Consider the following 54,528-nt stretch of genomic DNA (forward strand, 5'->3'; position numbering starts at 1 on the left):
GCGATCGTCAAGCACGCCGTGCACCGCCACGACGGCGAGGTACAGCTCTGGTCACGGCCGGGCCGGGGCTCGACGTTCACCATCCGCCTTCCGCGCAGCGCCGCGCCGATCGATGACCCGTCCCTCAAGAAGCGCCGCAACGGCAAGCCCAAGAAGAGCAGGCCGAAGCCGTCGGCGGCTCCGAAGAGCGGGAGCGCCACCAGCCCGCCGCCCAGCTCCCGGACGACGTCGACCGCGAAGAGCCAGGCGACCGTCGAACCGACCCTCAACCCCCAGAAGACCGTGAACGGAGACCCTGCATGACGCGCGTCCTCCTCGTCGAAGACGAGCCCGACCTCGCCGAGCCGCTCGCCTACCTGCTGCGACGGGAGGGATACGACGTCGAGATCGCCGAGGACGGTCCCGACGCGCTCGTGGCTTTCCGCGACAACGGAGCCGACATCATCCTGCTCGACCTGATGCTTCCCGGGATGTCGGGGACGGAGGTGTGCCGGCAGATTCGCACCACGTCGAGCGTCCCCATCATCATGCTGACGGCCAAGGACTCCGAGGTCGACATCGTGGTCGGGCTGGAGCTCGGCGCCGACGACTACGTCACGAAGCCGTACTCGGCGCGCGAACTGCTCGCGCGCATGAAGTCGGTGCTGCGCCGGTTCGCGAACGTCGAGTCCGACCTCGACGACCGCGTGCTCGAGAGCGGCCGGGTGTCGCTCGACATCGACCGGCACACCGTCTCTGTGGACGGAAAGGTGATCAACATGCCGCTGAAGGAATTCGAGCTGCTCGAGGTGCTGATGCGCAATGCCGGCCGCGTGCTGACCCGGGGGCAGCTGATCGATCGGGTGTGGGGGAGCGACTACTTCGGCGACACCAAGACGCTCGACGTGCACATCAAGCGCATCCGTTCACGCATCGAGGAGAACCCCAGCGAGCCCGTCGCGCTCGTCACGGTGAGGGGTCTCGGCTACCGCTTCGAGTTGTGAGGTCGGAGACCCGCGGTCACGCCGCGGGTCGATGACTCACGGCTCGAAGGGCGCGAGGTACGGGAGGGAGCCGTCGAGTACGGGGACCTCTTGCAGAACGCCCTCGTCATCGCCGGACTGGAAGTAGATCTCGATGGTGCTGCCGGGGAGCGCGTCGAGATCCTCCAGGAGCAGCGGATCCTCGTCCTCGGCACCGAGGCTGACGGTCTCGCCCGGCCCGACACGGACCGTCGCGGTGGAGTCGTCGCCGTACTCCATGCGCAGCTCCTGGGCCTCGTCGGTCGTGTTGATGATGGCGGCGAGGAAGTTGCCCTCGGTGCCCCCCTCATCCGCCACGATGAGCGCATTGCGCACGAGCAGCGGCCCGGAGTCCGGGACGGAGACGCCGTCGGAGGGGGAGTACCCGATCGTGGTCGCCTGGGTCGACACCATGCTGCAGCCGGCCGTTCCGAGGATCACAGTGGCCCCGATCGCAACGCTCGCCATCAGGCGCGGAGCGCGAGCCGTCTGGCGCGGTGCGAGGGACGCGACGAGGCGCGGTTTCACGGATCCTCCCGGGGGTAGCAAGCAGTCCCGTCATTCTATGGGCTGACGGCCCGCGCCCGTGTGTTCGCCCCCGGTGCTCCGGCCTCAGTGCCGCTCGGCGACGCGGCCGGGCGGCGCGCGGAGAACTCTAGCGTATGTCGCCTGTGGTATCCTGGAGGTTGCCGAAGGGACATAATTCCATGCTTTTTGAGGTTGGCGAGACGGTCGTCTACCCCCACCACGGGGCCGCAACGATTTCCGAAGTGAAGACTCGCATGATCAAGGGCGAAGAGAAGGTTTATCTCAAGCTCCGTGTGACCCAAGGCGATCTGACAATCGAGGTTCCGGCTGACAACGTCGACCTTGTCGGCGTTCGCGACGTCATTGGGAAAGAGGGCCTCGACCGGGTGTTCGAGGTGCTGCGTGCCCCGTTCACAGAGGAGCCGACGAACTGGTCGCGGCGGTACAAGGCCAACTTGGAGAAGCTCGCGTCCGGCGATGTGATCAAGGTCAGCGAGGTCGTGCGCGACCTGTGGCGGCGCGACCAGGACCGTGGGCTGTCCGCGGGTGAGAAGCGCATGCTCGCGAAGGCACGTCAGATCCTCATCTCCGAGCTCGCGCTCGCTGAGAAGACCGACGAGGATCGGGCCAGCCTGGTCCTGGACGAAGTCCTCGCCTCCTGACCCGCGAGTTCTCCGCATCCTGATCGATGCGTCGACGGCCCGCCATCCCTGTGCCTGACCGGCGCACGGGTGGCGGGCCGTCGCACTAGCGTGGGGGAGTGCACATCACACCCTCTCCGCGCGTCGCGGTCATCGTCGTCGCCGCGGGCTCGGGCACGCGACTCGCGGCCGGCGCGCCCAAGGCCTTCGTCGGGATCGACGAGCACACGATGCTCCGCCATGCGCTCCGCGGCGTGTTCTCCGCCGCTCCGGCGCAGGTGGTCATCGTCGCGCCGTCCGGACGCGAAGGCGAGGCGCTGACGGATGCCGCGGAGGCGTCGGGCGATCGGCGTGAGCTGGTGGCGGTCGTCGCCGGCGGTGAGACCCGCCAGGCCTCCGTCGCGGCGGGGCTGGCAGCAGTGTGGCCCGACGTGCAGATCGTGCTCGTGCACGACGCCGCACGGGCGCTCACGCCCGGCGCGGTCTTCGATCGGGTCGTGGACGCGATCGACCGCACCGGCTGGGGAGTGGTGCCGGTGCTTCCGGTCATCGACACGATCAAGCGGGTCGAGGGCGCGCGGATCATCGGGGTCGTAGACCGCGCAGAGCTCGCGGCGGCGCAGACCCCGCAGGGGTTCCGGCGCGACGTGCTGGAGACCTCGTACGCGGTGGCCACGCAGGAGTACACCGACGACGCGGCGCTGGTCGCGGCCGCCGGTCATCCGATCGCGAGTGTCGAGGGCGACCCCCGGTCCTTCAAGATCACGACGCCCGCCGATCTCGAGCGTGCCCGCAGCCTCGTGGCGCAGCATCCGATCCCTCCGATCCGCTCGTCGCTGGACAGGGCCCCTCGCGTGCCGCGCGTGGGGCTCGGGACCGACGCGCACGGCTTCTCGGGCGGCGGCACGCTGTGGCTGGCGGGCCTGGAATGGCCAGGCGAGCCCGCACTGGCCGGGCACTCGGATGGCGACGCCGTCGCGCACGCGATCGTCGACGCGCTGCTGTCGGCCGCGAGCCTCGGCGACATCGGCACGCACTTCGGCACCGCCCAGCCCGAGTACGCGGGCGCCCACGCCGACGCGTTCCTCGCCCGGACGGCCGCGCTCCTGGGCGAGGCGGGCTGGGCCATCGGCAACGTCACGGTGCAGGTGCAGGCGGCCCGCCCGCGGTTCGCAGCGCGCCGTCACGAGGCCGAGGCGGCGCTGTCGGCCGCGCTCGGCGGAGCCGCGGTGTCGGTGTCGGCCACGACCACCGACGGCCTGGGCTTCGTCGGGGCGGGGGAGGGGGTTCAGGCCTTCGCGGTCGCCCTGATCGTGCCTGCCTGAACCGACGCAGGCTCGGACCACAGCCCGGGCTACAGCTCGCGGGTCATGTACACCGAGAACGGATCATCGGTGTAGTCACCGAAGGGGCCGCAGCGGATGAAGCCCTCGCTTTCGTACAGCCGCTGCGCGGGGACGAACTCCGCCGGACTGCCGGTCTCGAGCCAAAGGCTCGTCAGCCCGCGGGCTCGGGCGGCATCCATGATGTGACGAAGGATCGCGCGCCCGACGCCGGCGCCGAGGAAGCGCTCGTCCACCCGCATCGACTTGAGCTCACCACGCCCCTCGCCGAACTCCTTCAGGGCGCCGATGCCCGCAAGCTCGCCGTCGATCCATGCCGACCAGAAGGACACCGCCGGGTCGGTCAGGCGGTCGACGTCGAGCGCGTGCACGCTCTCGGGCGGAGACGTGGCGTGCATCCCCTCCAGGTGCAAGGCGATGAGGGCGCGGGTCGCGTCACCGCTCAGGTCGTCGCTGCGGATGTCGATGTGTGTCACGGTTCAGGCCTCCAGGGCGAACGGTCGGGGGTCGCGGGCGGTGCGCGAGCCCCAGGCGAGCAGCGCGAGCCCGGCGGCGAGCACGACGAGTCCCACGATGGCCAGCGTCGACAGGCGCTCGCCCAGCACGACGATGCCCAGGATGCTGGCGGTCAGAGGCTCGCCCAGCGTCAGCGTGGCGGCCGTCGCGGCGGTCAGGCCGCCGAGGCCCCAGGTGAAGAGCACGTAGGCGATCGAGATGGTTGCGAATCCGAGCCAGAGACCCATCGCCAGGCCGGCGGGCGTCGCGAGCCAGCTCAGATCGACGAAGGGGAGCAGCAGGGCGGAGAGCACGGCGGAGCTGGCGCCCATCCCGCCGACGACCGTGAACGGATCCCATCCGGAATCCAGCAGTCGGCGCTGGGCGTTGGCGATGACGGCGAAGGACGCGCCGGCGCCGACGGAGCCGAGCAGTCCGATCGGATCGGTTCCGGCCGATCCCGTCTCGCCGCCGAAGCCGAGGAGCACCACCCCCGCCGTGGCGAGCAGGGTGGCCGCGATCCAGGTGGCGCTCGGCATCCGCCTCGTCAGTGCCCACTCGAGCAGTCCCGCGAGGATCGGGGCGGAACCCAGGGCCACGACCGTGCCGACGGCCACGCCGTTGCGCTCGGTGCCGAGGAAGAAGAGCGGCTGGTAGATCGTCAGGCAGAGGCCCGTCAGCACCATCAGGGTGAGGGGACGCACACCGGTCCGCGGATTCGGCCGAGGCCGGCTCCTGGCGTGCCGGCGTGCGAGCACGAATGCGATCGCGGCGAGGCCGGTCCCCCCGAGCACGAGCCGCACGGCGCCGATCGACAGGGGCGTCGTGCCGTCGGGTCCGAGGGCCTGCGACGTTCCCGTCGTGCCGAACAGCACCGAGGCGGCGAGGACGGCGAGCACGGACAGCACTCTTCAGTTCTACACGCTGGACACATCGCAGGAGTTCCGCGCCAGCCCCACCGTCGGGCTCCGGTGCGCACCCGGTCCCCGGCCGGATCTCCTGCGTTGTGTCCCACGGGGTCGGCGGTGTTCGGGGCGGCCGAGACGGATCCGCCCTGCTGTGCGCGTGCCCAGGCTCGGGGTGGGGCCCGCCGGTAGGCTGGTGCGGTGACTCTCCGGCTCTTCGACACCAAGGCGCGCGCCCTGCGCGACTTCGTGCCCCTCGACCCCGAGAACGTCTCCGTCTACGTCTGCGGCCCGACTGTTCAGTCGGGTCCGCACGTCGGCCACCTCCGCGGAGCGCTGGCCTTCGACATCCTGCGCCGGTGGCTCTCCCGCGACCGCCGCGTGACGTTCGTGCGCAATGTCACCGACATCGACGACAAGGTGCTGGCCAACGCCACGGACAGCGAGCCGTGGTGGGCGCTGGCCTACCGCATGGAACTGGCCTTCTCGCGGGCGTATGCCGCGATCGGCATCCTGCCGCCCACGTACGAACCGCGGGCCACGGCATCCATCCCGCAGATGCAGGAGCTGATCCAGCGGCTCATCGAGCGGGGACACGCGTACGCTTCGACAGGCGCTGGGTCAGACGGCGACGTGTACTTCGACGTGCGGTCGTGGGAGGACTACGGACGCCTCACGAACCAGTCCCTGGATGCGATGGAGCCCGCCGAGGACGCCGATCCCCGGGGCAAGCGAGACCCTCGGGACTTCGCCCTCTGGAAGGGCGCGAAGCCGGGCGAGCCGGAGAGCGCCACGTGGGATTCGCCGTGGGGCGGCGGGCGCCCGGGTTGGCACATCGAGTGCTCCGCGATGTCGCGGCGGTACCTCGGACCAGAGTTCGACATCCACGGCGGCGGCCTCGATCTGCGCTTCCCGCACCACGAGAACGAGCTGGCGCAGTCCACGGCCGCGGGCGACCCGTTCGCGCGGTACTGGATTCACAACGGCCTGGTCAACGTGGGCGATCAGAAGATGTCCAAGTCGCTCGGCAACTTCGTCCTCGCCGACGACCTGCTCGCCACCCGCGAACCCCTCGTCGTTCGGTACGCGCTGGCGGCCGCGCACTATCGCTCGAGCCTCGACGTCTCCGATTCATCGTTCGACGAGGCGGCGGCCGCCCTGGAGCGGATCCGCGGCTTCCTCACCCGGGCGGCGCGCGAGGGTGCGGCATCCGACGACGGCGGTGGGAGCCTCCCCGAGGCGTTCGTCGCTGCCATGGATGACGATCTCGGGGTGCCGCAGGCGCTCGCGGTCATCCACGAGAGTGTGCGGGCCGGCAACGCGGCGCTCGATGAGGGAGAGTCCGATGCGGCGCTGCGCGCACGCACGTCGGTGATCGCGATGACCGACCTGCTCGGAATCAACCCGCTCGACCCGCAGTGGTCCACCGGCGACGCCTCCGCCGAGGCATCCGCTCTCGACGCTCTCGTGCAGAGCCTGATCGCGCAACGGGCCGACGCGCGCGCGGCGAAGGACTGGGCGGCCGCTGATCGCATCCGCGACGCCGTCGCCGCCGCGGGCATCGCCCTCGAAGACACCCCCGACGAAACACATTGGAGTATCAGTGGCCGGTAGCAAGCCTGGGCGCCCCGGCGCCAGCAAGGGCAAGAAGGGCCCTACGAAGGGCACGGGCGGCAAGAACAAGCGGTCGCTCGAGGGTCGCGGTCCGACCCCGAAGGCCGAGGATCGCGCCTGGCACCCCGCCGGCAAGCGCAAGGCGGCCGCCGAGCGCTACACCGCCGCCGGTGGCAAGGGAAAGCCGGCGGCCCGGCCGTCGGCCGGCCGAGGCGGCGGCGCGAAGAAAGCGGATGACACGGAAATCGTCACGGGCCGCAACTCCGTGCTCGAGGCGCTGCGCGCGAAGATCCCCGCCACCGCGTTCTACATCGCCCAGCGCGTCGAGATGGATGACCGCGTCAAGGAGATGCTCTCGATCGCGACGCACCGGAGCATCCCCGTGATGGAGGTCACGCGCCCCGAGCTCGACCGGATGGCGGGTTTCGACGGCGTGCACCAGGGGGTCGCGCTGAAGGTTCCGCCGTACGAGTACGCGCACCCGCACGACCTGCTCGAGGCCGTGATCGATCGCGGCGAGGTGCCGCTCTTCGTGGCGCTCGACGGCGTGACCGATCCGCGCAACCTGGGCGCCATCATCCGCTCGACGGATGCCTTCGGCGGACACGGGGTCATCCTTCCGCAGCGCCGGTCGGCGAGCGTGAACAGCGCCGCCTGGAAGACCAGCGCCGGCGCCGCGGCGCGCATCCCGGTGGCGATCGCCCCGAACCTCACCTCGACGCTCAAGGACTTCAAGAAGCAGGGCGTGTTCATCCTGGGTCTCGACGGCGGGGGCGACGTGTCGCTCCCCGCCCTCGAGCTCGCCGACCGCCCCGTCGTGATCGTCGTCGGGTCGGAGGGCAAGGGTCTTTCGCGCCTGGTCACCGAGAACTGCGATCAGGTCGTCTCGATCCCGATCGAGGCGGCGACCGAGTCGCTCAACGCCGGCATCGCCGCATCGGTGGCGCTCTACGAAGTCGCACGTCGCCGCGCGCAGTAACAACCCACACGAAGGAGTCGCCATGGCCCGCATCGCCGTCATCGGAGGAACCGGCTACGCCGGAAGTCACATCGTCGCCGAGGCGGTGAGGCGAGGCCACACCGCGGTCTCCGTCGCCCGCTCGATCCCGACGGACCGCATCGAAGGAGCGACCTACATGGAGGGCACGCTGCTGGATGTCCCCGGGCTCGTCGCCGAGCTTCAGGGGGCCGATGTCGTGGTGGTGGCGGTCGCCCCTCGCGGGGACATGCAGGGCAGCGTCCGGCCCGCCGTCGCGGAACTGGCGGCCCTGCTGCCCGAGACGACCCGCCTGGGCGTCATCGGGGGCGCCGGCGGCAGTCTCGTCGCGCCGGAGGGACCGCGCCTGATCGACACCCCGGGCTTCACCGAGGAGTTCAAGCCCGAGGCGTTCGAGATGATCGGCGTGCTGGAGGACCTGCAGGCCTCGGGCTCGGCCCACGACTGGTTCTTCGTGCATCCCGCCGGCGGATTCGGTCCCTGGAACGAGGGCGAGCGCACCGGTGAGTACCGCGACGGCGGCGACGTGCTCGTGACGAACGAGAAGGGCGAATCCCTCATCTCCGGCGCCGACCTCGGGGTGGCCGTGATCGACGAGATCGAGGATCCGAAGCACTCGCGCGATCGCTTCACGGTGGGGTACTGAGCACCGACTCCGGATCATCGAGCAGGCGGGCCAGCGCGAGCTCGCCCGCGCCGATCAGCAGCCTGTCCTCGCCGAGCCGGGCGACGACGATGCGAGTGCCCTCGAAGATCGTCGGCACGGTCTGCGCAGCGACCGCTCGCTCCAGCTCGGCCTGATCGCTCGAGGCGATCGTCGCGAGGAACCCGCCGAGGATGACGAGCGACGGGTTGAGCACGTTGATCGCGTTGCCGAGAGCCGTGGCCAGGATGCGGCGCTGCCGCGCGAGCTCCTCGGCCACCTCGGGTCTCGGCGAAGCGGCGAGCGCGCCGGCGAGCGTCGGCTCGTCGGCCTTTGCGAGGCCGACGGCTTCGAGCAGGCGCGCGCGGCTGACCTCGTCCTCCAGCACCCCATCGCCCGCCCGCCGATCCTCGAGACTCCCGATGCCCGGCCGGTTCTGCCCGAACTCCCCGGCGTAGCCGCCGGCGCCGCCGACGCTCGCGCCGCCGATGATGATGCCCCCGCCGATGCCGCTGGCGCCGCCGTTGAGGTACACGATGTCATCCACGCCCCGGCCGGCACCGAACAGGTGCTCGGCGAGGGCGCCCAGGCTGGCGTCGTTGCCGACGGATGCCGGCAGGTGGGTGGCCTCCTCCACCAGCGCGCGCAGAGGGGCCTGCGACCACTCGAGGTGCGGCGCCCAGCGCACGAGTCCGTCGTCCGCACGCACGATGCCGGGCACGGCGAGTCCGATCGCGACCACGCGGCATCCGGCCAGTTCGCCTTCCGCCCAGCGACCGATCGTCGCGTTCACCAGCTCTGCGGTCTCCTCCGGAGAGACGATGTGATCCATCTCGACGCGCTCGCGGTGCACCACGCGCCCCCCGAGCGCGACCACGCCGAAGGTCACCGCGTCCACCTCGGGATTGACGGCCACCACGACGGTCCGAAGGTCCACGTCCACGATGGGGGAGGGCCGGCCCACCCTGCGGGTGGGGTCAGGGGGTCTTTCCACCACGAGCTGCAGGTCGACCAGTTCACCCACGAGGGAGGCGACCGTGGATCGATTCAGCCCGGTCGCCTCGGTGATCCGCGACCGCGGCAGCGCGCCGTCGGCGTGCACGAGGCGCAGGACTTTCGAGAGGTTGCGGCGGTGGACACCGTCGAAGGCGCGCGTTGCGTCGGTCACCCCTCCACGTTAGAGCCACTGGCATCCGGGCGTTGATGCCCCACCGGGATAAGTTGCGCTCGACGTCAAACCTGGGCCCTGTCTGAAGCGCTGCCCACCCGACCTGTGAAAACGGGTGGACGTACCGGCCCATCTGGTATAGGTTGTAGAGAGCAACAATTTCACGCGAAGGAGCGATATGCCTACCCCCACTCCCGCCGATAAGTTCACCTTCGGGCTCTGGACCGTCGGCTACAACGGAACCGACCCGTTCGGTGGCCCCACCCGTCAGCCTCTGGACGTCGTGCACGCGGTCGAGAAGCTCGCGGAACTCGGCGCCTACGGCCTCACCTTCCACGACGACGACCTGTTCGCCTTCGGCTCGACGGATGCCGAGCGCCAGACGCAGATCGACCGGCTCAAGGGCGCGCTCGCCGACACCGGGCTCGTCATCCCGATGGTGACCACGAACCTGTTCAGCGCCCCCGTCTTCAAGGACGGCGGGTTCACGTCGAATGACCGGCAGGTGCGGCGCTTCGCCTTGCGCAAGGTCATCCGCCAGCTCGAGCTCGGCGTCGAGCTGGGCGCCAAGACCTTCGTGATGTGGGGCGGCCGCGAGGGCGCCGAGTACGACTCCGCCAAGGACATCCGCGCGGCGCTCGAGCGCTACCGCGAGGCCGTCAACCTGCTCGGTGACTACGTGACCGACAAGGGCTACGACATCCGCTTCGCGATCGAGCCGAAGCCGAACGAGCCGCGAGGCGACATCCTGCTGCCCACGCTCGGTCACGCCCTCGCGTTCATCGACTCGCTGGAGCGGCCGGAACTCGTCGGACTCAACCCCGAGGTCGGACACGAGCAGATGGCCGGCCTCAACTTCGCCGCCGGCATCGCCCAGGCGCTGTACCACGGCAAGCTCTTCCACATCGACCTGAACGGCCAGCGCGGCATCAAGTACGACCAGGACCTCGTCTTCGGCCACGGCGACCTGCACAACGCGTTCGCCCTCGTCGACCTGCTGGAGAACGGCGGACCCGGCGGAGTCCCGGCGTACGACGGTCCCCGCCACTTCGACTACAAGCCCTCGCGCACCGAGGACGAGAAGGGTGTCTGGGATTCCGCCGCGGCGAACATGAGCACCTACCTCCTGCTCAAGGAGCGGGCGGCGGCGTTCCGCGCCGACCCCGAGGTGCAGGAGGCGCTGGAGGCCGCCAAGGTCCTCGAGCTCGCGCAGCCCACCCTCAACGAGGGTGAGTCGTACGACGACCTTCTCGCCGACCGGTCCGCCTACGAGGACTTCGACACCGACGCGTACCTGGGCGGCCACGGCTTCGGCTTCGTGCGTCTGCAGCAGCTGGCCACGGAGCACCTGCTCGGCGCCCGCGGCTGATCCGACATCGAAAAGGAGGGCCGCCCGCACAGCGGGCGGCCCTCCTTTTCTGTGACCGGTCGTGCACAACGGCGGGGATCTTTGGCGACACGCCGGGTTTCGGCGTCCGGTGCTGGCGTGTCGGAGACCATCCCCGCCGTTGTGCTCGGCTTATGGTCGGCCGAGGCGTGCGCTTCTCAGCCGATGCGTACGCCGGATCGCACGCCAGCCGTCGTGGACCGCCGGTCCTCGGGGACGACGAGGTGCACGGCGCCGGTCAACTCGACGGAGGCCGTCGCCTCCTTGTCCGCGCACGATGCGCCGACCCAGAGCTCGATCGTCCCCGGCTCCACGATCCGCTCGCCGGAGAGGCCGGTGAACGCGAGCCGGGTCGTCGGCACGTCGAACTCGACGGTCTCCTCCGCACCGCTCTCGAGGTCCAATCGCAGGTAGCCGAGGAGCTGCGCGACGGGGCGCGTCACGGATGCCTGCACATCGCGCGCATACAGCTGCACCACGTCGGTTCCCGACCGGGAGCCGGTGTTGCGAACGCTGACGGAGGCCCGGAAGGAGTCGTTCGTGGCGGCTTCGGGGTCGACGCGCAGGTCGGAGTGCTCGAACGACGTGTACGAAAGCCCGAATCCGAACGGCCGCGTCGGCGCACTGCTCGCGGACGTGATCTCGTTCGGCCCCCCGAGGATCGGGTGCAGGTACGAGAACGGCTGCGACCCGGCGGAGCGCGGAAGCGAGACGGGGAGACGCCCGCTCGGGTTCGTGACGCCGGAGAGCACCGAGGCCAGAGCCGGCCCGCCTTCCTCACCGGGGAAGAACGCCTGGAGCACCGCGCTCGGCGGGCTCTCGCCGTCGAGCGCCCAGCCGATGGAGTAGGGGCGTCCGGTCAGCAGGACGAGCGCGACGGGCGTGCCGGTCGCGACGACCGCCTCGACGAGCTCTCGCTGGGCACCGGGCAGTTCGAGGCTCTCGACGTCGTTGCCCTCGCCGACCGTCCCCCGGCCGAAGAGACCCGCTCGGTCGCCCACGACGACGATCGCGACATCCGCCTTCGATGCGGCAGCCACCGCTTCGGGGATGCCGGAACGGTCGGGGTCATCGACGCCGCAGCCCGGCGCGTATGTCAGCTCCGCCGACGGGAACTCGGCCCGCAGCGCCTCGAGCACACTGGGGATCTCGAAGCCCAGCTCGATGCCGGGGTGGTGGGCGAGCACGTGGTTCGCGAACGAGTAGCACCCCATCAGCGCCTCGGAGGAGTCGGCGTTGGGGCCGATCACCGCCACCCGCTGCGGCGAGCCGAGCGGAAGCATCCCGTCGTTGGACAGCAGGATCACCGACTCTTCGGCGAGGCGCCGGGCGATCGCGCGGGAAGCCGGCGAGTCGAGGTCGATGGATGAGGGCGGACTCTCGAACGTCTCGTCGAGGAGTCCGAGCCGCTCCTTCTGGGTCAGCACCCGCACGACGGCGCGGTCGACGACGGCCTCGTCGATGCCGCCGTTGCGCAGCAGCTCGAGGAGCGGCTCCCCGAAGGCCTCGGTGCTCGGCAGCTCGACGTCGATGCCCGCCGTGAGCGCGAGCCGGGCGGCCTCCCCGGCGTCGCCCGCGATGGCGTGCATCGTCTGCAGGAAGAGCACCGAGAAGTAGTCCGCCACGACCACGCCGTCGAAACCCCACTCATCCCGCAGCAGGTCGGTGAGGTGCGCCGACGACGAGGCGACGGGCACCCCGTCGATCTCGGCGTATGAGTTCATCACGCTGCGCGCCCCGCCGTCGCGGACGGCCATCTCGAACGGCGGCAGCAGCACATCGGCGACTTCCCGCGGGCCCGCCGAGACGGGGGCGTGGTTGCGCCCGGCCCGGGATGCGGAGTAGCCGACGAAGTGCTTCAGGGTGGCGTCGACCCCGGCGTACTGCAGTCCGCGCACGTACGCCGTGCCGATGGTCCCGACGACGTACGGGTCCTCCGCGATGCACTCGTCGACACGGCCCCACCGCGGGTCGCGGATGACATCCAGCACGGGAGCGAGTCCCTGGTGGATGCCGAGCGTCCGCATCGAGTCGCCGATCAGTCGCGCCATCTCCTCGACCGTCTCGGGGTCGAAGGACGCACCCCACGCGAGCGGCGTGGGGAACGTCGCGGCCTTCCAGGCGGCGAGTCCCGTGAGGCACTCCTCGTGGACGATGGCGGGGATGCCCAGCCGCGTGTCGGTCTGCAGGCGCCGCTGCTCCTCCCACAGCCACCCGGCGCGTTCGGCGGGGTCGACGGGCCGGGTGCCGTACACCCTCGTGAGGTGCCCGATGCCGTGGCGCGTGGCATCCTCGTACCGCGTCGAGGAGGCGAGCTCGCCCGCCATGGGAGCGACGAGTTCGTCGCCCTGATCGACCCAGTACGCCCCCAGTTGGGCGATCTTCTCCTCGTGTGTCATCTGGCTCACGAGCGCGCGGACGCGCGCCGATCCGAGTTCCTGCGACTGTCCCATGTGTGTGCTCAGCCCTTCACGGCGCCGGTCAGTCCTCCGACGATCCGCCGCTCGAACAGGCTGAAGAAGACCAGCGCGGGAATCATCGACAAGGAGGTGAATGCGAGCACCCGTGCGGTGTCGACCGAGTACTGCGACGCGAACGCCTGCGTTCCCAGGGGGAGGGTGTAGGCGCCCTCGTTGTTGAGGATGAACAGCGGGAGCATGTAGCTGTTCCAGCTGGCGATGAACGCGAGGATGCCGACCGTGATCACCCCGGGGACCGCGAGCGGGATCACCATGCGCCAGAAGAATCCCAGGCGGCTGCATCCATCGATCGCAGCCGCCTCCTGCAGCTCGTTCGGGATCGCCGCGAGGAACGGCACCAGGATGATGATCGTGATCGGGAGGGCGAAGGCGATCTGGGGGATGATCACGCCGGCGAGCGAGTTCATCAGGCCGAGGTTGCGGACCAGGATGTACAGCGGCGTGATGGCGACGGTCATCGGGAACATCAGGCCGGCCGTGAAGATCGCGTAGATCAAGCCACGACCGCGGAACGAGTACCGCGACAGCGCGAACGCGGCCATGAGGCCCAACGCCACCACCACGGCGGTCGTCACGACCGCCGCGATCGTCGAGTTGCCGACCTGGCGCCAGAACACCGGGCTGACGAGCACGTCGACGTAGTTCTCCCAGTGCCAGATGGTCGGGAAGCCGGCCGGGTCGAGTGTGATGTCGGAGTTCGAGCGGAATCCGCCGAGGATGACGTACGCGACCGGAGCGAGCATCAGGGCGATCAGAACGAGCGCGACGAAGTAGATGATCAGGTCACCGCCCGCTCGGCGCTGCCCCGGGGCGGGCCTCTGTCGAGCCGGCGGGATCTCGATGACTGCGGAGGCCATCATGCCTTCCCTCCTGTGATGGCCCCGGCGGTATCGCGTCGGAGCAGGAAGCGCTGGTAGAGCAGCGCCACCGCGAGTGAGATGAGGAACATCACGACGGCGACGGCGCTGCCGTAGCCGTAGCTGCCGGCGTTGCGCCCGTTGGCGACCATGTACGTCGCCATCGTGGAGGTGCCGGCGGTTGAGGCGATGTACTGGCCCCAGATGATCCAGACGAGATCGAAGAGCTGGAGCGATCCGATGATCGACAGGAACGCCCAGATGCGGATGGTCGGCCCGAGCAGCGGCAGCACGATGTGACGCTGGATCTGCCAGTACGAGGCGCCGTCGATCGCCGCGGCCTCGGAGAGTTCGTCGGGGATCCCCTGGAGCCCCGCGAGGAACAGGATGACGGCGAATCCGATGTACTTCCACGTGATGATCACCATCAGCGTCCAGATGGCGACGGCGGGGTCCGACAGCCAGTCGGAGGCGAGCGCACCGAGGCCGAACCGGTTGAGCAGGCCGTTGAGCGCGCCGTTGGACTGGAGCATCAGACTCCACCCGATGCCGACGACCACCTCGGAGATCACGTACGGCACGAAGATGAGCACCCGGATGACGGACTGGTAGCGCAGCTTGCGATTCAGCAGCAGAGCGAGACCGAGGGCGACCGGCCCCTGCAGAACGAGCGACATGACCGCGATGAACACGTTGTGCCCGAGCGCCTCGTGGAAGGCGGGGTCGGTGAGGATGACGACGTAGTTGCGCAGCCCGACGAAGTCGACCGCCGGCCCGAAGCCGGTCCAGCTGAAGAACCCGTAGTAGGCCGCCAGCACGACCGGGAAGATCACGAAGGCGACGAAGACGACCAGAGCGGGTCCGATCAGGATCGCGAGCTCGAGCCGGGGACCCAGCCCGGTGCCGCGGGACGCTCGCCCGGCCCGCCGGCCGGCCGGCGGCCGGCCGGACGGGGGCAGCGGCTGAGCGCCGCCCCCGTCGGCCTCGGGCGTCCGGGGCGCGTCCGCAATGAACTGCGGTGTTTCGCGTGCGGAAGCCATCATTGATCTCGTCTCAGGACTTCGCGGCCGCGTCGTTCACGGCGTCGACGATGGCCTGTGCGTCACCCTCGCCGGCGAACATGTCGACGACGGCGACGTTCAGGGCGTTGCCGATGTTCTGGCCGTACAGCGTGTCGAGCCAGACCATGACGTAGGGCGCCGCGTTGTAGGCCTTCAGGACCTCCTGCAGTGCGGGCTCGGTCACCACGCCCTGGGCCTCCTGCGAAGCCGGCAGCGTGTGGAAGGCGGTGGCGTACGCCTCCTGGTTGGCCTTCTCGGCGGTGAAGTTCAGGAAGTCGACGCATTCCTTCGGGGCGTTGACCCAGCAGGTGTACCCGTCGACGCCGCCCATCATGGCGCCGGGTTCTCCGTCGCCACCCTCCACCTCGGGGAAGGGGAACCACATGAGGTCGGCCAGGGGCTTCTCATCCGGTGTGAGCGATCCGATGACGCCGGGGTTCCAGGCGCCCATGAGCTCCATCGCGGCCTGGTGGTTGGCCAGCAGGCCGGCCGACGAGCCGGCCCCCTGCTGGGCGGTGGTCGTGAGGAAGCCCTCGTTGAACGGATCGGTCTCGATGAACTCCTGCAGGTTCTCGCCCGCAGTCAGCCAGCAGGGGTCATCGAAGCTCCGGCTGTCGGCAGCCTCGTCCATGACATCCTTCGAGCACGCACGCAGGGCGAAGTTGTAGTACCAGTGGGCGGCCGGCCATGCGTCCTTCGCACCGACGGCGATCGGCGCGACGCCGGTGGCCTTGATCTGATCGTCGACCGACACGAGCTCGTCGATCGTCGTCGGGGGGGCGGCGACCCCCGCGGCCTCGAAGAGGTCGGAGGCGTAGAAGATGCCGGAGGGCAGCACCGCGGTGGGCACGCCGTAGTTCTTGCCGTCGATCTCGAACGCCGAGAGCACGGCGTCACCGAGGGCGGTCCGCGTCGCATCCGAGATGCCGTCGGTGATGTCCATGGCCTGCCCTGCCTTCACGACGTCGGCCAGCTTGCCGCCGCCGCGGGACATGAAGATGTCCGGCGCGTCGCCGGAATTGAGCGCGGTCTGGAGCTTTCCGTCCATCTCCTCGTTCTGGATCGACTGGATCTCGATCGTGACGCCGGGGTTCGCCTCTTCGAACGCCGCCACGGTGTCTTCCCAGTACGCCTTGCCCTCGCCGGTCGTGGAGTTGTGCCAGAACGTCATCGTGACGTCGCCGTCTCCGGATCCTTCCGAGCCGGCTCCACCGCCGCAGCCGCTCAAAGCGAGCGCCGCGACGACCAGTCCGGCAGACCCCAGCAGGAGTTTCTTGCCATTCATGTGATTTCCGTCCTCTTCATCGAGTCGCACCTCGCCCATCGAGGTGTGTGAATCCGCATGATCGCAGCGAGCCACTGCGATGTGCGTTCGGAGCCCAGAGGGCACCCAAGGTGAAAATCAGTGTCGCAAGTCGATTCGGGGGTGTCAAACGTTTTCGAAAACCTTTTCCATGTCTATACTCACCCTCATGGGACGCCGCGCCACCATTCACGACGTCGCCTCGGCGGCGGGCGTTTCCGTGTCGACGGTGTCGAAGTCCGTCCACGGACGTTATGGCGTCGCACCGGAGACCATGCGTCGCGTGCTCGAGGTCGTCGAGCGACTGGGCTACCAGTCGAGCCTCGGCGCCAGCAGCATGCGGTCGCACCGCACCGGGGTGATCGGCGTGCTCGTGCCCGAGTTCGAGCCGTTCACCGCGGAGATCCTGAAGGGGGTCGGTGCCGCTGTGCGAGGCACGGGATTCGACCTGCTCGCGTACAGCGGCTCGCAGGATGGCACCGGCGAGGGCTGGGAGCGGCGCTCGGTGAGCAGATTGAGCGGGAGCCTCGTGGACGGCGTGATCATGGTCACGCCGTCGGTCGTGAACGTCTCCGCCGACGTCCCGATCGTCGCGATCGACCCGCACACCGGCCCGGCCGACCTCCCCACGGTGGAGTCCGACAGCTATCACGGCGCACAGCTGGCAACCCGCTACCTGATCGGACTCGGACACACCCGTATCGGCTTCATCGCGGGACGCCCGGATCTGCGTTCGTCCGCCCTGCGCGACGCCGGCTATCGAAGCGCGCTGCTGGAGGCGGACATCTCGTTCGATCCTTCGCTCGTCGGAGTCGGTCGATACCAGGTCGATGCCTCACGGGAACTCGCGCACCAGCTGCTCTCGCACCACGACCGTCCGACCGCCATCTTCGCGGCCAACGATCTGTCGGCCATCGCCGTTCTGCTGGTCGCGACGGAGCTCGGGATCGAAGTCCCCGGCGAGCTCTCGGTGGTGGGCTTCGACGACATCCCCGAGGCCTCCCGTCACATTCCTCCGCTCAGCACGGTGCGCCAGCCCATGCAGCGGCTGGGCGAGGCGGCGACCAAGCTCCTGCTTGCGCTCATGGATGGGGAGACGCCGAAGAAGACGCATCTGCGGCTGCCGACCCGCCTCGTGCCGCGCGCGACGACCGCGCCACCGCCGTGAAGCATCCGACGGAGACGCTCTCGGTTCAGACCAGGTCGCGCCAGTCCACGGTGTCGGCCTCGTCTTCGTCCAACGGGGAGCCGCTCTGCGTGATGACCGGCAGCGACAGTGTCTCCGTCGGCGGTCCCATGATCGTCGCCTCATCCCGCCGGTGACGCAGCACGTCGCGGATGTACGACGTCAGCACCTCCGCGAGCGGCACCGACCGCCCGCGCGCCTGCGACATGTACCAGCGGTGCTCGAGCACCTGGTGGAAGACCTCGGCCGGCTCGAGCTTGGCTCGGAGGTCGAACGGGATCGCCTTGATGACGGGCTCGAAGACGCGGGTCAGCCACTCGTGGGCGACCATCTCCTCGTCGGTGCCGAGCCGAGACGTGCGCGCGCGGAACTCGTCGAGGTCGTTGAGCAGGCGGCGCGCCTGGTTCTCCTCGACGTCGAGCCCGGTCAGCCGCAGCAGCCGGCGCTGGTGATGGCCGGCATCGACGACCTTGGGCTGGATGGCGACGCGCGTGCCCTCCGCCTCCGTCTGGATGCTCATCTCGCCGATGTCGAAGCCGAGGGCGTTGAGCCGTTGCACCCGCTCCGTGATGCGCCAGGCCTCGTTGGCCGAGAAGCTCTCCTGCACCGTCAGGGCGCCCCACAGCGACCGGTACGACGAGACGATTCCGTCGGCGATGGCGAGGGCGTCCACGCCGCCCTCGAGGCGCCCGCCGGCTTCGAGGTCCATGATCTCGCCGGCGATGTTGGTGCGCGCGACGTCGAGGTCGTGCTCTCGCTGACCGGGAGTGAGCCCGCTCTCGTGCAGCTCGCCCGTCTCCGCGTCGACGAGGTACGCGGCGAAGGCCCCGGCGTCGCGACGGAAGAGGGTGTTGGACAGCGAGACGTCGCCCCAGAAGAACCCGACGTTGTGCAGGCGGACGAGCAGCACCGCGAGTGCGTCCACGAGCCGGTTGGCGGTGTCGGGCCGCAGCACCTGCGTGAACAGCGCCCGGTACGGCAGCGAGAAGCGCAGGTGCGCCGTCACGAGAGCCGCCGGAAGCGGCCTGCCCTTGGCGTCCGTCCGCCCGGCGATGACGGCCACTCTCTCGACGCATGGCACATCGAGGCGGTTCAGGTTTCCGAGCATGTCGTACTCGCGCCTTGCCATCTGCGCCGTGGTCTCTTTGACGGCGACCACCGAACCGGACAGGTTGGCGAAGCGCACCAGGTGCCGTGAGAGGCCCTTGGGCAGGGACACGATCGTGCTGCTCGGCCACTCGGCGAGAGTGGTCGACCACGGGAGGGAGAGCAGACCCGGATCGATGGAGCTGGCGGTGATGCTGAGCGAGTCGGGCATGGTCCCCTCAAAGGAAAGACGCGGCGCGGGCAGCCTCCAGGCTACCCGCGCCGCGTCTTGTTCTCGTGTCGCAGCGAGCGACCGTCCCTAGATGGAGGGGACGACCGAGTCGTTGAGGCGCTCGCCGGTCTCGATGTCGAAGGCGTGCACGTGTCCCGCCGCCGCCGCCAGCGTCACGGTGTCGCCCGCGATCGGGTGGCTGCGGCCGTCGACGCGAGCGACGATGTCGGTGCGCTTGCCGGCGATGTCGGTGTGGCCGTAGAGGTATCCGTCGGCGCCGAGCTCCTCGACGAGATCCACCACCACGGGGAGGCCCTTGCCATCGGCCGGGCCCACCACGATGTCCTCGGGGCGGACGCCGATCGTCAGCTGGCTGCCGTGTGCACGGCCGACGGTGTCGCGGTCGAGCGGCACGACCTCGGATCCGAACTGCACGCCACCCTCCGCGAGGTTGGAGACGAACAGGTTCATGGCGGGCGAACCGATGAAGCCCGCGACGAACACGTTGTTCGGACGCTCGTACAGGTCGCGGGGCGTGCCGACCTGCTGGAGGAGACCGTCCTTGAGGACGGCGATGCGGTCACCCATCGTGAGCGCCTCGGTCTGGTCGTGCGTGACGTAGACCGTGGTGACGCCGAGCCGGCGCTGCAGCGAGGCGATCTGCGTGCGCGTCTGCACGCGCAGCTTCGCGTCGAGGTTCGACAGCGGCTCGTCCATCAGGAACACCTGGGGCTGACGCACGATGGCGCGACCCATGGCGACGCGCTGACGCTGGCCACCCGAGAGGGCCTTCGGCTTGCGGGTCAGGTAGTCCTCGAGGTCGAGGAGCTTGGCGGCCTCGAGCACGCGGGCGGCGCGCTCGTCCTTGCCGACGCCGGCGATCTTGAGCGCGAAGCCCATGTTCTCGGCGACCGTCATGTGCGGGTACAGCGCGTAGTTCTGGAAGACCATCGCGATGTCGCGGTCCTTCGGCGGGACGTCGGTGACGTCACGGTCGCCGATCAGGATGCGGCCGGAGTTGACCTCTTCGAGGCCGGCCAGCATGCGCAGCGACGTGGACTTGCCACAGCCGGAGGGTCCGACGAGAACGAGGAATTCCCCGTCCGCGACTTCGAGGTTCAGCTTGTCGACCGCGGGACGAGTGCCCCCGGGGTACAAGCGCGTTGCGTTGTCGAACGTGACTGACGCCATTGTTTCTTCTCCTTCACCGGCAGGTACGTGCCGGACGATCCGTAGTGAATGGATTTGCGGGGCGAACCGCACGCCCTTCGTCGGGCGCTGCTCTAGTATGACACGGCGATCGCCGGGCCAGCATCTGGGCATTTCCCAGGCTCCCTGGCTAGCATCGTTCAGGTTGCCGCAGTGAGCGGCCGCCCGGGTACGCCCGGGCCAGGGATTCAAGAGGTTTCATGTCGAACGACGAGACGCCGAACGCTCCCGCTGCGCGCGGACGGCGTGCGGCGGTGCGGGAGAAGGCCGAGCAGGTGCACGCTCAGCAGTCGCGGGCGAGGATCATCCGCCGTGTGTCGGCCGGTGTGGCCATCGTGGCCGCGGTCGTCGCCATCGGCGTCGTGGTGACCTGGGTGTTCGCGTCCGCGGCATCCAAGCCCCTGCTGAACCCGGCCAACATGCAGGATGACGGCATCGTCGTCGACGCGTTCGGCACGATCCCGCTGACAAGCGTTCCCGGTGGCCCGATGACGGACGCGGCGCCCACGGCGACGCCGACGCCCCAGGCCCTCGAGGCCTCGCCCGCACCATCCGCGACGACGCCGCCTCCCATCGACATCCGCATCTACGTCGACTACCTCTCGCCCGGCGCGGGGGAGTTCCAGCTCGCCAACGCCAAGCAGCTCTCGGAGTGGGTCAGCGAAGAGGCGGCCGTGCTGACCTATCACCCGGTGGCGCTGCTGACGGCGAAGTCGAACGGCACCAAGTACTCGATGCGGGCGGCCAACGCGACGGCCTGCGTGGCGACCCACGCGCCCGAGACGTTCTTCGCCTTCAACCACGAGCTTCTCGTGAAGCAGCCGGATGTGGACACCGACGGGTACACCGATCCCGAGCTCGCCGCGAAGGCGATCGCCGCGGGCGCCGAGAACCCCAAGGTGGTTCGCGCGTGCATCGAGGACGAGGACTTCGCCCTGTGGGTGCGGGATGCCACCGAGCGCGCCCTCAGCGAGGATCTGCCGGGCACCGACGGCACGACGCTCACCGGATCGCCCATGATCCTCGTGAACGGCCAGCCCTACGTCGGCAAGCTCGATGACCCCGCCGAGTTCGCGCAGTTCGTGCTCACGCTCTCGAGCGACGCGTATTACAGCACGCCGTCACCCACCCCGACCCCGAGCGCGACCCCGAGCGCGACTCCGTCCCCGACGACAGCGCCGTGAGCCGAGCCCCCGCTAAACTGGGGGCTTCCGCCGACTTGGCGCAATTGGTAGCGCACCTAACTTGTAATTAGGGGGTTACGGGTTCAAGTCCCGTAGTCGGCTCGTGACGACCCGGATGCCCGCGTGGCTCGCCATCGCGGGTGCCGTGCTCGTCGGCGTTCTCACCGCCGCTCAGGCGCGCGTGAACGGGCAGCTCGGCGCCCGGCTCGATGACGGCCTGACCGCGGCGATCGTGTCGTTCGCCACCGGCCTGGTGATCCTGCTCGTTCTCTCGGCCGCGCTTCCGGCCGGGCGACGAGGAGTTCGGGCGCTCGCACACGGCGTGCGTGCGCGCACGATTCCGTGGTGGATGCTGGCCGGCGGTCTCGCGGGCGCGCTGACCGTGGCGACCCAGGGTCTGACCGTGGCCTTCATCGGCGTCTCGCTCTTCACGGTGGGGCTCGTCGCCGGGCAGACGGTGAACGGGCTCGTGCTCGACCGCATCGGCTACAGCCCGGCGGGCGTCGTCGCGGTGACCATGGGCCGCGTCGCCGGCGCGGGCCTCGCGCTCGCGGCAGTGGGCATCGCGCTGGTCGGCGACACGCTCGGCAGCGTGCCGTGGTGGATGCTGCTGCTGCCGTTCCTGACGGGTGTCGGCATCGCGTGGCAGCAGGCGACCAATGGGAGGCTGCGGCAGCGGGTCGGCACCCCGCTCACCGCGACCCTCGTGAACTTCGTCGGCGGTTCGATCGCCCTCGGCATCGCCGCCGGCATCCACATCGCGATCGAGGGTGCTCCGGCGAGCTTCCCCACCGACGCGTGGCTCTACCTCGGCGGCCCCATCGGGGTCACCTACATCTTCCTGTCGGCCGCGCTGGTGCAGTACACCGGAGTGCTGCTGCTCGGACTCGGGGCCGTCGTCGGGCAGCTGCTCACCTCGGTGCTGATCGACGCCGTGTGGCCGGCGGCCGCGGCACCCGGTCTGGGGCAATCGGCGGCCATGGTCGCCGTCGCCCTGGCATCGGTGTTCGTGGCGACGGCGCATCGGCGGCGCCGGCCCTCCTCGTGAGGACCGAACGCCGTCAGTGCGGCATCCGCGAGAGGTGCCGCCGGGCATCCACCGGCTTGCGGCGGCCGCTGCGTTGGCGGACCGGCTTGCCGCCGACGTAGAGCCAGCCGAGCAGCTTCTCGTGCTTGCCGAGGCCGTGCGCCTTCGCGATGGCCTTCGAACGCGTGTAGTCGCCGGTGCGCCAGAAGACGCCCCAGCCGGCGTCATCGAGCAGCAGGCTCAGCACGTGGGCGACCCCGGATGCCACCGCCTCCTGTTCCCAGTGCGCGACCTTGCTCTTGCGATAGCTGACGACGACCGCGATCAGCAGCGGTGCCCGGAGCGGCTTCGACGAGATGCCCTTGTCGCCGTCGGCCTTGTTGATGGCGCGGCCGAGCACCTCGCGGTCGGACCCGCGCAGCTCGATCAGGCGCCATGGCCGGAGCGAGGAGTGGTCGGCGACGCGGCCGGCCGCCGAGACGAGATCCAGCAGCTCCTCGTGGGTGGGGGCGTCATCCGTCACCTTCGACCACGAGCGGCGCGCGCGGACCGCCTCGAGCGCGGCGCTCACGCGGGGGTCTCTGGCGTGAACTCCATCGCGATCGAGTTCATGCAGTACCGGTCGCCGGTCGGCGTGCCGAAGCCGTCGGGGAAGACGTGGCCGAGGTGCGAGCCGCACGTCGCGCAGCGCACTTCGGTGCGCACCATGCCGAGCGTGCTGTCCTCGATCAGCTCCACGGCGTCGGGCCGGATCGACTCGTAGAAGCTCGGCCAGCCGCAACCGGAGTCGAACTTCGTGCCGCTCTTGAAGAGCTCGGCACCGCAGGCGGCACAGGTGTACAGCCCGGCGCGGCTCTCGTCGAGCAGCTCGCCGGTCCACGGGCGCTCGGTCGCGGCGGTGCGCAGCACGGCGTAGCGCTGCGGGTCGAGCTCGTCGCGCCACTCGGCGTCGGACTTCTGCACGGAATAGCTCATGGTTCCTCCTGGGTCACCCCTATTTTCCTCCACCCGTCGGCCCCTCGGGTGCGGGCGAGCGGTGCGGACCGCACCGTGACGGCTGGCAGTCCCCGAGAATGGGCGGATGACTGGCTTCTCGGATGCGGCGGCCGCGGTCGCGGAGCGGTACGAGCGCTTCGCCCGCGAAGAGGCACCGGGCAGGTCGGAGCTCTACGCCGACTGGGCGTCCGGTGTGGCAGGCGACGCGGTCGTGGCCGCGACGCTCGCGCGCATCCCGGCGAACCGGCGCCAGCCGCCGCTCGTCTTCGCCGTCACCCGCATGCTGGGGGCGCCCCTGCGGCCGTTCGGTGAGTGGGCCGCCTGGCTGGCCGAACACGCCGACGAGGTGGTGGCCGAGTGCACGGCGCGCAGCGTGCAGACCAACGAGCCGCTGCGGTGCGCGGCGCTGCTTCCTGCGCTCTCGCTCATCGACGGTCCGATCGCGCTGCTCGAGGTGGGAGCGTCCGCGGGGCTCTGCCTGTATCCCGATCGCTACGGCTACCGGTACACGGGCTCCGGGGGAGCCCTCGTACTCGACCCGGTGGATGATCCGTCACCCTTGGTGCTGGAGACGGCTCTCCGGGGAGATGCTCGACCGCCGCTGCGCATGCCCGACGTGGTGTGGCGCGCCGGCATCGACCTGCAGCCGCTCGACGCCCGGGTGGCACGGGACCGGGCGTGGCTGCGCGGCCTGGTCTGGCCGGGGGAGTCCGGGCGAGAGCAGCGGATCGAGGCGGCGCTCGATGTCGCGGCCGCCGATCCGCCGCACCTGGTGGTCGGAAACGCCCCCGAGGTGCTCGCCGAGGTGGCGGCCGCAGTCCGGTCGGCGGCGCCGCGGGGAGCGACGCTCGTGATCACGACCCCCGGGGTGCTCGCCCACATCCCGCGCGCCGGTCGCGAAAGGGTGATCGCGCTGGCCCGCGAGTGCGGGGACGCCTGGATCACCCTGGACGCACCCGCCTTGCACGAGAGCTGGGATGCGCCGACCGATGCTTCCACGTGGCCCGCCGGGGGCTTCGCCCTCGCGCTGGACGGCCGGATCCTGGCTGCCGCGGATCCACTTGGCCGGTGGCTGGAGTGGCGCGCGGGGGATGCGGCATCCGCCCCGTAGCGTGAAGTTCATGACCGATGGCCTGACCGACACCGAGCGGGCGATCCTGGCTTTCGAGGCGGAGTGGCGCCGCCATGCCGGCGCCAAGGAAGAGGCGATCCGCGCGGAGCTGAACATGACGCCCGCGCGGTACTACCAGCTTCTCGGCCGCCTGATCGACCAGGCGGCGGCGCTCGAGTACGACCCGATGCTCGTCAAGCGGCTGCGCCGGCTGCGCGACCGGCGGGACGCCACGCGCCTGGCGCGCGCGTCGGGCACGCCCTCCTGAGCGGGCTCCCCATCCCCGGCAGTCCGGGGCCAGGCGGGGTCCTATGTGGGGGCTCCGCCCCCACGCCCCCCGGGTTGCTGACGCGCGCCCCTGAGCCGGCTCCCCGTCCCCGGCAGTCCGGGGCCAGGCGGGGTCCTATGTGGGGGCTCCGCCCCCACGCCCCCCGGCTTGCTGACGCGCGCCCCTGAGCCGGCTCTCCATCCCCAGCAGTCGGGGGCGCACAGACGGGTCCCGATAGCATCGGGGAGTGCCGAAAACGACCTACCCCCGGGATCGCTTCGACGAGGTTTCCCGCCAGCGCGCCCGGGTAGGAGCGCACCGAGCCGAGAACCCGCGCATGCGCGCCTGGGTCGTCGTGCTGTGGGCCCTGCTCGCGACCATCGTGCTCGTGGCGATCGGCATCTTCGGCAGCCTCATCGCGACGGGACGCGTCACGCTTTTCCCGGCACCGTCCGCGACACCCGCCCCGGTGGCGACCATCGAGCCGGTCATCGACCTGACCTATGGCGTGGTGGTGCTCAACGCGACGCCCGAACCGGGTCTGGCGACCCGCACCAAGGACACGATCGTCGCGGCGGGCTGGCCGGCCGACTCGGTGCTGCCGGGCGACGCCGGCACGACGGATTTCCCCGAGACGACGGTCTACTACTCGTTCCCGGAAGACGAAGCGGCCGCGCTGGGTCTCGCGGGCGTCATCGGCGGCGCGCAGGTGGCGCAGACCGACGCCTATCTGCAGGTGGATGATCCCGCCACCGAGGTCGACGAATCGGTGGTCAAGCAGCTCACCGTCGTCCTGGGGCTGGATCGCATCGCGTCGCCGAGCCCGTCGGCCACCGAATAGGGGTCCGAGCGAGGCGTGTTTCCGGGCCGTAAACACTTGGATGCACGTGTGTCAACAGTTGCCCACATGGCGGATCCCGCCGCCGCGCCCTGGATACGCTTTTTTCCAGACGCACAGCAACAGGAGATCCGACATGGCACAGGGCACCGTCAAATGGTTCAACGCGGAGAAGGGCTACGGCTTCATCACTCTCACTGAGGGTGGGCAGGACGTGTTCGTCCACTACTCCAACATCGACATGTCGGGATTCCGCGTGCTCGAAGAGGGCCAGAAGGTCGAGCTGACCGTCGGCACCGGTCAGAAGGGTCCCCAGGCCGAGGCGGTGCGCGTCCTCGCCTGAGCGCGCGGGCATCGACGCACTCCGGCGCGGACGAGGAGTCGACGCGCGGGCCGGTGACGCGCGAGACGACGGAACACGCCGCGGCGGCTTGCACTCCCTAGGGTCGAGTGCCAGAATGGCCGTTAGCACTCGTGTTGTTCGAGTGCTAATCCCATACGCTCAATCCCGGGAGGGACGCAACACATGGCAAAGATCATCGCTTTCGACGAAGAGGCCCGTCGTGGCCTCGAGCGCGGCCTCAACATTCTGGCCGACGCCGTCAAGGTGACGCTCGGCCCCCGCGGTCGCAACGTCGTGCTCGAGAAGAAGTGGGGCGCCCCCACCATCACGAACGACGGTGTGTCGATCGCGAAGGAGATCGAGCTCGACGACCCGTTCGAGAAGATCGGTGCTGAGCTCGTCAAGGAGGTCGCCAAGAAGACCGACGACGTCGCCGGCGACGGCACCACGACCGCCACGGTCCTGGCTCAGGCCCTCGTCCGCGAAGGCCTGCGCAACGTCGCGGCCGGCGCAGACCCCATCTCGCTGAAGCGCGGCATCGAGAAGGCCGTTGCGGCCATCACCGCCGAGCTTCTCTCCAGCGCCAAGGAGGTCGAGTCCAAGGAGCAGATCGCCGCCACGGCCAGCATCTCCGCGGCCGACACCGCCATCGGCGACCTGATCGCCGAGGCGATCGACAAGGTCGGCAAGGAAGGCGTCGTCACGGTCGAAGAGTCGAACACGTTCGGCACCGAGCTCGAGCTCACCGAGGGCATGCGTTTCGACAAGGGCTTCATCAACCCCTACTTCGTCACCGACCCCGAGCGCCAGGAAGCCGTCTTCGAAGACGCCTACATCCTGATCGCGAACTCCAAGATCTCGAACATCAAGGACCTGCTGCCGATCGTCGACAAGGTGATCCAGGAGGGCAAGGAGCTCGTCATCATCGCCGAGGACGTGGAGGGCGAGGCGCTTGCGACTCTCGTACTCAACAAGATCCGCGGCATCTTCAAGTCGGCTGCCGTCAAGGCTCCCGGCTTCGGCGACCGCCGCAAGGCGCAGCTGCAGGACATCGCCATCCTCACGGGCGGCACCGTCATCAGCGAAGAGGTCGGCCTCAAGCTCGAGAACGCCACGACCGACCTGCTCGGCCGTGCGCGCAAGGTCATCATCACCAAGGATGAGACCACGATCATCGAGGGCGCCGGCGATGCCGCGCAGATCGAGGGTCGCGTGACCCAGATCCGTCGCGAGATCGACAACACCGACAGCGACTACGACCGCGAGAAGCTCCAGGAGCGTCTCGCCAAGCTCGCCGGTGGCGTCGCCGTCATCAAGGCGGGTGCCGCGACCGAGGTCGAGCTCAAGGAGCGCAAGCACCGCATCGAGGACGCCGTCCGCAACGCGAAGGCGGCCGTCGAGGAGGGCATCGTCCCCGGTGGTGGCGTCGCGCTCATCCAGGCCGGCAAGGTCGCGTTCGAGGGTCTCGAGCTCACGGGTGACGAGGCGACGGGTGCGAACATCGTGCGCGTGGCCATCGAGGCCCCGCTCAAGCAGATCGCCCTCAACGCGGGCATGGAGCCCGGTGTCGTCGCGAACCGCGTCGCCGACCTCCCGCGCGGTCACGGCCTCAACGCCGCGACCGGCGAGTACGGCGACCTCTTCGCCCAGGGCATCATCGACCCGGCCAAGGTGACGCGCTCCGCGCTGCAGAACGCCGCGTCGATCGCCGCGCTCTTCCTCACGACCGAGGCCGTCGTCGCCGACAAGCCCGAGAAGGTCTCGGCTCCGGCCGGCGACCCGACGGGTGGCATGGACTTCTAGGTCCGAACCGCTTCGCCGCCTCGTCGCGGCAGGTGAATCACAGAAAGGGCCCCTCCTCGGAGGGGCCCTTTCCGTCGTGTGCGGCAGGTGGAGGAAGGCGCCGCGCTACCGGAACAGGCTGACGGTCAGCTGCTCGGCATCCGCGTACTGCGCGCCCGCAGCCCCGAGCGCCGAGCTGATCGAGGCCAGGGTGTCATCGACGTTGCGCTGGGTGCCGCGCCACTGCTCGATGACCGATTGGAAGGCGACGGATGCGCCGCCCGTCCAGGACGCCTGCAGCTGCGTGAGCTGGCTGAGCATCGTGGATGTCTCGGCCTGCAACCGCTCGATCGTTCCTCTCATCGCGGCGGTACTGGTCAGGACGGCGTCGCTGTCGACGGAGAACACGGCCATGGGGGCTCCTCTGAGGTGGCGGGATGTGGGAGCCACGCTAGAACGCGAGCAGCCGCCCGATCGCCGAGGCGGCGGCGGCCGTGCGAACGGGTCGGCGGAATCCGCCTGGGGAGGAGCCGACGAGCCAGCTTGAGGAGGCGAGCATCAGGCGCCAGTGCTCCCGTCGCCCCCTCCGCGCCGCGGACGGGCGATCGGCTGGGTCTCGACGAGCAGGTGCTCACCGGCGTCCCGGGCCGTCGCGAGCGGGAACGACACCCGGAACGTCGCACCGCCTCCCGGCGTCTCCTCCACGACGACCGAGCCGTGCAGCGCCTCTACGATCGAGGCCACGATGGCGAGCCCGAGACCGCTGCCACCTGTTTCGCGGGTTCGCGAGGTGTCGGCACGCCAGAATCTCTGGAAGATCTGCTCCCGGATCTGCTCGGGGATGCCCTCGCCGTGATCGACGACGGCGATCGACGCCATTCCTGCCCGCGGATCGACACCGACCTCCAGCTCGATGGGGGAGTCCTCGGCGGTGAAGCGACGGGCGTTGCCGAGCAGGTTGGCTACGACCTGCCGGATGCGGTTCTCGTCTCCGAGCACGATCGGCGCGTTCACCAGGGGACCCTCGACGACCGGGCCGGGCGTCTCGGATTCCGCGAGCGGGGTGAGCGGGGGCTGCCGCGCACCGGCATCCGCCGCCGTCGTCGCCTCCGAGGCGGGAACCGGTCGCGGCTTGCGGCGCAGGAGCCCACGGGTGGCGCCGGCGATCGCGACCGCTGAGGTCGTCGCGGCACCGGCACGCCGGCGGGGCTCGGGTTCGACGGGCGACTCCGCCGGTGCGTCCGCGGGGGCGGGCGGTTCGACCTCGGCGGGCGCCGTGGTGTCGATGACGGTGACCTCGCGGAGGGGGGAGGCCGCGCGGACATCCAGCGCGGCATCCCGTGCCACCGGGCGCAGGTCCACCTCCGTGATGTTCACCTCGCTGCGTTCGTCGAGGCGCGCGAGGGAGAGCAGGTCCTCGACGAGCACACCCATCCGGATCGCCTCCTTCTCGATGCGCTCCATCGCCTGGGCGGTGTCTTCGTCTCCTTCGATGGCTCCCATGCGATAGAGCTCGGCGTAGCCGCGGACCGTGACCAGGGGCGTTCGCAGCTCGTGGCTCGCGTCGCCGATGAAGCGCCGCATCTGCCGGACGGTCGCATCACGCTCGGCGATCGACGCATCGACGCGACCCAGCATGGTGTTGATCGCCATCTTCAGGCGGCCCACCTCAGTGCCGGGCTCGACATCCGTCATGCGCTGGCTGAGGTCGCCGGCGGCGATGGCCATCGCGGTCGTCTCCACCTGGCCGAGCCCGCGGAAAGTGAGGGTCACGAGCCATCGCGTCAGCAGGGCGCCGGCGATCACGGTGAGCAGGGCCAGGATGCTGAAGATGCCGAGATAGGTGGCGATGCTCTGGTCGATGGATGCGAGGGGAAGCGCCACGAGCTGGGTGTAGAGGTCGGTCGTCCCCGTGACGCCGATGATGGCCACGCTGGCGTGGAAGCCGGCTCCTTTTCCCGAGGAGTCGAGGGGGAACGGCTCCTGGCCCTGGATCTGCGCCCTCGACAGTTTGTAGGTCGCGGGATACGCCGGTTCGGGGCCGCCGCTTCCGCCTCCGCTGACGAGGAAGTCGCCTTCGGGGCCGTAGATCGCCACGAAGTACTGGGTGTCGGGCGCGTTCGGCTTCACCTCCAACTCGACATTGCCCTCGTCATCGGCGGAGGCCTCGAACAGGCGTGTCGCGACGTTGCTCGTGGCGAGCGACACGAGCGACTCGTCGAGGCTCGCGATGAGCGACGTCCGAAGGAACGGAACGGTGCCGATCCCCGCCGCCAGCAGCCCCGCGGCCAGCACGGCCACGGTGACCCCGGTGACCTTCGCGCGCAGGCTGATGCCACGCCACCATCGGGTGACCGCATCCTCCTTCTCCGCCAGGGCGGCCCCCTCGAGTTCGGTCGGCGTCAGGCGGTCTTGCCCGCCTTCAGCATGTAGCCGAAGCCGCGCTTGGTCTGGATGAGCGACTCCGACGAGTGCGGATCGATCTTACGTCGCAGGTATGAGATGTAGCTCTCGACGATGCCCGCATCGCCGTTGAAGTCGTACTCCCACACGTGATCGAGGATCTGGGCCTTCGAGAGCACGCGATTGGGGTTCAGCATGAGGTACCTCAGCAGCTTGAACTCCGTGGGGCTGAGATCGATGGAGGCATCGCCGACGAGCACGTCGTGGGTGTCCTGATCCATCGTGAGCTCGCCCGCGCGGATGACCGACTCCTCGTCGGCCTGCATGGTGCGGCGGAGTATCGCCTGAATGCGTGCGACGATCTCATCGAGCGAGAACGGCTTGGTGACGTAGTCGTCGCCGCCCGCGTTGAGACCCGTGATCTTGTCTTCCGTCTCGTCCTTGGCGGTGAGGAAGAGGATCGGAGCGGTGTACCCCGCGCCGCGGAGACGCTTGGTGACGCTGAATCCGTTCATGTCGGGGAGCATGACGTCCAGGACGATCAGATCCGGTTCCTCTTCGAGCACGGCGGAGATGGTCTGGGCGCCGTTGGAGACGGCCCTCACCTGAAAGCCCGCGAAGCGCAGGCTGGTGATGAGCAGGTCTCGGATGTTCGGCTCGTCGTCGACGACCAGGATGCGAGGTGCGGTCATGCCCTCATTATGGCCACCGAACCCATGCGGTGTGCGGATATCGGCCGGAACGGCACCGATCACTCCATTCCGGCCCGCCGCGACGACACCCCGATGTTGCCGCTGGGCCGCCTCCACGACGCGGAGACCCCGCAGTCCAACGGTGGCCGGGAGGCGTGACTGACGGCAACGGCTTCGTGTCCTTCCGCTGCCTCGCGCCCTGCCGACGCGCGCGCGAATCAGGTCGTCAGGCAGCCTCGGACGGCGATCTCGACCGTCGGGCGGATCAGTGTGTCGGGGGCGACCGTCAGCCGGTTGACGATGAGACCGGCGCAGAAGGCGAGCAGAGCGCGGGCTGCGACGTCCGGATTCTTGGCGCCGAGCGTCGACAGGCGCTCCCGCGTCCACTCCTCGAACATCGAGCGCTGTGCGCGCATCGATGGCTGTGCCCCGGGGGCCGCCGTTGTTTCGAGGAAGAGCGCATACCGAGCCCGCGTGCGCACTGCATTTCGGCTCGTTGCGTCCTCGAGCAGGCGTGTGAACACGTCGACGACCTCATCGACCGTGTGGGCTGGTTCCATTGCGGCGGTCAGCTCTGCGCGCTCATGCTCGGCGATCCACACCAGTACGCCGGCGACGAGCGCATCGCGGGTGCGGAACCAGTTCGAGGTGGACCCCTTGGGGAGCCCGGCCTCGATGTCAACGCGGGCGTGGGTGAGTGCACGCACGCCCTGCTCGCCGACAAGTCGGACGGCGGCTTCGAGAGCTCGTTCCCGCGTGATGGCCATGGAACGAACCTAGCATCAGATACTACGCTCATAGTGACAATTCACTACGAGCGTAGTACGCTGTTCGACATGGCGCGGGCGGTCGCACCAGAGCAGGAGGAGTGTCATGAGTGAGATCAAATCGACCGAGTCCGTCGGGCTGCGAGTGCAGCGGGAACTGCACGCCACTCCGGAGGAGGTGTTCGACGCGTATACGGATCCCGCCAAGCAGCGCAGCTGGTTGTCGGCGCTCGGTCCTGATGGTGGTGCGGTGGAGACCTCCGTCGACCTGCGCGTCGGCGGAGCCTGGGAGGCGCGGTTCCGTCCGAACCCGGAGACCGAGGTCCACGATGTGCAGACGTACGCCGAGATCGATCGACCGCGTCGCCTGGTCACCGACCTCGTCGCCGAGTCCACGATCGGCGGACAGCGGATGCCCGTGCTCGAGACACGGATCGTCATGACGTTCGAGCCGACAGGCGGGGGCACACTCGTCACGGTCGAGCAGACCGGGTTCCCTGCGACCGAGATGCGCGACTTCTTCGCGAACGTTGCCTGGCCCGGCGGGCTGGCCCGCCTCGACACCTTCCTCGCGGGAGAGCCGCAACGCACGGACTGAGCGCGCGAACGAAGCCTCTTCGGCTTCGGGGGGATCCTCCGTCGCACTCAGCGGCCGCACTACGAAAGTAGTGCGGAATCACTATGAGTGTAGTAACATCGCGCACGTGGAGTACTTCGTGCTGGTGGCGTGGGCCATTCAGGCCGCGGTGGGGCTGTGGATGCTCGTCGGATGGGCGCGCCACAGTCAGGCCCATGCCGGCTCGATCATCACGCACGTGGCGCTGATGATCGTCGCGCTTGCCCTGTGGATCGCCTTCATCATCACCGACGCGGTCGCCTTCGCGTGGGCGAATGTCCTCATCTATTGCGTCGGGATCCCATTCGGGGACAGCATCATGCGCCGCCGCGGGCGCCGACTCAGGGGCGGGGAGAAGCGCGCGGTCGGGGTCGAGTACTGGCACTTCATCGTCGACGTCTTCCGCGGTGGGGTTCCCGCGAGCGTCCGCTTCCACGGGGTATTCAGTGGCGTGGTCTTCTTCTCCAGCGTGGGCGTGGCCATCGGCGCCACGATCGCGGGGTGAGGCCGCAGAACCGCCATCGCTGCCGGCGCGAGCGCGACGGGCCTGCCAGCTGATCAGCGCTGTGCGCGCTGCCGGCTCCGTCCCACGGGTCAGGCGGCGTTCGCCGAAATGCCGTCCGCGTCGAGGATCGTGTAGCTGTAGCCCTGCTCGGCGAGGAAGCGCTGCCGGTTCTGGGCGAAGTCCTGGTCGACCGTGTCGCGCGCGATGAGCGTGTAGAAGCTCGCCGTCCGGCCCGATTCCTTGGGCCGTAGCAGACGTCCGAGGCGCTGTGCCTCCTCCTGGCGGGAGCCGAACGAACCGGAGACCTGGATGGCGACGGATGCCTCCGGCAGGTCGATCGAGAAGTTGGCGACTTTCGACACCACGAGCAGCGAGATCTCCCCCACCCGGAACTGCTGGTAGAGCGTCTCGCGCTCATCGACGGGGGTCGAGCCCGTGATCTTGGGGGCGTTCAGGGCCTCGGCGAGGATGTCGATCTGGTCGAGGTACTGACCGATGACGAGGATCCGCTCGCCTTCGTGGCGTTCGACCAGGCGCCTCACGACGCCGATCTTGGCGTGCGCGGTGGCGGCGAGCCGGTAGCGCTCGTCGTCGGCGGCGGCCGCATACTCGAGGCGGTCACCGGCCGGCAGGTCGATGCGGACCTCGTAGCAGACCGCGGGGGAGATGAAGCCCTGCGCCTCGATCTCCTTCCACGGCGCATCGAAGCGCTTAGGGCCGATGAGGCTGAACACGTCGCCCTCGCGACCGTCCTCGCGCACGAGGGTCGCCGTGAGGCCCAGGCGCCGACGCGCCTGCAGGTCGGCGGTGAGTTTGAACACCGGAGCCGGCAGCAGGTGCACCTCGTCGTAGACGATGAGCCCCCAGTCCAGCGCATCCAGCAGGGCCAGGTGGGCGTACTCGCCCTTCCGCTTGGCGGTGAGGATCTGATACGTCGCGATGGTGACGGGGCGCACCTCTTTGGCCTGCCCCGAGTACTCGCCGATCTCCTCGGGGGTGAGCGTGGTGCGCTTGAGCAGCTCGTCGCGCCACTGGCGCGCGCTGACGGTGTTCGTCACGAGGATGAGGGTGGTGGTGCCGGTCGCCGCCATCGCCCCCGCGCCGACGAGCGTCTTGCCCGCGCCGCAGGGGAGCACGACGACGCCTGAGCCGCCCTCGGTGAAGCTCTCCACCGCCTTGTTCTGGTACGGGCGCAAGGACCACCCGTCGCTGTTCAGCTCGATCTCGTGCGGCGTTCCCGGAGTGTAGCCGGCGTGGTCTTCGGCCGGCCAGCCGATCTTCAGCAGCTCCTGCTTGATGTGCCCCCGCGCCCAGGCGTCGACGACGTAGGACTTCGGAGTCGGGTGCCCGATGAGCAGCGGCTGGATGCGCTTGTTGCGCGACACCTCGGCGAGCACGGCGGGGTCGGTGCTGCGCAGCACCAGCAGTCCTTCGTCGTCGCGCTCGATCACCAGGCGGCCGTAGCGCCCGACGGTCTCGCGGATGTCGATGGACACCGATGGCGGCACGGGGAATTTCGACCACCGTTCGAGGGTCTCCAGCATGTCCTCGGCCTGATGCCCGGCGGCGCGGGCGTTCCAGAGCCCCAGCCGCGTGACGCGGTAGGTGTGGATGTGCTCGGGTGCGCGCTCGAGCTCGGCGAAGATGGCGAGCTCGTGGCGAGCGGTCTCGGCGTCGCGATGCGCCACCTCGAGCAGCACGGTGCGATCGCTCTGCACGATGAGTGGGCCGTCAGACATAACGGTCAATTCTACGCGGGTTCGCGGAGCGGACGGACTCAGGCCACCGTCCGCACGCTGACGATGCTCGAGACGGGAAGGGTTCGCTCGACGTCGGCGCCTTTGTCGCGGCCCCGCAGGCGACCTCCGCCGAGGCCCGTCGCCTCGAGCGTGAACTCCCGGTTCGAGCCGTCGGGAAGCGCGACGACCACCGCGACGATCGACTTGGTGCGAACGGCCGCATCCAGTTCCCGGCCGAGCCAGGCGGAATCGGCATCCGTGCCCTGCCCGGCCCGGAGTGTCGCGACCAGGGTGACGTGCGGGTCGTGCTCACGCGCGCCGTCGGTCTCGGACGGAGCGAGGCGGTAGCGGTGCAGTGCCTCGGGCCGGTCGCCGTGGTCGACCGCGACCACCGGATAGCGGGCATCGGCGAGCGACCAGTAGACGGCATCGCGGGGAGCGCGCGAGAGCAGACCGCCGCTCTCACGCAAGAGGCCGAGCGGGCGGAGCGCCTGATCGACGGCCAGCATCTCGAGAACCCCGGTGTCATCGCTCGTGATGCGGGTGCGCCCGGAAACCGCGTCCGTGCCGACCCGGACGAGCCCGTGCCGCTCACCCGTGCGCTCGATCAGGTACTCCAGCGGCTGCGGAAGACCGGTCAGCGAAAGCTCGGTGAGGAAGGCCCGCATCGACTCGGAGGACTCGCCCTCCGTGAGTGCGCCGGCGATGGAGTCGGCGGTGAACCGGTAGGTGGATGCCTGGGCGTGCGACTCGCGGACGGCCATGGTGCGAAGCCGTACGTCGAGGGCGGGTGCGAGAGGACCGGGAGCGATCGCGGTGAGATCGTTCTGCAGGTACACGCGTTCCACTTCGCTGGGAAGCAGGGCCTGCAGCGACGCAGGGTCGGGCTCCTCGCCGGTCCGCACCGGAACGGCCCACGGCGGCTCGCTGCCGTCGTCCGCGAGCAGCCCGATCAGTCGTGCAGACATCCGCAGTCGCTCGGCCCGCTCGGGCCATCCGTCATCCAGCGGGTAGGCGTCGGTCCACTCGGCCGGGTCGATCCATCCGCCATCGGCCGTGCGGAGGCCATCGGGCAGCGCGTCGCGCAATCCGCCCGCCACCTCGACCCAGCGTGCGGCCGTCGGCTCGCGCAGCCACCGGGCCCCGGCCTCGGTGACGAGCCACGATCGTGCCGACACCCGCAGCAGTCCCGCCGTCTGGGCGAGCAGCACGAGCCCGTCGACCTCGGCGGGGTCCGACACGATCGCCAGCTCGACGAGGCGCCGGCGGTCGACAGCGCCGACCAGCCCCGTGCCGATGCGGGCGAGCGGCGCGTGCAGGCAGGCGATGAGCGTCTCCGCCAGCGCCGCGATCGTCGTGAAGGCGCGCTCCGCGGCGCGCGCAGTGCCCTCGGGGGAGGCCGGAGCGGGCACGGATGCCGCCGGCGCGGTGATGTGCCTGCCGCGCATCGCCGCGCCGACGACCGCGTAGGGGTGACCGGCTTCGTCGACGAGGGCGAGTGAGGCGAGCCGCGCGGCCGCCTCGCCGGCAACGGGTTCGCCCGTCTCGGACGCCGTGGCGAGTTCGGCAGCGAGGTCGCGCGGCACGCCGGCGAGGGCGACGGCGACGGATGAGGCATCCAGCAGCCCCTCGGCGGCATCGAAGAAGTCGCGCCAGTGCGGGTTGTCGTGAACGCCGCGGGCCGCGAAAAGACGGGCGAGGTCGTCGTCGTCCCGCGCGGCCAGACGGGCTGCGAGCGTGCGCGCGTCTGTGGTCATGGGAGGGGAGTCACGCGTTCTTCGCGGCTCGCGCCCTCCGAACGAAGCTCATGATCAGCAGCACGATGATCAGCACGAACGCGATCGGCAGCCCGAACAGGGGGATGGCGGCGATCATGGGCCAGATCCCCTGGCCGAAGTCGCGCTGTTCCATGCCCGTGGCGGTGCCGATGATGATCGCGAAGAAGCAGATGATCGACAGCAGTGCGATGCCGAGCGACATGAACGCCAGGATGCGGTCGATGCGACGAACGGGAACGTCGTCGGACGCGGGGGTGCTCATCCTCATCATCGTAGTCGCACGGGCGGGGACGGACGAGGTGGGGCGGTCTCCGCCCTCTTGCCGACCCCGCCTTCTCCGACTCGGTGCCGTAGGCTTGATATGCGGGTCCATCGGCGCCGCGAGTACGTCCATCCGCGAGTCGCGCGGGGAGAAACACAGCGAGGTTTGTCATGCCCACCGGCAAGGTCAGGTTCTACGACGAGGAGAAGGGTTTCGGCTTCATCGCCTCCGATGACGGCCAGGACGTCTTCCTGCACGCCACCGCGCTGCCCGCCGGGACCACCGCGCCCAAGGCCGGCACCCGACTGGAGTTCGGCGTCGCCGACGGCAAGCGCGGCCTGCAGGCGCTGTCGGTCCGGGTGCTCGAGGCTCCGCCGAGCCTGGCGAAGGCCAAGCGCAAGCCGGCGGATGACATGGCGATCATCGTCGAGGATCTCGTGAAGCTGCTCGACGGCATCGGCGGGGACCTCCGCAGGGGCCGCTACCCGAGCGGTGCGCACGCGAGCAAGGTCGCAGCGGTGCTGCGCAAGGTCGCGGATGACTTCGACGCCTGATCCTCGTCTTCTCGAAGCACACGACCTCGCGCGCGCGGCGCTGAAGGAGATCACGCCCGAGGCCACGATCGGTGACCCGGCCGGGCACCTCGTCGAAGACGACGGTGTTCTCTCGCTGCTCTTCGAAAACAGGCTGCACGGCTATCCCGGGTGGTACTGGACGGTCACCATCGCCCGGGTCGGCGACGAGGAGCCGACCGTGCTGGAGGCCGAACTGCTTCCACGGGAAGGGGCGCTGCTGGCTCCGGAGTGGGTGCCGTGGGCCGAGCGCCTTGCCGACTACCACGCTCTGCAGGCAGCCGCGGGGGTGCTCGCCGAAGCCGAAGATGAGGTGGACGACGAGTTCGCCGACGTGGACGACCTCGACGCCGCCGACTTCGACGCCGACGGCTCGCCGATCCTGCACGCCGGCGATGTGGACGGGGTCGACATCGACGTGCTCGATGAGAGCGACGAAGAGGACGAGCTCGGCGACGCGGACCTGGTCGAGGACGAGTTCGACGAGTCGGATGACGATGACGACGACGACGCGGACGACGACGACGCGGACGACGACGACGCGGATGACGACGACGACCCGAATGCCGTCGACGCGGATGCCGACGGCGACGACGACGACGCGGATGACGACGCCGCGGATGACCAGGACGCAGACGACGGCGAAGAGGGCCTCAGGGACTATTAGGCCCGCTCAGTCCTTCGGGCGGGGGAACGGCGGCGCCACCGAGCGAGTGGTCAGCCGATCGACCAGCTGGTCCATGATCTTCTCGATGATGCGCGGCATGTCGACGTCGTCGGGATCGAGCAGCCACTGCACCTGCAGCCCGTCCATCATGGCGATGAGGGCGGATGCGTCATCCCGCACCTCTGGGTCGTCGGCGTCGCGACCGCTGACTTCGGCGAGCACCCCGGCGATCTTGCTGCGCAGGATCGAGAAGCGCTCCCGGAAGTACTGCTGCGCGGGATGGCCCTCGGTGACCGATTCCGCGGAGAGCACCGTGTAGGTCTGCACCACCCCCGGGCGTGTGGTGTTCTCGACCACGGTGTCCAGGAGGTGCCCCAGGAACGCGGGGCCCTCGGTCTGGGCACGCCCCGGCACCCCCGCGGCCTCCTCGCCGTCCCGGTACTGCAGCATCGCGACGAGCAGGGCCTCCTTCGACCCGAAGTGGTGCAGCACGCCGGCGTGCGTCATCCCCGCCTGCTCGGCGACCTCGACGAGTGCGCCCTTGTTGTATCCGCGCTGACCGAACACGGTCATCGCCGCCCGCAGCACCGCCTCGCGGCGCTCGGTGGTCTTCGCCTGGGGCTTCGCGACCCTGTCGGCGGCGGCCGTCGCTGCCCCGCGCTCCGCGGTGCTCTTCGCTGCCATCGCCCATCCCTCTCGCGTGCTCGTCGACGGGGTACGCCCTCGTTATCCAACCGTTATGGATACCAAGTTACTTACATGTCAGTAAGTGTGCAACCATACCCTCATGACTCATCGGTGAGTCGAATTGGAGTATAGGCGTGACGGCAACGACGGCCCCGGACGTGCATCCCCTCGGTACGGAGGCGGGGCGTCCCGCGCGCGCTGAGGCTCAGCCCCTGGCGGACATCGACGAGGCGATGACGCGGGCGCGGCAGCTGCCCCTCGAGACCCGGGTGGCACTGCTCACCGGAGCCACGACCTGGACGCTCGGCGAGATCGCCGAGATCGGGCTGCGTCGCATCACGCTCTCGGACGGGCCCATCGGTGTGCGCGGCACGGGCGAGGACGGCCTGCCCTCCGCCCAGCTGCCGGCGCCGTCGGCCACGGCCGCCACCTGGGACGAGGCGCTGCAGCGCAGCATTGCGCGGCTCATCGCCGGCGAAGCCCGGCGCAAGGGCGTCGATGTCGTGCTGGCTCCGGTGGTGAACCTGCAGCGCAGCCCGGTCGGCGGGCGGCACTTCGAGTGCCTCTCCGAAGACCCCCTGCTCACGGCGCGTCTCGGCGCCGCCTTCGTCGCGAGCCTGCAGGAGTGGGGGATCGCGGCCTCCGTGAAGCACTTCGTGGCGAATGAGACCGAGACCGACCGCACGCAGTACCGGTCGCGCATCGACGATCGCACGTTCCGCGAGGTGTACCTCGCGCCGTTCGAGGCGATCATCGACGCGGGTGCCTGGACCGTGATGGCGGCCTACAACGGCGTCTCGTACGGAGGGGTGGATGCCACCGCCACGGGGCACGGTCCCCTCCTCAACGATCTGCTGAAGGGCGAGTGGGGCTTCGACGGCGTCGTCGTGAGCGACTGGCTCGCCACGCGCGACACCGTGGGCTCGGCCCTAGGCGGGCTCGATCTCGTGATGCCCGGCCCCGGCGGCCCGTGGGGCGCGCACCTGGTGCAGGCCGTGGGCGACGGACTCGTGCCCGAGGCCGTTCTCGATGACAAGGTCGCCCGCATCCTGCTGCTCGCCGCCCGCGTCGGGGCTCTCAGCGGGCAGCCGGGCCGGGTGGGCGCATACGACGCGTCGGAGGCCGGACCCGAGCCGGACGCCGCCGAGGTCGTCGCTTTCCTGACGGAGGCGGCCGCGCGCAGCACGGTCGTCCTCCGGAACGACGGGGGCATCCTGCCCCTGGACCCCTCCGGCATCCGCCGGATCGCCCTTCTCGGCCACAACGCCGTTCAGCCGTTCACCCAGGGTGGAGGGAGCGCTTTCGTCAGGGCCCCGCACATCGGAGACCCGCTCGGGGCGCTGCGCGCGGCGTTCCCGGGGGCATCCGTCGAGCTCGCCCGCGGCGGCGTCACCACCGTCGGCGCTCCGAGCATCCCGCCCGAGGGTGTGCGCACTCCGGATGGCACCGCCGGAATCCTCGTGGAGGAACTGGATGCCGGCGGTGCCGTTCGCTCCGCGCACGTGCTCGCCGATCCGGCGCACATCTGGTTCCCGATCGAGGACGATGCCGTCGTCCGTGTCCGCCTGACGGCCGACGTGCTGCTCGAGGCATCCGGCGAGCACGCCCTGGAGGTGGCGCCGGTCGGGGCGCACGACGTGCGGGTCGACGGGGCGTCCATCGGCTCGTCGGACGTGCGTGTCGGAGCGGAGGTGGTGCTGGACTCGAGCTACGCCAACCCCGAAACGCGCACCGCGCACCTCGCGATCGATGACCCGCGAGCCGTGCGCGTCGAGGTCGACGCGCAGGTCGTCGACGCCGATGCATATGGCCGCTTCGTGCGGGTGCACCTGCGTCACCGCACGCCCGGTCCGAGCATCGATGAGGAACTGGATGCCGCGGTCGCGGCCGCTGCGGCCGCCGACGTGGCCGTCGTGGTCGTGGGAACGAACCCCGAGACCGAGTCCGAGGGCTGGGACCGCCCCGACCTCGCCCTGCCCGGTCGGCAGAACGAGCTCGTTCGCCGGGTGGCGGCGGCCAACCCGCGCACTGTCGTCGTGGTCAACGCGGGAGCGCCCGTGCTGCTGCCGTGGCTCGACGACGTCGCCGCCGTGCTCTGGTGGTGGCTCCCCGGGCAGGAGGCCGGGGCATCCCTCGCCGCCGTGCTGACGGGAGCCATCGAACCGTCCGGACGGCTCCCGTGGACCCTTCCCGCCGATGAAGCCGACGTGCCCGTCCCGCACGGCCGCCCGCACGCGGGCTACATCGATTACACCGAGGGCGTGGATGTCGGGCACCGCGGGTGGGACCGTCTCGAGCGCACGCCTGCCCGCGAGTTCGGCTTCGGGCTGGGCTTCGGATCCTGGCGATACGAGCGACTCGAGCTGACCTCCGGCACCGCGCCGGACACCACTCCTGGCACAACGTCCGACACCGACGCGTTCCTCACCGCGCGCGTCACGATCCGGAACACCGGAGACCGCGACGCACGCGAGGTGGTGCAGGTGTACCTCGAGGCACCAGGGGGCGACCCGGAGCGCCCGGTGCGCTGGCTGGCGGGTTTCGCGGTGGCGGATGTCGCCGCCGGCGGCAGCGCGAGCGTCGACGTGCCCATCGCCCGTCGGTCGTTCGAGACGTGGTCGGTCGACCGCAGCGCATGGATCCTGCCGAGCGGCGCCTACCGTGTGCGCACCGGTCGATCCAGCCGGGACCTCCGCCTTGCGGCGCCGCACACGATCGCGGACTGAGGGGCAGTACACCGACCGACAGATTCAGGACCCACAGATGCAAGGAGGCATTCAGATGTCAGGCACCGCAAGAGCACGCATCCAGACAGCAGACGCTCGCACGTCCACAACCCAGGCAAGGAGGCACTCGTGAACAAGCGCAGGATCCTGTCCATCGCAGCCGGAATGGCGGCCGTGGCGCTCGTCGCCACCGGCTGCGCAGGAAGCAGCGGAGACACCGACAGCGGCGGAGCGGTGCTGACCGTCGGCATGCCCAACGGCCCGCAGCAGCCCAACCAGAACCCGCTCGCCACGGGTTCGGCATCCCTCTCGCTCGGCTACGCGTTCGCCGTCTACGAGTCGCTGATGCAGGTCAACGACGTCAAGCCGACCGACCCGCCCACCCCGTGGCTCGCGGAGTCGGTGGAGTGGAACGAGGACTCCACGCAGGCGGTCATCACGGCCCGCGAGGGCGTGAAGTGGTCGGACGGCGAGGACTTCACCGCCGAGGACATCGCGTTCTCCATTCAGCTGCGCAAGGACAACCCGGAGCTGAACGCCGACTTCCCCGACCAGTACCGCGACATCTCGGTCGACGGCAACACGGTCACCGTCGGCTTCACCTCCGGCCAGTTCGTCAACCAGGCGAAGCTCTACCGGCTGCTGATCGTGCCCGAGCACCTCTGGGCCGATCAGGACCCGGTGAAGTGGACCAATGACGAGATGGTCGGCACCGGCCCGTTCACGCTCAAGTCCTTCACGCCGCAGTCGGTCACGCTGGTGCCGAACGACGACTACTGGGGCACGAAGCCGCAGGTGGCGCAGCTGCGATACGACGCGTTCAACGACAACAACGGACTCACCACCGCCCTCACCACGGGCGAGGCGCAGTGGGGCTGGACGTTCATCCCCGACTACGAGCAGACCTACATCGCGAAGGACCCGGAGAACAACCACCAGGTCGCCGGCGGCGGGTTCGGCGTGGACGTGCTCTACCTGAACAACGAGACCAAGCCCTTCAACGACGTGGCGTTCCGCCAGGCGCTCAACATGGTCGTCGACCGCGGTGACATCTCGGCGACCGCCGGCTACGGCGTCTGGCCCGAGATCACGAGCGTGACCGGGCTGCCGCAGCCCTCCGGTGACGCCTTCATCTCCGAGGCCTACCAGGGCCAGGAGCTCGACGTCGACGTCGAGGGCGCACGGTCGCTCCTCGAGGGTGCCGGGTACACCTGGTCGGGCGAGGCGCTCATCGACCCCGACGGCGAGCCGGTCAGTTTCGTGCTCACCAACCCGAGCGGCTGGACCGACTACCTCGACGCGCTCGGCATCATCGCCGAGGGTGCCGCGGCACTCGGCGCAGAGGCGACCGTCGAGCCGATCGTCGCCGACACGTGGTTCAACGACACGATCCCGTTCGGCAACTTCCAGGCCTCGCTGCACTGGACGGACGGCGGAAGCACGCCGTGGAACATGTACTCCAACATCATGGACGGCGCCTCGTACGCACCGCTCGGTGAGACGGCGACGTGGAACTACGGCCGCTACAACAACGACGAGGTGACCGAAGCGCTGGCGCGGTTCAAGGCCGGCACGTCCGACGAGGACCGCCAGGCGGCGCTCGATGTGGTGCAGCAGCGCTTCGTCGAGGACGTACCCGGTCTGATCATCTGGTCGCGCCCGGCGGTGGCGCAGTACTCGACGGCGAACTACACCGGCTTCCCGACGGACGAGGACCCGTACGCCAACCCGCAGCCCACCGGGCCGCAGGCCGCGCTCATCCTGTCCAAGCTGACGCCCACGAAGTGACGGAACGGATGCGGCGGGCGCCTGCGAGGCCGCCCGCCGCATTCCGTTCCCTCCCGATACCCTCAGGTGGATCATGACCGTCGACGCCGACACCCCCGTTCTGCAGGCCGTCGCCCTGCGCAAGTACTTCCGCCTCCGCGGCCGCGGCGCCGGCTCGGTGCACGCCGTCGACGACGTGGACATCTCGCTGTTCAGCGGTCGCGTGGTCGCCCTGGTGGGCGAGTCGGGGTCCGGCAAGTCGACGATCGCGCGACTGCTCGCCCAGCTGATGCCGGTCACCTCCGGCCGGCTCCTGCTGCACGGCGAGGACGCGACCGCCCGCCGCGGACGCGCCTTCCGTCGCTACGCGCGGCGGGTGCAGATGATCTTCCAGGACCCGTTCGGGTCGCTGAACCCCGTGCACACCGTGCGCTACATCCTCACCCGCAGCCTGCGCATCCATCGGGGCCGGCTCATGGGAGACGAGCTCGAGGCCGCGCTCCGGGAGCTGCTCGGTCGCGTGCAGCTGACGCCCGCCGAGCGCTACATCGACAAGTTCCCGCACGAGCTGTCCGGTGGTCAGCGCCAGCGCGTCGCCATCGCGCGTGCGCTCGCGGCCAACCCCGAGGTGCTGCTCGCCGACGAGCCGATCTCGATGCTCGACGTGTCGATCCGCCTCGGCATCCTGAATCTGCTGCGCGACCTGCGCGACCGGCTGGGCATCGCCATCCTCTACATCACGCACGACATCGCGTCTGCGCGTTATTTCGCCGACCGCACGATGGTGATGTACGCCGGCCGGGTCGTGGAGACGGGTGATTCGGAGTCCCTCACGCAGGACCCGAAGCATCCGTACACCCAGCTTCTGATCGCATCGGCGCCCGACCCCGACGACCTGACGGCCCGCGCCCGCGGCGCGCGCGGCGAGGCGCCGAGCCTCGTCACGCCCCCGACCGGATGCCGGTTCCACCCTCGCTGCCCGTTCGCGACCGAGCTGTGCAAGGCCGAGGTGCCCCCGCTCCTCCAGGTCGGCGACGGTCGCGAGGCCGCGTGCTGGGGATACTCCGACCGCGACAACCGCCCCCTCGTGGGTTCCGTGCTCGAGGCGTACGGCGAGCGCCCGAGCATCGATGTGCCGCCCCTGGATGCGGAGGAGGCCCGATGAGATTCTTCCTTCGCCGCGTCGGCTTCTACCTGATCACCCTGTGGGCCGCCGTGACGATCAACTTCGTCATCCCGCGCATCATGCCCGGCGATCCGGTGAGCGCGCTCATCGCCAAGAACCAGGGTCGGATCTCGACCGATGCGGCGGCGTCTCTGCGCACGCTCTTCGGGCTCGACCAGGAATCGACGCTGTGGGACCAGTACGTCGACTACTGGCGACTGCTGCTCTCGGGCGATCTCGGCATATCGTTCACCTACTTTCCGACGCCCGTCTCGGAGGTGATCGCCCAGGCGCTGCCGTGGACGGTCGGGCTCGTCGGCATCGCGACCCTGCTGAGCTTCACCATCGGCACGCTCGTCGGCGCCGGGATCGGCTGGCGCCGCGGCACGTGGGCCGACTCTCTGCTGCCCATCTCGACCTTCTTCTCGGCCGTGCCGTACTTCTGGCTCGCGCTCATCGCGATCTCGATCTTCTCGGTCACCCTCGGCTGGTTCCCCGCCAGCGGCAGCTACGACCGCAACCTGGTACCCGAGCTCTCGTGGGAGTTCATCGGCTCCGTCATCTACTACGGCACGCTGCCGGCGATCACCATTGTCATCGCGTCGGTCGCGGGCTGGATGCTCGGCATGCGCAACATGATGGTGACCGTCTCGTCCGAGGACTACGTCACCGTCGCCCACGCGAAGGGGCTGTCCGAGCGGAAGGTGCTCTGGGGATACGCCGCGCGGAACTCGATCCTGCCGCAGATCTCGAGCTTCGCCCTCTCGCTCGGCTTCATCGTCGGGGGCACGCTCGTGATGGAGATCGTCTTCTCCTACCAGGGCATCGGCTACTTCCTCTTCACCGCCGTCGCGGCCAAGGACTACCCCCTGATGCAGGGCATCTTCCTGGTCATCACCATCGCCGTGCTGGTGGCGAACATCGCCGCCGATTTCGCGTACGGCGTCCTCGATCCCCGCACCCGACAGGAGGGCTGAGATGGCCATCGACACCTCGCTGGTCAGCGAATCCGCCGAGGTCGGCCTCGACGCCACGGCGCCGTCGGCCGGCGGCAAGCGGCGATTCCTGTTCCTGCGCAACCGCAAGGCCCTGACCGGGCTCGCGATCCTCGGGTTCTTCACCCTGATCGCGATCATCGGACCGTGGATCGCCCCGTACGATCCGAGTGCCCGCAGCGACGACATCCTGCAACCGCCGTCGTGGGAGCACCTGGTCGGTACGACGCATCTCGGGCAGGACATCTTCTCGCAGCTGCTCGTCGGCACGCGGGGAGTCATGGTCGTCGGGTTCGTCGCCGGGTTTGTCGCGACGGCCATCGGTGTGGTGGTCGGCGTCACCGCGGGGTACATCGGGGGAGTGGGGGATGAGAGCCTCTCGGTCCTCGCCAACGTGTTCCTCGTCATCCCGCAGCTGCCGCTGATCATCATCATCGCCGGCCAGCTGCCCTCCGCCGGCGGGATCACCGTCGCCCTTGTCATCGCGATCACCGGCTGGGCGTGGGGTGCCCGCGTGCTGCGTGCGCAGACGCTGTCGCTCCGGCGGCGGGACTTCGTCGAAGCGGCCCGCGCGAACGGTGAACGCACCTGGCGCATCATCACGGCCGAGATCCTGCCGAACCTCACGGCCATCATCGCGGCCGGGTTCGTGGGCACCGTGTCCTTCGCCATCCTCTCCCTGATCACGCTGTCGTTCATCGGCATCGGGACGACCGGCGACTGGAACTGGGGCACGATCCTCTACTGGGCGCAGGCCCAGCTGGCGCTGCAACGGGGCGCCTGGTGGTGGTTCGTGCCGGCCGGCCTCTGCATCGCCCTCGTCGGCATGGCGCTCGCCCTGGTCAACTTCGGCATCGACGAGTTCGTCAACCCGCGTCTGCGGTCGACGGACCTGAACGCCCGCTCGCTCCGCAAGCGCGGCATCCGCCCCCGCATCGGGTTCACGCCCGTCGTGCGTGAAGCACCGGAGGATCGGGCATGATCGGCACCACCGCACCCCTGCGCACCGTCACGGATCCGGTCCTCGAGATCGAGAACCTGTCGGTCGACTACGGCTTCGATGACGATCCGACCCACGTGCTGCGGCAGGTATCGCTGACGCTCGGCCGCGGGGAGGTGCTCGGTCTCGCCGGGGAATCGGGATGCGGAAAGTCCACGCTGGCGTATGCCGCGACCCGCCTGCTGCCCCCGCCAGGGCTCATCACGGGCGGCGCCGTGCACTTCACGGGCCGCGACGGCTTGCGCCGCGACATCCTGGCGCTTTCGGATGACGAGCTGCGCCAGACGCGCTGGCAGGACCTGGCGATCGTCTTCCAGGGTGCGATGAACTCGCTCAACCCGGTCTACCGCGTCGGGCGGCAGCTTGTGGACGGGATCCTCGCGCATCGCCCGGGGATGTCGAAGGCCGATGCACAGGGCAGGGCCGCGGAGCTCTTCGAGATGGTGGGCATCGCGCCCGACCGCCTGCGGTCATACCCCCACCAGCTCTCGGGCGGGATGCGCCAGCGCGTGATGATCGCGATGGCGCTGGCGCTCGAGCCGCAGGTGCTGATCATGGACGAGCCGACCACCGCGCTGGACGTCGTGATGCAGCGGCAGATCGTCGAGCAGATCGCCGAGCTGCGCGACCGGCTCGGCTTCTCGGTGATCTTCATCACGCACGACGTGTCGCTGCTCATCGAGATCGCCGACCGCATCGCGATCATGTACGCGGGCGAGATCGTCGAGGATGCCGCTTCGCTCGATGTGTACCGGCACCCTCGTCATCCGTACTCGGACGCCCTGCTGCACTCCTTCCCGCCGCTGCGAGGAGAGCGCCGCGAGCTGACCGGAATCCCCGGCAGCCCGCCGGACTTGTCGCGCCTCGGCGGTGGCTGTCCCTATCAGGACCGGTGCGGGTTCGCCTGGGAGCCGTGCGGCTCCGTGACGCCGGAGCTGGTGAGGCCGCTCGTGGAGGGAGACGATCCGAGGCGCTCGGTGGCGTGCCTGCGGCACGACCCGGAACGCGTCGTCGCGGCGGGTTTCGCGCCGCGGCCGGTTCCGGAGGAGCTGGCGCGGTAGGGCTCGTTTCGTTGCTGCGGCCTGGCGCAGCCGATAAGTCCCGGTCGTTGAGCGATCGCAGCGAGACGAAACGCCCCTACTCCTGCGCGTTGGCGATGACCCAGTCGATCGAGCGAATCAGCTGCCGCACGTCCTCAGGCTCGATCGAGACGAACGTCGCGACCCTCAGCTGGTTGCGTCCGAGCTTGCGGTACGGCTCCGTGTCGACGATGCCGTTCGCGCGCAGCGTCTTCGCGATGGCCGCGGCGTCGATGCTGTCGTCGAAGTCGATGGTCGCCACCACGGGTGAGCGGTGCGACGGATCGGTCACGAAGGGCGTCGCGAACGTCGATGCCTCGGCCCATTCGTAGAGCGCACCGGATGACTCGGCGGTGCGCGCGCCGGCCCACGACAGGCCGCCGTTGCCCTGGATCCAGTCGAGTTGGTTCTCCAGCAGCACCAGCGTCGAGATCGCGGGAGTGTTCAGCGTCTGCTCGAGGCGGGAGTTGTCGACGGCGTTCTTCAGGCTCAGGAACTCGGGAATGTACCGGCCGGAGGCCGCGATGCGCTCGATGCGCTCGATGGCGGCGGGGGAGACGGCGGCGAACCAGAGGCCACCGTCGGAGCCGAGATTCTTCTGAGGGGCGAAGTAGTAGACATCCGCCTCGGTGATGTCGAAGTCGATGCCTCCGGCGGCGCTGGTCGCATCGACCACCGTGAGAGCGCCGGCGTCGCCGTTCACCCGTTCCACCGGAGCGGAGACGCCCGTGGACGTCTCGTTGTGCGGCCAGGCGTAGACGTCGATGCCCTCGACCGCTTCGGCGGCGGTGCGCGTGCCGGCCGCCGCGTTGCGGACGTCGGGGGCGTCGAGCCACGGCGCCCCGGCTGCGGCCGCGAACTTGCCGCCGAACTCCCCGAACACGAGGTTCTGGCTGCGCTTCTCGATGAGCCCGAAGGCGGCGGCGTCCCAGAAGGCGGTGGAGCCGCCGTTGCCCAGGATGATCTCGTAGCCGTCGGGGAGGCGGAACAGCTCTCCGAGCCCCCTGCGCGTGCGTGCCACCAGGTCCTTGACGGGTGCCTGGCGGTGGGAGGTGCCCAGGATGCCGGCCCCCGGGCCGACGAGCGCCTCGAGTTGGCCGGGGCGGATCTTGGACGGCCCGCATCCGAAGCGGCCATCGACGGGCAGGAGGTCGCGCGGAATCACGGCGTGCGGCATCTCTCGATTCTAGGGTTCGCCGCTTCGCGGGCATCGCCTGGAAGCCGTGGCCCGTCTCCCTGCGTCACATCGCATCCCTCGGCGCTGCGCTCGCCGGGCCGGCATCCGGTTCGCGCTGCACTTCTCGCACCGCGCTCCGCCGATTCGCGCCGCGCACGCCAATCAACGCAGCGCCACCGGGGGAGTGAGGGCTGCACGCGGGCCGGGCTCAATGCGGGAGCGCGGGTGCGCCGAGCCGCCGCCGCGAATTGCGCTCGGCACAATGGCGGGGATCGTGGTCAACACGCCGGGAGCGGATGCCGCGCGTCGGCGTGGCCCGCAGAATCCCCGCCGTTGTGCACGTGATTGGGTAGCGGCGGAAGGCGTGAGCGCATCCGGCCTTCCCGGGAGGAGTCCGCTCCTCCCTGGGCACAGGGGTCAAGGTTCCCGGCGAGGTAGCCCCGGCAGCCACAGCGACGGGATCCCGTCCGTGCTGCACTTCCCGCACCGCGCTACGCCTATTCGCGCCGCGTGCGACAAGTTATGCAGCGCGAGCGCGCTGCGTCGGCGCCGTCGATGCGCGAGCGGGGCGGATGCCGGGCGGCGGCTCGCATACAGCAACGGTGGATAGGCTTGCCTTACATCGACTGCGCACGAACGAGGGCTACATGACCGACCTGATCGACACGACCGAGATGTATCTGCGCACGATCCTCGAGCTCGAGGAGGAGAACATCGTTCCCCTTCGCGCGCGCATCTCGGAGCGCCTCGGACACTCCGGGCCCACCGTGTCGCAGACGGTCGGCCGCATGGAACGCGACGGCCTCGTCGTCGTCTCGGAGGACCGAACGCTCGAACTGACGGGCGCCGGACGGCAGAAGGCCGTGGACGTGATGCGCAAGCACCGGCTCGCGGAGCGCCTGCTCTCCGATGTGATCGGGCTCGACTGGGCATACGTGCACGAGGAGGCATGCCGCTGGGAGCATGTGATGAGCGAGCAGGTGGAACGCCGCCTGGTGGAGCTGCTGGGGCATCCCACGGAGTCGCCGTACGGCAACCCGATTCCGGGTCTCGATCAGCTCGGGGATTCGCCTGCCCGCACCTTCGAGGAGGGTGTCGTCGGGCTCGTCACGCGCCTCAACGCCGCAGGGGGCCCGATCGAGGGAACGGTGCGCCGCCTCGCGGAGCCCGCCCAGGTCGACCCGGAGCTGCTCCAGCAGCTGCGCGCCGCGGGCGTGCTGCCCGGTGCACGCGGTGACTACCGCTACAGCGAGGGCTACGTGCTCGTGCACATGGACGGCAACGACGAGGGGCTCGAGCTGCCCGTCGAGGTCGCCTCGCACATCTTTCTGGTCGACGAACTGCGCTGATTTGCGCCCTGACCGGGCATTTCAGAGCCGGTTAGACCGGCCCGGGAAGCGTTTTCAGCTCATTGCCAGGGGCTCAAGGTGACAGAAACGTTACATTCGGGTAGCGTGGGAGCGTCCACAGGCAGAAGCCAGCCGTCGGACCCCGCGCGGATTGCCTCACCGGTTCGTCATCCGCACGGCGAAGCCTGCACAAAGTGCCCGAAGTAACAGAGTGCCGACGAACCAGCGTTTCACAGCGCAGAGGCGACGGAGGATCCCAGCTTGGCTGAACCAATCGATTCGTCTGCGGACGTACCCGAAACCGACGCGACGAGTTTGACGCCCGAACGGCGCGCGCGCCGCCACCCGAGCACTCGACCCGCTGCGGGCCGCCCCGCCCGCAAGAGCAGGCCGGCGCGAGACGTGCGGTCCGCTCCGCAGCGCGCGGCGAAGGCCGCCGCCAAGCCGGCACGCAGCCTGGCGACTCTGGCGATCGTGGCCGGACTGGTGGCGACCGTGGCTCTTCCCGCGTATGGCGCGTGGAAGCCGACGGCGGATGCGGTGACGTTGCAGCAGGTCGCCGCCGACGGCGCCCAGTCCCTCGTGGTGGCCTCGGCCGCCGACACACCAGACCTCGGACGCGACACCTACGCGGCGACGACGCCGGAAGAGATCCAGAAGAAGAAGGACGAGGAAGCCGCCGCCGCGGCCGCCGCCGCCGCCGCGGAGCGCGCCCGACTCGCCGCCACCGTCAGGTCTGCTCCGACATCCAGTCGCTCCAACGTCGACCTCAACATGGTGGCGCCCGGTTCCGGAGCGGTCCGCTGGCCCCTCAACAGCTTCACGCAGGGCGACGGCTTCATGTCGCGGGGCGGAGCCCACCAGGGCGTCGACATGCTCACCGGCGGCGGGAACCCGATCTTCGCCTCGGCGGCGGGCGTCGTGCGCGTGTCGCAGGAGAGCTACGGCGGGTACGGCGTCGCCGTCACCATCGACCACGTCATCAACGGTCAGAGCGTCTCGACGCTGTACGGGCACATGATCTACGGCAGCCGGCAGGTCGCGTCGGGCCAGTACGTCGAGGCCGGACAGGTGATCGGCCTCGTGGGCAGCACCGGTCGCTCGACCGCGAACCACCTGCACTTCGAGGTGCGCGTCGGTGGCCAGCTGGTCGACCCCATTAGCTGGCTCAACGCCAACGCCGGCTGACGACTCCTCCTCGACGCAGCTGCGTCGGCGCCCCCGCGGCACCGACACGCCACCGCGCGTTCATCATTCCTGCGACCCGCCTGTCGTGGGCGTGGGTTACCCTGAAACTCGACGCTGAGATCAGCGAAGGGGAGCCGATGGAACGAATACCTGGCATCCGCACCATGGATGCACTCGGTCGTTACGTCCTTCGGCATTGCTCGCTCGGAGGCCACGGCTCTGCCGTGGCGGTAAGGCGCTGTCTCTGAGACAGCGCCTTTTTCGTGCCCGCACCCCATCGCTCATCCCTCGTCGAGACAGATCGAGAACCCGGAAGCCTTCCGGGCATCTTCGAGAGGACAACGGATGCGCACCCTAGTGCTGAACGCGGGCTACGAGCCCCTGGCGGTCGTGTCGTTCAAGCGGGCGATCGTGCTCGTGATGAACGAAAAGGCGACGATCATCGAGCGGATCGAAGACGACCCCGTCTGGGGCACGTCGGCGGCATGGGACCGACCGGCGGTCATCGTGCTGACGAGATACGTTCGCGTTCCCGGAGGCAGACGGGTGCCGGTGACCAGACGCGGGGTGCTCCGCCGGGATGCCCATCGCTGCGCGTACTGCGGCAAGGCGGCATCGACGATCGACCACGTGCTTCCCCGTTCCCGCGGAGGGGCCGACTCCTGGGAGAACCTCGTGGCGTGCTGCCTGCGGTGCAACAACATCAAGGGCGACCGCACGCCGCAGGAGATGTCGTGGTCGCTGCGCCTCACCCCCAGGCCGCCGCACGGCACGGGGTGGTCGGTGCGGGGCACCGAGCGCGCCGATCCACGGTGGGAGCCGTACCTGGCGCTCGCCGCCTGACGCGGCGGGCGCGGCGCGCGCGGCGCGGGCCCGGGCGCCGCGCTCGGCTCCGGGACGCCAGAGCCATCCACGCGTGATGTGATGGAGGGATGAACAGAGCACTCCTCGTCATCGACATGCAGCGCGGGTTCGACGATGCATCCTTCTGGGGTGCCACCGCCAACCCTGACTGCGAGGCCAACGTCGCGCGTCTGATCGATGCCTGGTTGGCCGGTGGAGAGCCGATCGTCGTCGTGCGCCACGACTCGACGTCGCCTGACTCGCCCCTTCACCCGGACAGCCCCGGCAATGCCCTCGTCGAGCCCGTTGCCGCCGTGGCGGCCGATCTCTTCGTGCGCAAGCAGGTCAACTCCGCGTTCTACGGCGATGTCGACCTGCACGCCTGGCTCGGCGGCCGCGGCATCCGGGATGTCGTCCTGTGCGGCATCCAGACCAACATGTGCGTCGAGACGACCGCGCGCATGGCGGGAAACCTCGGCTACGACGTGACCGTGGCGCTGGATGCGACGCGCACGTTCGACCAGTCTGCGGAGATCGCGGGGCTCGGCTCCGTCACGCGTACGGCGTCGGAGCTCATGGCCACCACGGCGCTCGACCTGCAGGCCGGAGGCTTCGCGAGGATCGTCGCCACCGACGCGCTTCTCGACGCCCGGGATCAGGAGTGATCGCGGGCGAAGGACTCCATCAGCTCCGCTCGTGACTCGCCGTGCGCGGCGAAGTTGTCGCGCAGGCAGGTGCCGAGGTCTTCGAGGGCTTCATCGAGCACCGCGCCGGCGACGCGCAGGTCGGCGTGCTTCGACGCGCGCGATGCGTCGGCGAGGCGCTGCGCGATCGGCAGCGCGTGACCCAGTGAGGTCGGCGCCTCGCCCTCGCGGAAGTAGTACGACTCGGGGCTCTGGCTGAGATCCACGCGCACGCTGCCGAGCTGCTGGGCGACGGAGTGCACGACGCTCGAGGAAGCGACGGCATCCAGGTCTTCCAGCGTCTCCGCGTAGCGCGAACGGCCGAGGAAGGTCAGGTAGAGCGCCGTCCCGCGCCTGCGCGCGAGGGTCGGGAACAGCTGCAGCAGCCACGTCGCGCCACCCGTGAGCAGCGCGAATCCGGTCACCGCCTGCAGCGGCGACACCATCCGGATGACGGGATCGACTGGCACGACCTCGCCGAATCCCAGGGTGGACAGCGAGACCATCGAGAAGTAGAGCGCCTCGAGCAGGTTCGGATAGCGGTCGGGATCCACGCCTTCGCTGTAGAGGAACCCGTCGGGGATGTGCGGGAAGTAGACCAGCGCCCATCCCACCGCCTGCGTGGCGGTCCAGACGAACACCACGCTGATGGCAGCGACCGGACCCGACGCTGCCCTCGCCCGTTTGCCGAGGCCGGATGTCAGCATCCACACCCCGGCGACGATGCCGCGCGTCAGCCGGCCGCGGGCATGGGGATGCACGAGGGTGAGGAAGACGTCCGACAGTCCGTAGACGATGAGCGCCACCCCCAGCACCGTGCTCAACACCTGCCAGTTCACAGCCTCACGCTACCCCGGCGAGCGGCAACGGCGGCGAAAACGAGGGCCGCCTCGCCCCGTGCTGGCGACTGGGCGCGCGCGCTCATGCGAGACTTGATGCCGACTGGGAGGTTCAGTGGGAAAGTTCGTTTATGGCACGCCGTCGTGGTCGGTGGAGTTCGAAGACCGCGCACTGGCGCACCTGCGTATCGTGATGCTGGCCAAGCTGCGCCGCTCCGAGAGCTTCAGCTTCTCGTGGAAGTACGAGACGGTGCAGGGCAGCGGTCGGAGCTCGTTCTGGATCCATCCGGCGATACCCCTGCAGTTCGAATTCTTCGGCGGCCATGAAGCGTCCCTCAACCGGGCGTGGATCGACGCGCTGATGGAGACGGCGAACAGCCCGAACGGGCTGGAGCTGCTTCCTGAGCCGGCGCCCGCGACGAAGCCCAAGGCTGTCGGGCGGCCGTAGCCTGATGTGTCGGACTTCGTGCTGAAGAGGGGAAATCGATGACAATCGTCAACAGACTCACCGTCGACGGGCGGGACTACTTTCTGCCCGACCCTGTCACGGAGCTGCGGGAGAACATCCTGCAGGCGATCCGTGCCGGTGGGGGATACGTGAACATCCCGCCACTGCGATCCGGCCCCGGCATCGACATCCTCTTCTCCCCCGGGATGCCGGTGGTGTGGACGAAGCTCGAAATCGGCGGCGACCCGGAGCCCGCCGAGACCACCGAGCGCGAAAGCTTCGCCGACCTCTGATCAGGCCGCGATCAGACGATCGACGTCCGACCGGACCATCGGCAGCCCCAGCAGGAAGCCCTGGGCACGATCGCACCCGAGCGAGCGGGCCAGCGCGAGGTGCGCGGCGGTCTCGATGCCCTCGGCGACCACGCGCAGCCCGCGTGCGTGTGCGACGGCCATGATGCCGACGAGCACCTCGTCGCCATCCGCCTGATCGCTCTGGATCAGCGACCGGTCGATCTTCAGTTCCGTGACGGGCAGCCGATCGAGCTGGTCGAAGGATGCGTGACCGGTGCCGAAGTCGTCGAGAGCGACGCCGAGGCCGAGCGATTGCAGGGCGACCAGGCGCGGAACGATCATCGGCAGATCGGTCACGGGCAGCGATTCGGTGATCTCGACGGTGAAGGCGTTCGGCGGAAGCGCTCGATCGCCCAGCCTTGCCGCGAGCAGCTCAGCGAAGGACGCATCGGCGAGCTGGACGGGGGAGACGTTCACCGACACCTCGACGCACTGTCCGCCGGCATGCCAGAAATCCACCGCCTCAAGGCATTCGTCGACCATGAAGGCGCCCAGTTCGTGGATGGCTCCCGTGCGCTCCGCAAGGGGGATGAACAGGTCCGG

Annotated in this window: 56 protein-coding genes and 1 tRNA gene (2 of these 57 cut by a window edge); 34 read left to right on the forward strand and 23 right to left on the reverse strand. The window is 69.6% G+C overall.

Annotated elements, in window-relative coordinates; all coding sequences use genetic code 11:
- A protein-coding gene (locus tag ACLQ2Q_RS12870) for a sensor histidine kinase (protein ID WP_425820854.1) crosses the window boundary here: on the forward strand, positions 1–303 show its 3' end. Its footprint begins 1,017 nt before the window's first position; the window shows 303 of its 1,320 coding nt (coding positions 1,018–1,320); its start codon lies beyond the left edge, outside the window; the stop codon is at positions 301–303.
- Complete coding sequence (locus ACLQ2Q_RS12875; protein WP_425820855.1) at positions 300–983, forward strand: response regulator; 684 nt, start codon at positions 300–302, stop codon at positions 981–983. The genes ACLQ2Q_RS12870 and ACLQ2Q_RS12875 overlap by 4 nt, the downstream gene beginning before the upstream one ends.
- A 36-nt stretch (positions 984–1,019) precedes the next feature.
- Here ACLQ2Q_RS12875 and ACLQ2Q_RS12880 read toward each other — a convergent pair whose 3' ends face one another.
- Positions 1,020–1,529 carry a DNA modification methylase gene (locus ACLQ2Q_RS12880; protein WP_425820856.1) on the reverse strand — a complete coding sequence of 170 codons (510 nt, stop codon included), beginning with the start codon at positions 1,527–1,529 and terminating at the stop codon, positions 1,020–1,022.
- 179 nt (positions 1,530–1,708) lie between these two features.
- Here ACLQ2Q_RS12880 and ACLQ2Q_RS12885 point away from each other — a divergent pair, with 179 nt between their 5' ends.
- Together ACLQ2Q_RS12885 and ispD are read left to right on the forward strand one after the other, a co-directional pair.
- The gene (locus ACLQ2Q_RS12885) at positions 1,709–2,191 is read left to right on the forward strand and encodes a CarD family transcriptional regulator (RefSeq protein WP_425821069.1); all 483 of its coding nucleotides are present in this window, start codon (positions 1,709–1,711) and stop codon (positions 2,189–2,191) included.
- A 98-nt stretch (positions 2,192–2,289) separates the two neighbouring features.
- The gene (gene ispD / locus ACLQ2Q_RS12890) at positions 2,290–3,495 is read left to right on the forward strand and encodes a 2-C-methyl-D-erythritol 4-phosphate cytidylyltransferase (protein WP_425820857.1); all 1,206 of its coding nucleotides are present in this window, start codon (positions 2,290–2,292) and stop codon (positions 3,493–3,495) included.
- A gap of 29 nt (positions 3,496–3,524) precedes the next feature.
- On the opposite strand, the gene ACLQ2Q_RS12895 is transcribed toward ispD, so the two are convergent.
- Both ACLQ2Q_RS12895 and ACLQ2Q_RS12900 read right to left on the reverse strand, forming a co-directional pair.
- Complete coding sequence (locus ACLQ2Q_RS12895; protein WP_425820858.1) at positions 3,525–3,989, reverse strand: GNAT family N-acetyltransferase; 465 nt, start codon at positions 3,987–3,989, stop codon at positions 3,525–3,527.
- Positions 3,990–3,992: 3 nt separating this feature from the next.
- Positions 3,993–4,916, reverse strand: a complete 924-nt coding sequence (locus ACLQ2Q_RS12900; RefSeq protein ID WP_425820859.1) for a DMT family transporter — start codon at positions 4,914–4,916, stop codon at positions 3,993–3,995.
- A gap of 198 nt (positions 4,917–5,114) precedes the next feature.
- Here ACLQ2Q_RS12900 and cysS point away from each other — a divergent pair, with 198 nt between their 5' ends.
- The 3 genes from cysS to ACLQ2Q_RS12915 are packed head-to-tail and all read left to right on the forward strand — an operon-like array spanning position 5,115 to position 8,170.
- Complete coding sequence (gene cysS / locus ACLQ2Q_RS12905; protein ID WP_425820860.1) at positions 5,115–6,527, forward strand: cysteine--tRNA ligase; 1,413 nt, start codon at positions 5,115–5,117, stop codon at positions 6,525–6,527.
- On the forward strand, positions 6,517–7,506 hold the full coding sequence (gene rlmB / locus ACLQ2Q_RS12910; RefSeq protein ID WP_425820861.1) for a 23S rRNA (guanosine(2251)-2'-O)-methyltransferase RlmB: 990 nt from the start codon (positions 6,517–6,519) through the stop codon (positions 7,504–7,506). Before cysS ends, rlmB begins: the two co-directional genes overlap by 11 nt.
- A gap of 22 nt (positions 7,507–7,528) precedes the next feature.
- Positions 7,529–8,170 (forward strand): NAD(P)-dependent oxidoreductase, encoded by a 642-nt coding sequence (locus tag ACLQ2Q_RS12915; RefSeq protein WP_425820862.1) that lies wholly within the window; start codon positions 7,529–7,531, stop codon positions 8,168–8,170.
- Here the strand turns inward: ACLQ2Q_RS12915 and ACLQ2Q_RS12920 are convergent.
- Positions 8,154–9,335: an ROK family protein gene (locus tag ACLQ2Q_RS12920; RefSeq protein WP_425820863.1), complete on the reverse strand. Its 1,182-nt coding sequence runs from the start codon at positions 9,333–9,335 to the stop codon at positions 8,154–8,156. The two genes, ACLQ2Q_RS12915 and ACLQ2Q_RS12920, sit on opposite strands and share 17 nt — an antisense overlap.
- Positions 9,336–9,513: 178 nt before the next feature.
- Between ACLQ2Q_RS12920 and xylA the strand changes: the two genes are divergently transcribed.
- Positions 9,514–10,704 carry a xylose isomerase gene (xylA, locus tag ACLQ2Q_RS12925; RefSeq protein WP_425820864.1) on the forward strand — a complete coding sequence of 397 codons (1,191 nt, stop codon included), beginning with the start codon at positions 9,514–9,516 and terminating at the stop codon, positions 10,702–10,704.
- Positions 10,705–10,880: 176 nt separating this feature from the next.
- On the opposite strand, the gene ACLQ2Q_RS12930 is transcribed toward xylA, so the two are convergent.
- From ACLQ2Q_RS12930 to ACLQ2Q_RS12945, 4 genes are read right to left on the reverse strand one after another with little or no spacing between them, the layout of a single operon-like run.
- Entirely contained in the window at positions 10,881–13,175 is a 2,295-nt protein-coding gene (locus ACLQ2Q_RS12930; RefSeq protein ID WP_425820865.1) for a glycoside hydrolase family 3 N-terminal domain-containing protein, read from the reverse strand.
- A gap of 8 nt (positions 13,176–13,183) precedes the next feature.
- Complete coding sequence (locus ACLQ2Q_RS12935) at positions 13,184–14,059, reverse strand: carbohydrate ABC transporter permease (protein WP_425821070.1); 876 nt, start codon at positions 14,057–14,059, stop codon at positions 13,184–13,186.
- On the reverse strand, positions 14,059–15,099 hold the full coding sequence (locus ACLQ2Q_RS12940; protein WP_425821071.1) for a carbohydrate ABC transporter permease: 1,041 nt from the start codon (positions 15,097–15,099) through the stop codon (positions 14,059–14,061). Before ACLQ2Q_RS12940 ends, ACLQ2Q_RS12935 begins: the two co-directional genes overlap by 1 nt.
- Positions 15,100–15,112: 13 nt before the next feature.
- Entirely contained in the window at positions 15,113–16,405 is a 1,293-nt protein-coding gene (locus tag ACLQ2Q_RS12945) for an extracellular solute-binding protein (RefSeq protein WP_425820866.1), read from the reverse strand.
- Between the two features lie 187 nt (positions 16,406–16,592).
- Between ACLQ2Q_RS12945 and ACLQ2Q_RS12950 the strand changes: the two genes are divergently transcribed.
- Positions 16,593–17,591: a LacI family DNA-binding transcriptional regulator gene (locus ACLQ2Q_RS12950; RefSeq protein WP_425820867.1), complete on the forward strand. Its 999-nt coding sequence runs from the start codon at positions 16,593–16,595 to the stop codon at positions 17,589–17,591.
- 25 nt (positions 17,592–17,616) lie between these two features.
- Here the strand turns inward: ACLQ2Q_RS12950 and ACLQ2Q_RS12955 are convergent, their stop codons facing one another.
- Together ACLQ2Q_RS12955 and ACLQ2Q_RS12960 are read right to left on the reverse strand one after the other, a co-directional pair.
- Positions 17,617–18,927 carry a DUF4032 domain-containing protein gene (locus ACLQ2Q_RS12955; RefSeq protein WP_425820868.1) on the reverse strand — a complete coding sequence of 437 codons (1,311 nt, stop codon included), beginning with the start codon at positions 18,925–18,927 and terminating at the stop codon, positions 17,617–17,619.
- Positions 18,928–19,014: 87 nt separating this feature from the next.
- Positions 19,015–20,118 (reverse strand): ABC transporter ATP-binding protein, encoded by a 1,104-nt coding sequence (locus tag ACLQ2Q_RS12960; protein WP_425820869.1) that lies wholly within the window; start codon positions 20,116–20,118, stop codon positions 19,015–19,017.
- Between the two features lie 218 nt (positions 20,119–20,336).
- Here ACLQ2Q_RS12960 and ACLQ2Q_RS12965 point away from each other — a divergent pair, with 218 nt between their 5' ends.
- From ACLQ2Q_RS12965 to ACLQ2Q_RS12975, 3 genes are all read left to right on the forward strand, one after another.
- The gene (locus tag ACLQ2Q_RS12965) at positions 20,337–21,320 is read left to right on the forward strand and encodes a DsbA family protein (protein WP_425820870.1); all 984 of its coding nucleotides are present in this window, start codon (positions 20,337–20,339) and stop codon (positions 21,318–21,320) included.
- A 29-nt stretch (positions 21,321–21,349) separates the two neighbouring features.
- Positions 21,350–21,422 (forward strand) — tRNA-Thr (locus ACLQ2Q_RS12970).
- Positions 21,423–21,435: 13 nt separating this feature from the next.
- Positions 21,436–22,368, forward strand: a complete 933-nt coding sequence (locus ACLQ2Q_RS12975; RefSeq protein WP_425821072.1) for a DMT family transporter — start codon at positions 21,436–21,438, stop codon at positions 22,366–22,368.
- Between the two features lie 13 nt (positions 22,369–22,381).
- On the opposite strand, the gene ACLQ2Q_RS12980 is transcribed toward ACLQ2Q_RS12975, so the two are convergent.
- Together ACLQ2Q_RS12980 and msrB are read right to left on the reverse strand one after the other, a co-directional pair.
- Positions 22,382–22,918 (reverse strand): nitroreductase family protein, encoded by a 537-nt coding sequence (locus ACLQ2Q_RS12980; RefSeq protein ID WP_425820871.1) that lies wholly within the window; start codon positions 22,916–22,918, stop codon positions 22,382–22,384.
- Complete coding sequence (gene msrB / locus ACLQ2Q_RS12985; protein WP_425820872.1) at positions 22,915–23,322, reverse strand: peptide-methionine (R)-S-oxide reductase MsrB; 408 nt, start codon at positions 23,320–23,322, stop codon at positions 22,915–22,917. Before msrB ends, ACLQ2Q_RS12980 begins: the two co-directional genes overlap by 4 nt.
- 106 nt (positions 23,323–23,428) lie before the next feature.
- Between msrB and ACLQ2Q_RS12990 the strand changes: the two genes are divergently transcribed.
- The 5 genes from ACLQ2Q_RS12990 (at position 23,429) to groL (ending at position 27,706) form a co-directional block, all read left to right on the forward strand.
- A complete protein-coding gene (locus ACLQ2Q_RS12990; RefSeq protein WP_425820873.1) occupies positions 23,429–24,454 on the forward strand; it encodes a DUF2332 domain-containing protein in 1,026 nt (341 codons plus the stop codon).
- Positions 24,455–24,464: 10 nt separating this feature from the next.
- Complete coding sequence (locus tag ACLQ2Q_RS12995) at positions 24,465–24,722, forward strand: DUF3263 domain-containing protein (RefSeq protein ID WP_425820874.1); 258 nt, start codon at positions 24,465–24,467, stop codon at positions 24,720–24,722.
- Positions 24,723–24,969: 247 nt separating this feature from the next.
- The gene (locus tag ACLQ2Q_RS13000) at positions 24,970–25,563 is read left to right on the forward strand and encodes a LytR C-terminal domain-containing protein (protein WP_425820875.1); all 594 of its coding nucleotides are present in this window, start codon (positions 24,970–24,972) and stop codon (positions 25,561–25,563) included.
- 133 nt (positions 25,564–25,696) lie between these two features.
- Positions 25,697–25,903, forward strand: coding sequence for a cold-shock protein (locus ACLQ2Q_RS13005; protein WP_425820876.1), 207 nt, complete (start codon positions 25,697–25,699; stop codon positions 25,901–25,903).
- A 183-nt stretch (positions 25,904–26,086) separates the two neighbouring features.
- The gene (gene groL / locus ACLQ2Q_RS13010) at positions 26,087–27,706 is read left to right on the forward strand and encodes a chaperonin GroEL (protein WP_425820877.1); all 1,620 of its coding nucleotides are present in this window, start codon (positions 26,087–26,089) and stop codon (positions 27,704–27,706) included.
- A 105-nt stretch (positions 27,707–27,811) separates the two neighbouring features.
- Here the strand turns inward: groL and ACLQ2Q_RS13015 are convergent, their stop codons facing one another.
- The 3 genes from ACLQ2Q_RS13015 to ACLQ2Q_RS13025 form a co-directional block, all read right to left on the reverse strand.
- Complete coding sequence (locus tag ACLQ2Q_RS13015) at positions 27,812–28,099, reverse strand: WXG100 family type VII secretion target (protein ID WP_425820878.1); 288 nt, start codon at positions 28,097–28,099, stop codon at positions 27,812–27,814.
- 144 nt (positions 28,100–28,243) lie between these two features.
- A complete protein-coding gene (locus ACLQ2Q_RS13020; protein ID WP_425820879.1) occupies positions 28,244–29,986 on the reverse strand; it encodes a sensor histidine kinase in 1,743 nt (580 codons plus the stop codon).
- A gap of 101 nt (positions 29,987–30,087) precedes the next feature.
- The gene (locus ACLQ2Q_RS13025) at positions 30,088–30,780 is read right to left on the reverse strand and encodes a response regulator transcription factor (RefSeq protein ID WP_325483469.1); all 693 of its coding nucleotides are present in this window, start codon (positions 30,778–30,780) and stop codon (positions 30,088–30,090) included.
- 9 nt (positions 30,781–30,789) lie between these two features.
- Here ACLQ2Q_RS13025 and ACLQ2Q_RS13030 point away from each other — a divergent pair, with 9 nt between their 5' ends.
- The gene (locus ACLQ2Q_RS13030; RefSeq protein WP_425820880.1) at positions 30,790–30,939 is read left to right on the forward strand and encodes a hypothetical protein; all 150 of its coding nucleotides are present in this window, start codon (positions 30,790–30,792) and stop codon (positions 30,937–30,939) included.
- 59 nt (positions 30,940–30,998) lie between these two features.
- Here ACLQ2Q_RS13030 and ACLQ2Q_RS13035 read toward each other — a convergent pair whose 3' ends face one another.
- On the reverse strand, positions 30,999–31,547 hold the full coding sequence (locus tag ACLQ2Q_RS13035) for a TetR/AcrR family transcriptional regulator (RefSeq protein ID WP_425820881.1): 549 nt from the start codon (positions 31,545–31,547) through the stop codon (positions 30,999–31,001).
- Positions 31,548–31,653: 106 nt separating this feature from the next.
- Here ACLQ2Q_RS13035 and ACLQ2Q_RS13040 point away from each other — a divergent pair, with 106 nt between their 5' ends.
- Together ACLQ2Q_RS13040 and ACLQ2Q_RS13045 are read left to right on the forward strand one after the other, a co-directional pair.
- The gene (locus ACLQ2Q_RS13040) at positions 31,654–32,145 is read left to right on the forward strand and encodes an SRPBCC family protein (protein ID WP_425820882.1); all 492 of its coding nucleotides are present in this window, start codon (positions 31,654–31,656) and stop codon (positions 32,143–32,145) included.
- Between the two features lie 106 nt (positions 32,146–32,251).
- Positions 32,252–32,668: a hypothetical protein gene (locus ACLQ2Q_RS13045; RefSeq protein WP_425820883.1), complete on the forward strand. Its 417-nt coding sequence runs from the start codon at positions 32,252–32,254 to the stop codon at positions 32,666–32,668.
- A gap of 89 nt (positions 32,669–32,757) precedes the next feature.
- Here ACLQ2Q_RS13045 and ACLQ2Q_RS13050 read toward each other — a convergent pair whose 3' ends face one another.
- The 3 genes from ACLQ2Q_RS13050 to ACLQ2Q_RS13060 are packed head-to-tail and all read right to left on the reverse strand — an operon-like array spanning position 32,758 to position 36,447.
- A complete protein-coding gene (locus ACLQ2Q_RS13050) occupies positions 32,758–34,407 on the reverse strand; it encodes a DNA repair helicase XPB (protein WP_425820884.1) in 1,650 nt (549 codons plus the stop codon).
- A gap of 38 nt (positions 34,408–34,445) precedes the next feature.
- The gene (locus ACLQ2Q_RS13055; RefSeq protein WP_425820885.1) at positions 34,446–36,164 is read right to left on the reverse strand and encodes a helicase-associated domain-containing protein; all 1,719 of its coding nucleotides are present in this window, start codon (positions 36,162–36,164) and stop codon (positions 34,446–34,448) included.
- A gap of 10 nt (positions 36,165–36,174) precedes the next feature.
- Positions 36,175–36,447: a multidrug ABC transporter ATPase gene (locus ACLQ2Q_RS13060; protein ID WP_425820886.1), complete on the reverse strand. Its 273-nt coding sequence runs from the start codon at positions 36,445–36,447 to the stop codon at positions 36,175–36,177.
- A gap of 170 nt (positions 36,448–36,617) precedes the next feature.
- On the opposite strand from ACLQ2Q_RS13060, the gene ACLQ2Q_RS13065 reads away from it, so the two are divergent.
- Together ACLQ2Q_RS13065 and ACLQ2Q_RS13070 are read left to right on the forward strand one after the other, a co-directional pair.
- Positions 36,618–37,001, forward strand: a complete 384-nt coding sequence (locus tag ACLQ2Q_RS13065) for a cold-shock protein (RefSeq protein ID WP_425820887.1) — start codon at positions 36,618–36,620, stop codon at positions 36,999–37,001.
- Positions 36,985–37,686: a DUF3027 domain-containing protein gene (locus tag ACLQ2Q_RS13070; protein WP_425820888.1), complete on the forward strand. Its 702-nt coding sequence runs from the start codon at positions 36,985–36,987 to the stop codon at positions 37,684–37,686. Before ACLQ2Q_RS13065 ends, ACLQ2Q_RS13070 begins: the two co-directional genes overlap by 17 nt.
- Before the next feature lie 6 nt (positions 37,687–37,692).
- Here ACLQ2Q_RS13070 and ACLQ2Q_RS13075 read toward each other — a convergent pair whose 3' ends face one another.
- Positions 37,693–38,370, reverse strand: coding sequence for a TetR/AcrR family transcriptional regulator (locus ACLQ2Q_RS13075; RefSeq protein WP_425820889.1), 678 nt, complete (start codon positions 38,368–38,370; stop codon positions 37,693–37,695).
- A 137-nt stretch (positions 38,371–38,507) separates the two neighbouring features.
- On the opposite strand from ACLQ2Q_RS13075, the gene ACLQ2Q_RS13080 reads away from it, so the two are divergent.
- The 6 genes from ACLQ2Q_RS13080 (at position 38,508) to ACLQ2Q_RS13105 (ending at position 47,087) form a co-directional block, all read left to right on the forward strand.
- On the forward strand, positions 38,508–41,099 hold the full coding sequence (locus ACLQ2Q_RS13080; protein ID WP_425820890.1) for a beta-glucosidase: 2,592 nt from the start codon (positions 38,508–38,510) through the stop codon (positions 41,097–41,099).
- A gap of 129 nt (positions 41,100–41,228) precedes the next feature.
- Positions 41,229–42,887 (forward strand): ABC transporter substrate-binding protein, encoded by a 1,659-nt coding sequence (locus tag ACLQ2Q_RS13085; protein WP_425820891.1) that lies wholly within the window; start codon positions 41,229–41,231, stop codon positions 42,885–42,887.
- A gap of 73 nt (positions 42,888–42,960) precedes the next feature.
- The gene (locus ACLQ2Q_RS13090) at positions 42,961–44,031 is read left to right on the forward strand and encodes an ABC transporter ATP-binding protein (protein WP_425820892.1); all 1,071 of its coding nucleotides are present in this window, start codon (positions 42,961–42,963) and stop codon (positions 44,029–44,031) included.
- Entirely contained in the window at positions 44,028–45,008 is a 981-nt protein-coding gene (locus tag ACLQ2Q_RS13095; RefSeq protein ID WP_425820893.1) for an ABC transporter permease, read from the forward strand. The genes ACLQ2Q_RS13090 and ACLQ2Q_RS13095 overlap by 4 nt, the downstream gene beginning before the upstream one ends.
- Before the next feature lies 1 nt (position 45,009).
- Positions 45,010–46,008: an ABC transporter permease gene (locus ACLQ2Q_RS13100; RefSeq protein ID WP_425820894.1), complete on the forward strand. Its 999-nt coding sequence runs from the start codon at positions 45,010–45,012 to the stop codon at positions 46,006–46,008.
- Positions 46,005–47,087 carry an ABC transporter ATP-binding protein gene (locus tag ACLQ2Q_RS13105; RefSeq protein WP_425820895.1) on the forward strand — a complete coding sequence of 361 codons (1,083 nt, stop codon included), beginning with the start codon at positions 46,005–46,007 and terminating at the stop codon, positions 47,085–47,087. The genes ACLQ2Q_RS13100 and ACLQ2Q_RS13105 overlap by 4 nt, the downstream gene beginning before the upstream one ends.
- A 76-nt stretch (positions 47,088–47,163) precedes the next feature.
- Here the strand turns inward: ACLQ2Q_RS13105 and serC are convergent, their stop codons facing one another.
- Positions 47,164–48,282 (reverse strand): phosphoserine transaminase, encoded by a 1,119-nt coding sequence (gene serC, locus ACLQ2Q_RS13110; RefSeq protein ID WP_425820896.1) that lies wholly within the window; start codon positions 48,280–48,282, stop codon positions 47,164–47,166.
- Positions 48,283–48,929: 647 nt separating this feature from the next.
- Here serC and ACLQ2Q_RS13115 point away from each other — a divergent pair.
- From ACLQ2Q_RS13115 to ACLQ2Q_RS13130, 4 genes are all read left to right on the forward strand, one after another.
- Entirely contained in the window at positions 48,930–49,631 is a 702-nt protein-coding gene (locus ACLQ2Q_RS13115) for a metal-dependent transcriptional regulator (protein WP_425820897.1), read from the forward strand.
- 261 nt (positions 49,632–49,892) lie between these two features.
- A complete protein-coding gene (locus ACLQ2Q_RS13120; RefSeq protein ID WP_425820898.1) occupies positions 49,893–50,819 on the forward strand; it encodes a M23 family metallopeptidase in 927 nt (308 codons plus the stop codon).
- A 345-nt stretch (positions 50,820–51,164) separates the two neighbouring features.
- A complete protein-coding gene (locus ACLQ2Q_RS13125; protein ID WP_425820899.1) occupies positions 51,165–51,662 on the forward strand; it encodes an HNH endonuclease in 498 nt (165 codons plus the stop codon).
- Positions 51,663–51,751: 89 nt separating this feature from the next.
- Positions 51,752–52,327, forward strand: a complete 576-nt coding sequence (locus ACLQ2Q_RS13130; protein WP_425820900.1) for a cysteine hydrolase family protein — start codon at positions 51,752–51,754, stop codon at positions 52,325–52,327.
- On the opposite strand, the gene ACLQ2Q_RS13135 is transcribed toward ACLQ2Q_RS13130, so the two are convergent.
- Positions 52,318–53,184, reverse strand: a complete 867-nt coding sequence (locus ACLQ2Q_RS13135) for a potassium channel family protein (protein ID WP_425820901.1) — start codon at positions 53,182–53,184, stop codon at positions 52,318–52,320. The two genes, ACLQ2Q_RS13130 and ACLQ2Q_RS13135, sit on opposite strands and share 10 nt — an antisense overlap.
- A gap of 115 nt (positions 53,185–53,299) precedes the next feature.
- Between ACLQ2Q_RS13135 and ACLQ2Q_RS13140 the strand changes: the two genes are divergently transcribed.
- The gene (locus ACLQ2Q_RS13140) at positions 53,300–53,632 is read left to right on the forward strand and encodes an ATP-dependent DNA ligase (protein ID WP_425820902.1); all 333 of its coding nucleotides are present in this window, start codon (positions 53,300–53,302) and stop codon (positions 53,630–53,632) included.
- Between the two features lie 38 nt (positions 53,633–53,670).
- Positions 53,671–53,925 (forward strand): hypothetical protein, encoded by a 255-nt coding sequence (locus tag ACLQ2Q_RS13145; RefSeq protein ID WP_425820903.1) that lies wholly within the window; start codon positions 53,671–53,673, stop codon positions 53,923–53,925.
- Here ACLQ2Q_RS13145 and ACLQ2Q_RS13150 read toward each other — a convergent pair whose 3' ends face one another.
- Positions 53,926–54,528, reverse strand: partial view of an EAL domain-containing protein gene (locus tag ACLQ2Q_RS13150; protein WP_425820904.1) — the 3' portion only. The gene runs 159 nt beyond the window's last position; 603 of the gene's 762 nt are visible here — the last part of the coding sequence; its start codon lies off the right edge, out of view; its stop codon occupies positions 53,926–53,928.

The organism is Microbacterium sp. DT81.1 (assembly GCF_049844955.1).
Classification (GTDB): domain Bacteria; phylum Actinomycetota; class Actinomycetes; order Actinomycetales; family Microbacteriaceae; genus Microbacterium.

Excerpts from the sequence above, each read along its gene's own strand:
- ACLQ2Q_RS12965 (WP_425820870.1), top strand. The coding sequence starts at position 20,337 with ATGTCGAACGACGAGACGCCGAACGCTCCCGCTGCGCGCGGACGGCGT.
- xylA (WP_425820864.1), top strand. The coding sequence starts at position 9,514 with ATGCCTACCCCCACTCCCGCCGATAAGTTCACCTTCGGGCTCTGGACC.
- ACLQ2Q_RS13065 (WP_425820887.1), top strand. The coding sequence starts at position 36,618 with ATGCCCACCGGCAAGGTCAGGTTCTACGACGAGGAGAAGGGTTTCGGC.
- ACLQ2Q_RS13115 (WP_425820897.1), top strand. The coding sequence starts at position 48,930 with ATGACCGACCTGATCGACACGACCGAGATGTATCTGCGCACGATCCTC.
- ACLQ2Q_RS13055 (WP_425820885.1), bottom strand. The coding sequence starts at position 36,164 with ATGACCACAGACGCGCGCACGCTCGCAGCCCGTCTGGCCGCGCGGGAC.
- ACLQ2Q_RS13100 (WP_425820894.1), top strand. The coding sequence starts at position 45,010 with ATGGCCATCGACACCTCGCTGGTCAGCGAATCCGCCGAGGTCGGCCTC.
- ACLQ2Q_RS13075 (WP_425820889.1), bottom strand. The coding sequence starts at position 38,370 with ATGGCAGCGAAGAGCACCGCGGAGCGCGGGGCAGCGACGGCCGCCGCC.
- ACLQ2Q_RS12960 (WP_425820869.1), bottom strand. The coding sequence starts at position 20,118 with ATGGCGTCAGTCACGTTCGACAACGCAACGCGCTTGTACCCCGGGGGC.
- ACLQ2Q_RS12975 (WP_425821072.1), top strand. The coding sequence starts at position 21,436 with ATGCCCGCGTGGCTCGCCATCGCGGGTGCCGTGCTCGTCGGCGTTCTC.
- ACLQ2Q_RS12885 (WP_425821069.1), top strand. The coding sequence starts at position 1,709 with ATGCTTTTTGAGGTTGGCGAGACGGTCGTCTACCCCCACCACGGGGCC.
- msrB (WP_425820872.1), bottom strand. The coding sequence starts at position 23,322 with ATGAGCTATTCCGTGCAGAAGTCCGACGCCGAGTGGCGCGACGAGCTC.
- ACLQ2Q_RS13130 (WP_425820900.1), top strand. The coding sequence starts at position 51,752 with ATGAACAGAGCACTCCTCGTCATCGACATGCAGCGCGGGTTCGACGAT.
- ACLQ2Q_RS13030 (WP_425820880.1), top strand. The coding sequence starts at position 30,790 with ATGGCCACCGAACCCATGCGGTGTGCGGATATCGGCCGGAACGGCACC.
- ACLQ2Q_RS13090 (WP_425820892.1), top strand. The coding sequence starts at position 42,961 with ATGACCGTCGACGCCGACACCCCCGTTCTGCAGGCCGTCGCCCTGCGC.
- ACLQ2Q_RS12990 (WP_425820873.1), top strand. The coding sequence starts at position 23,429 with ATGACTGGCTTCTCGGATGCGGCGGCCGCGGTCGCGGAGCGGTACGAG.
- ACLQ2Q_RS13060 (WP_425820886.1), bottom strand. The coding sequence starts at position 36,447 with ATGAGCACCCCCGCGTCCGACGACGTTCCCGTTCGTCGCATCGACCGC.
- ACLQ2Q_RS13050 (WP_425820884.1), bottom strand. The coding sequence starts at position 34,407 with ATGTCTGACGGCCCACTCATCGTGCAGAGCGATCGCACCGTGCTGCTC.
- ACLQ2Q_RS12940 (WP_425821071.1), bottom strand. The coding sequence starts at position 15,099 with ATGGCTTCCGCACGCGAAACACCGCAGTTCATTGCGGACGCGCCCCGG.
- ACLQ2Q_RS13095 (WP_425820893.1), top strand. The coding sequence starts at position 44,028 with ATGAGATTCTTCCTTCGCCGCGTCGGCTTCTACCTGATCACCCTGTGG.
- ACLQ2Q_RS13035 (WP_425820881.1), bottom strand. The coding sequence starts at position 31,547 with ATGGCCATCACGCGGGAACGAGCTCTCGAAGCCGCCGTCCGACTTGTC.
- ACLQ2Q_RS13105 (WP_425820895.1), top strand. The coding sequence starts at position 46,005 with ATGATCGGCACCACCGCACCCCTGCGCACCGTCACGGATCCGGTCCTC.
- ACLQ2Q_RS13015 (WP_425820878.1), bottom strand. The coding sequence starts at position 28,099 with ATGGCCGTGTTCTCCGTCGACAGCGACGCCGTCCTGACCAGTACCGCC.
- ACLQ2Q_RS13125 (WP_425820899.1), top strand. The coding sequence starts at position 51,165 with ATGCGCACCCTAGTGCTGAACGCGGGCTACGAGCCCCTGGCGGTCGTG.
- ACLQ2Q_RS13070 (WP_425820888.1), top strand. The coding sequence starts at position 36,985 with ATGACTTCGACGCCTGATCCTCGTCTTCTCGAAGCACACGACCTCGCG.
- groL (WP_425820877.1), top strand. The coding sequence starts at position 26,087 with ATGGCAAAGATCATCGCTTTCGACGAAGAGGCCCGTCGTGGCCTCGAG.
- ACLQ2Q_RS12950 (WP_425820867.1), top strand. The coding sequence starts at position 16,593 with ATGGGACGCCGCGCCACCATTCACGACGTCGCCTCGGCGGCGGGCGTT.
- ACLQ2Q_RS12945 (WP_425820866.1), bottom strand. The coding sequence starts at position 16,405 with ATGAATGGCAAGAAACTCCTGCTGGGGTCTGCCGGACTGGTCGTCGCG.
- serC (WP_425820896.1), bottom strand. The coding sequence starts at position 48,282 with ATGCCGCACGCCGTGATTCCGCGCGACCTCCTGCCCGTCGATGGCCGC.
- ACLQ2Q_RS13025 (WP_325483469.1), bottom strand. The coding sequence starts at position 30,780 with ATGACCGCACCTCGCATCCTGGTCGTCGACGACGAGCCGAACATCCGA.
- ACLQ2Q_RS12875 (WP_425820855.1), top strand. The coding sequence starts at position 300 with ATGACGCGCGTCCTCCTCGTCGAAGACGAGCCCGACCTCGCCGAGCCG.
- ACLQ2Q_RS12955 (WP_425820868.1), bottom strand. The coding sequence starts at position 18,927 with ATGCCCGACTCGCTCAGCATCACCGCCAGCTCCATCGATCCGGGTCTG.
- ACLQ2Q_RS13005 (WP_425820876.1), top strand. The coding sequence starts at position 25,697 with ATGGCACAGGGCACCGTCAAATGGTTCAACGCGGAGAAGGGCTACGGC.
- ACLQ2Q_RS13040 (WP_425820882.1), top strand. The coding sequence starts at position 31,654 with ATGAGTGAGATCAAATCGACCGAGTCCGTCGGGCTGCGAGTGCAGCGG.
- ACLQ2Q_RS12995 (WP_425820874.1), top strand. The coding sequence starts at position 24,465 with ATGACCGATGGCCTGACCGACACCGAGCGGGCGATCCTGGCTTTCGAG.
- ACLQ2Q_RS12915 (WP_425820862.1), top strand. The coding sequence starts at position 7,529 with ATGGCCCGCATCGCCGTCATCGGAGGAACCGGCTACGCCGGAAGTCAC.
- ACLQ2Q_RS12935 (WP_425821070.1), bottom strand. The coding sequence starts at position 14,059 with ATGGCCTCCGCAGTCATCGAGATCCCGCCGGCTCGACAGAGGCCCGCC.
- ACLQ2Q_RS13145 (WP_425820903.1), top strand. The coding sequence starts at position 53,671 with ATGACAATCGTCAACAGACTCACCGTCGACGGGCGGGACTACTTTCTG.
- ACLQ2Q_RS12930 (WP_425820865.1), bottom strand. The coding sequence starts at position 13,175 with ATGGGACAGTCGCAGGAACTCGGATCGGCGCGCGTCCGCGCGCTCGTG.